Origin of the sequence: Blautia sp. AF19-10LB (assembly GCF_003461245.1) — a bacterium.
Classification (GTDB): Bacteria; Bacillota; Clostridia; order Lachnospirales; family Lachnospiraceae; genus Blautia_A; species Blautia_A intestinihominis.
On record NZ_QTWS01000021.1, the window covers coordinates 1 to 56,795 of the forward strand.

General features: G+C 38.9%; 68 protein-coding genes and 4 pseudogenes (1 of these 72 running past the window's edge). 10 read left to right on the forward strand and 62 right to left on the reverse strand.

What is annotated here, in order from left to right; genetic code table 11:
* Nucleotides 1-311: 311 nt before the first annotated feature.
* The 14 genes from DWX28_RS20780 to vanR form a co-directional block, all read right to left on the reverse strand.
* Entirely contained in the window at nt 312-410 is a 99-nt protein-coding gene (locus DWX28_RS20780; RefSeq protein ID WP_158565314.1) for a hypothetical protein, read from the reverse strand.
* Nucleotides 411-435: 25 nt separating this feature from the next.
* Complete coding sequence (locus DWX28_RS12005; protein ID WP_118252830.1) at nt 436-915, reverse strand: hypothetical protein; 480 nt, start codon at nt 913-915, stop codon at nt 436-438.
* Nucleotides 916-976: 61 nt separating this feature from the next.
* The gene (locus DWX28_RS12010) at nt 977-1,171 is read right to left on the reverse strand and encodes a zinc ribbon domain-containing protein (RefSeq protein ID WP_055056113.1); all 195 of its coding nucleotides are present in this window, start codon (nt 1,169-1,171) and stop codon (nt 977-979) included.
* A gap of 80 nt (nt 1,172-1,251) precedes the next feature.
* Nucleotides 1,252-1,632 (reverse strand): DUF4825 domain-containing protein, encoded by a 381-nt coding sequence (locus tag DWX28_RS12015; protein ID WP_055056114.1) that lies wholly within the window; start codon nt 1,630-1,632, stop codon nt 1,252-1,254.
* A gap of 92 nt (nt 1,633-1,724) precedes the next feature.
* Entirely contained in the window at nt 1,725-2,057 is a 333-nt protein-coding gene (locus DWX28_RS12020) for a DUF1648 domain-containing protein (protein ID WP_118069953.1), read from the reverse strand.
* Nucleotides 2,058-2,116: 59 nt separating this feature from the next.
* Complete coding sequence (locus DWX28_RS12025; protein WP_118069951.1) at nt 2,117-2,305, reverse strand: hypothetical protein; 189 nt, start codon at nt 2,303-2,305, stop codon at nt 2,117-2,119.
* A 58-nt stretch (nt 2,306-2,363) separates the two neighbouring features.
* A complete protein-coding gene (locus DWX28_RS12030) occupies nt 2,364-3,341 on the reverse strand; it encodes a hypothetical protein (RefSeq protein WP_118252831.1) in 978 nt (325 codons plus the stop codon).
* A gap of 88 nt (nt 3,342-3,429) precedes the next feature.
* Nucleotides 3,430-3,633: a PF20097 family protein gene (locus tag DWX28_RS20785; RefSeq protein WP_015524992.1), complete on the reverse strand. Its 204-nt coding sequence runs from the start codon at nt 3,631-3,633 to the stop codon at nt 3,430-3,432.
* 100 nt (nt 3,634-3,733) lie between these two features.
* Nucleotides 3,734-4,066 carry a DUF3784 domain-containing protein gene (locus DWX28_RS12040; RefSeq protein ID WP_059085790.1) on the reverse strand — a complete coding sequence of 111 codons (333 nt, stop codon included), beginning with the start codon at nt 4,064-4,066 and terminating at the stop codon, nt 3,734-3,736.
* A gap of 393 nt (nt 4,067-4,459) precedes the next feature.
* Nucleotides 4,460-5,704 carry an ABC transporter permease subunit gene (locus tag DWX28_RS12045; protein WP_118252832.1) on the reverse strand — a complete coding sequence of 415 codons (1,245 nt, stop codon included), beginning with the start codon at nt 5,702-5,704 and terminating at the stop codon, nt 4,460-4,462.
* 1 nt (nt 5,705) lies between these two features.
* On the reverse strand, nt 5,706-6,593 hold the full coding sequence (locus DWX28_RS12050) for an ABC transporter ATP-binding protein (RefSeq protein WP_118252833.1): 888 nt from the start codon (nt 6,591-6,593) through the stop codon (nt 5,706-5,708).
* A 139-nt stretch (nt 6,594-6,732) separates the two neighbouring features.
* A complete protein-coding gene (locus DWX28_RS12055) occupies nt 6,733-7,797 on the reverse strand; it encodes a sensor histidine kinase (RefSeq protein ID WP_012744236.1) in 1,065 nt (354 codons plus the stop codon).
* 13 nt (nt 7,798-7,810) lie between these two features.
* Nucleotides 7,811-8,320, reverse strand: coding sequence for a VanZ family protein (locus DWX28_RS12060; protein WP_118252834.1), 510 nt, complete (start codon nt 8,318-8,320; stop codon nt 7,811-7,813).
* A 16-nt stretch (nt 8,321-8,336) separates the two neighbouring features.
* Entirely contained in the window at nt 8,337-9,032 is a 696-nt protein-coding gene (vanR, locus tag DWX28_RS12065) for a VanR-ABDEGLN family response regulator transcription factor (protein ID WP_070101381.1), read from the reverse strand.
* A 380-nt stretch (nt 9,033-9,412) separates the two neighbouring features.
* Between vanR and DWX28_RS12070 the strand changes: the two genes are divergently transcribed.
* Both DWX28_RS12070 and DWX28_RS12075 read left to right on the forward strand, forming a co-directional pair.
* Entirely contained in the window at nt 9,413-9,892 is a 480-nt protein-coding gene (locus DWX28_RS12070; RefSeq protein WP_059085784.1) for a sigma-70 family RNA polymerase sigma factor, read from the forward strand.
* A complete protein-coding gene (locus DWX28_RS12075) occupies nt 9,889-11,331 on the forward strand; it encodes a hypothetical protein (RefSeq protein WP_118252835.1) in 1,443 nt (480 codons plus the stop codon). The genes DWX28_RS12070 and DWX28_RS12075 overlap by 4 nt, the downstream gene beginning before the upstream one ends.
* 276 nt (nt 11,332-11,607) lie before the next feature.
* Here the strand turns inward: DWX28_RS12075 and DWX28_RS12080 are convergent, their stop codons facing one another.
* The 4 genes from DWX28_RS12080 to DWX28_RS12095 all read right to left on the reverse strand — a co-directional run bounded on the left by DWX28_RS12080 (nt 11,608) and on the right by DWX28_RS12095 (nt 15,711).
* The gene (locus DWX28_RS12080) at nt 11,608-12,474 is read right to left on the reverse strand and encodes a DUF2971 domain-containing protein (protein WP_118252836.1); all 867 of its coding nucleotides are present in this window, start codon (nt 12,472-12,474) and stop codon (nt 11,608-11,610) included.
* 57 nt (nt 12,475-12,531) lie between these two features.
* A complete protein-coding gene (locus tag DWX28_RS12085; RefSeq protein ID WP_118252837.1) occupies nt 12,532-14,280 on the reverse strand; it encodes a M56 family metallopeptidase in 1,749 nt (582 codons plus the stop codon).
* Nucleotides 14,281-14,286: 6 nt separating this feature from the next.
* Nucleotides 14,287-14,676 (reverse strand): BlaI/MecI/CopY family transcriptional regulator, encoded by a 390-nt coding sequence (locus tag DWX28_RS12090; RefSeq protein ID WP_059085781.1) that lies wholly within the window; start codon nt 14,674-14,676, stop codon nt 14,287-14,289.
* A gap of 132 nt (nt 14,677-14,808) precedes the next feature.
* Nucleotides 14,809-15,711, reverse strand: a complete 903-nt coding sequence (locus DWX28_RS12095; RefSeq protein WP_118252838.1) for a hypothetical protein — start codon at nt 15,709-15,711, stop codon at nt 14,809-14,811.
* A gap of 238 nt (nt 15,712-15,949) precedes the next feature.
* On the opposite strand from DWX28_RS12095, the gene DWX28_RS12100 reads away from it, so the two are divergent.
* The 6 genes from DWX28_RS12100 (at nt 15,950) to DWX28_RS20410 (ending at nt 19,630) form a co-directional block, all read left to right on the forward strand.
* A complete protein-coding gene (locus tag DWX28_RS12100) occupies nt 15,950-16,651 on the forward strand; it encodes an L-2-amino-thiazoline-4-carboxylic acid hydrolase (RefSeq protein ID WP_118252839.1) in 702 nt (233 codons plus the stop codon).
* Nucleotides 16,651-17,145 (forward strand): hypothetical protein, encoded by a 495-nt coding sequence (locus tag DWX28_RS12105; protein WP_118252840.1) that lies wholly within the window; start codon nt 16,651-16,653, stop codon nt 17,143-17,145. Before DWX28_RS12100 ends, DWX28_RS12105 begins: the two co-directional genes overlap by 1 nt.
* Nucleotides 17,146-17,286: 141 nt before the next feature.
* A complete protein-coding gene (locus DWX28_RS12110) occupies nt 17,287-17,844 on the forward strand; it encodes a hypothetical protein (RefSeq protein ID WP_243002421.1) in 558 nt (185 codons plus the stop codon).
* Nucleotides 17,845-17,853: 9 nt separating this feature from the next.
* Nucleotides 17,854-18,684, forward strand: coding sequence for a class I SAM-dependent methyltransferase (locus DWX28_RS12115; protein ID WP_118252841.1), 831 nt, complete (start codon nt 17,854-17,856; stop codon nt 18,682-18,684).
* 14 nt (nt 18,685-18,698) lie between these two features.
* Entirely contained in the window at nt 18,699-19,007 is a 309-nt protein-coding gene (locus tag DWX28_RS20405) for a hypothetical protein (protein WP_330417660.1), read from the forward strand.
* A gap of 74 nt (nt 19,008-19,081) precedes the next feature.
* The gene (locus DWX28_RS20410) at nt 19,082-19,630 is read left to right on the forward strand and encodes an acyl-CoA thioester hydrolase/BAAT C-terminal domain-containing protein (protein ID WP_330417661.1); all 549 of its coding nucleotides are present in this window, start codon (nt 19,082-19,084) and stop codon (nt 19,628-19,630) included.
* A 141-nt stretch (nt 19,631-19,771) separates the two neighbouring features.
* Here DWX28_RS20410 and DWX28_RS12125 read toward each other — a convergent pair.
* From DWX28_RS12125 to DWX28_RS19960, 4 genes and pseudogenes are all read right to left on the reverse strand, one after another.
* A pseudogene (locus DWX28_RS12125) lies at nt 19,772-20,681 on the reverse strand (DUF6674 family protein).
* 60 nt (nt 20,682-20,741) lie between these two features.
* Nucleotides 20,742-20,936: pseudogene (locus DWX28_RS20790) on the reverse strand (SpoVG family protein); the annotation flags it as partial.
* Between the two features lie 453 nt (nt 20,937-21,389).
* Nucleotides 21,390-22,313, reverse strand: a complete 924-nt coding sequence (trxB, locus tag DWX28_RS12135; RefSeq protein ID WP_118252842.1) for a thioredoxin-disulfide reductase — start codon at nt 22,311-22,313, stop codon at nt 21,390-21,392.
* 15 nt (nt 22,314-22,328) lie between these two features.
* Entirely contained in the window at nt 22,329-22,652 is a 324-nt protein-coding gene (locus DWX28_RS19960) for a thioredoxin family protein (RefSeq protein WP_015524989.1), read from the reverse strand.
* A 166-nt stretch (nt 22,653-22,818) separates the two neighbouring features.
* Here DWX28_RS19960 and DWX28_RS12145 point away from each other — a divergent pair, with 166 nt between their 5' ends.
* The gene (locus DWX28_RS12145; RefSeq protein ID WP_118252843.1) at nt 22,819-23,502 is read left to right on the forward strand and encodes a Crp/Fnr family transcriptional regulator; all 684 of its coding nucleotides are present in this window, start codon (nt 22,819-22,821) and stop codon (nt 23,500-23,502) included.
* Between the two features lie 120 nt (nt 23,503-23,622).
* On the opposite strand, the gene DWX28_RS12150 is transcribed toward DWX28_RS12145, so the two are convergent.
* From DWX28_RS12150 to DWX28_RS12250, 22 genes and pseudogenes are all read right to left on the reverse strand, one after another.
* Nucleotides 23,623-25,314: an FAD-dependent oxidoreductase gene (locus DWX28_RS12150; protein WP_118252844.1), complete on the reverse strand. Its 1,692-nt coding sequence runs from the start codon at nt 25,312-25,314 to the stop codon at nt 23,623-23,625.
* 1 nt (nt 25,315) lies between these two features.
* Nucleotides 25,316-25,636, reverse strand: a complete 321-nt coding sequence (locus DWX28_RS12155; RefSeq protein WP_118252845.1) for a rhodanese-like domain-containing protein — start codon at nt 25,634-25,636, stop codon at nt 25,316-25,318.
* 12 nt (nt 25,637-25,648) lie between these two features.
* On the reverse strand, nt 25,649-25,954 hold the full coding sequence (trxA, locus tag DWX28_RS12160; protein WP_118062274.1) for a thioredoxin: 306 nt from the start codon (nt 25,952-25,954) through the stop codon (nt 25,649-25,651).
* Nucleotides 25,955-26,041: 87 nt separating this feature from the next.
* Nucleotides 26,042-26,788 carry an SDR family NAD(P)-dependent oxidoreductase gene (locus DWX28_RS12165; RefSeq protein WP_005421611.1) on the reverse strand — a complete coding sequence of 249 codons (747 nt, stop codon included), beginning with the start codon at nt 26,786-26,788 and terminating at the stop codon, nt 26,042-26,044.
* A 154-nt stretch (nt 26,789-26,942) separates the two neighbouring features.
* A complete protein-coding gene (locus tag DWX28_RS12170; RefSeq protein ID WP_005339874.1) occupies nt 26,943-27,101 on the reverse strand; it encodes a rubredoxin in 159 nt (52 codons plus the stop codon).
* A gap of 91 nt (nt 27,102-27,192) precedes the next feature.
* A pseudogene (locus DWX28_RS20565) lies at nt 27,193-27,357 on the reverse strand (desulfoferrodoxin family protein); the annotation flags it as partial.
* Between the two features lie 53 nt (nt 27,358-27,410).
* Nucleotides 27,411-28,364, reverse strand: a complete 954-nt coding sequence (locus tag DWX28_RS12180) for an L-lactate dehydrogenase (RefSeq protein WP_015541215.1) — start codon at nt 28,362-28,364, stop codon at nt 27,411-27,413.
* 15 nt (nt 28,365-28,379) lie between these two features.
* Entirely contained in the window at nt 28,380-28,922 is a 543-nt protein-coding gene (gene rbr, locus DWX28_RS12185; protein ID WP_015541214.1) for a rubrerythrin, read from the reverse strand.
* Between the two features lie 87 nt (nt 28,923-29,009).
* Nucleotides 29,010-29,402, reverse strand: a complete 393-nt coding sequence (locus tag DWX28_RS12190; protein ID WP_015541213.1) for a Fur family transcriptional regulator — start codon at nt 29,400-29,402, stop codon at nt 29,010-29,012.
* A gap of 124 nt (nt 29,403-29,526) precedes the next feature.
* Nucleotides 29,527-30,276: a peroxide stress protein YaaA gene (gene yaaA, locus DWX28_RS12195; protein ID WP_015541212.1), complete on the reverse strand. Its 750-nt coding sequence runs from the start codon at nt 30,274-30,276 to the stop codon at nt 29,527-29,529.
* Nucleotides 30,276-30,731: a thioredoxin-dependent thiol peroxidase gene (bcp, locus tag DWX28_RS12200; protein WP_015541211.1), complete on the reverse strand. Its 456-nt coding sequence runs from the start codon at nt 30,729-30,731 to the stop codon at nt 30,276-30,278. The genes yaaA and bcp overlap by 1 nt, the downstream gene beginning before the upstream one ends.
* Before the next feature lie 3 nt (nt 30,732-30,734).
* Nucleotides 30,735-30,947: a DUF6219 family protein gene (locus tag DWX28_RS12205; protein WP_015541210.1), complete on the reverse strand. Its 213-nt coding sequence runs from the start codon at nt 30,945-30,947 to the stop codon at nt 30,735-30,737.
* A gap of 179 nt (nt 30,948-31,126) precedes the next feature.
* The gene (locus DWX28_RS19555) at nt 31,127-31,276 is read right to left on the reverse strand and encodes a hypothetical protein (RefSeq protein WP_015524977.1); all 150 of its coding nucleotides are present in this window, start codon (nt 31,274-31,276) and stop codon (nt 31,127-31,129) included.
* 263 nt (nt 31,277-31,539) lie between these two features.
* Nucleotides 31,540-31,974 carry a bacteriohemerythrin gene (locus tag DWX28_RS12210; RefSeq protein ID WP_015541209.1) on the reverse strand — a complete coding sequence of 145 codons (435 nt, stop codon included), beginning with the start codon at nt 31,972-31,974 and terminating at the stop codon, nt 31,540-31,542.
* Nucleotides 31,975-32,050: 76 nt separating this feature from the next.
* Nucleotides 32,051-32,215: a rubredoxin gene (gene rd / locus DWX28_RS12215; protein WP_015541208.1), complete on the reverse strand. Its 165-nt coding sequence runs from the start codon at nt 32,213-32,215 to the stop codon at nt 32,051-32,053.
* Nucleotides 32,216-32,609: 394 nt separating this feature from the next.
* Nucleotides 32,610-32,864 (reverse strand): hypothetical protein, encoded by a 255-nt coding sequence (locus tag DWX28_RS12220; protein ID WP_330417662.1) that lies wholly within the window; start codon nt 32,862-32,864, stop codon nt 32,610-32,612.
* Between the two features lie 9 nt (nt 32,865-32,873).
* A complete protein-coding gene (locus DWX28_RS12225) occupies nt 32,874-33,446 on the reverse strand; it encodes a hypothetical protein (protein ID WP_008688147.1) in 573 nt (190 codons plus the stop codon).
* Between the two features lie 488 nt (nt 33,447-33,934).
* On the reverse strand, nt 33,935-34,729 hold the full coding sequence (locus DWX28_RS12235; protein WP_255420404.1) for an ISAs1 family transposase: 795 nt from the start codon (nt 34,727-34,729) through the stop codon (nt 33,935-33,937).
* Nucleotides 34,704-35,057, reverse strand: coding sequence for an ISAs1 family transposase (locus DWX28_RS20255; RefSeq protein ID WP_255420405.1), 354 nt, complete (start codon nt 35,055-35,057; stop codon nt 34,704-34,706). The genes DWX28_RS12235 and DWX28_RS20255 overlap by 26 nt, the downstream gene beginning before the upstream one ends.
* Nucleotides 35,058-35,287: 230 nt before the next feature.
* Complete coding sequence (locus tag DWX28_RS12240; RefSeq protein WP_118252846.1) at nt 35,288-35,578, reverse strand: type II toxin-antitoxin system YafQ family toxin; 291 nt, start codon at nt 35,576-35,578, stop codon at nt 35,288-35,290.
* Nucleotides 35,575-35,853 (reverse strand): type II toxin-antitoxin system RelB/DinJ family antitoxin, encoded by a 279-nt coding sequence (locus DWX28_RS12245; RefSeq protein WP_055066319.1) that lies wholly within the window; start codon nt 35,851-35,853, stop codon nt 35,575-35,577. Before DWX28_RS12245 ends, DWX28_RS12240 begins: the two co-directional genes overlap by 4 nt.
* A gap of 175 nt (nt 35,854-36,028) precedes the next feature.
* Nucleotides 36,029-36,565: an ATP-binding protein gene (locus tag DWX28_RS12250; protein ID WP_243002424.1), complete on the reverse strand. Its 537-nt coding sequence runs from the start codon at nt 36,563-36,565 to the stop codon at nt 36,029-36,031.
* A 217-nt stretch (nt 36,566-36,782) separates the two neighbouring features.
* Here DWX28_RS12250 and DWX28_RS20260 point away from each other — a divergent pair.
* A pseudogene (locus tag DWX28_RS20260) lies at nt 36,783-37,010 on the forward strand (IS4 family transposase); the annotation flags it as partial.
* Nucleotides 37,011-37,361: 351 nt separating this feature from the next.
* Here DWX28_RS20260 and DWX28_RS12260 read toward each other — a convergent pair.
* The 18 genes from DWX28_RS12260 to DWX28_RS12345 form a co-directional block, all read right to left on the reverse strand.
* Nucleotides 37,362-37,736, reverse strand: coding sequence for a hypothetical protein (locus DWX28_RS12260; protein WP_118169644.1), 375 nt, complete (start codon nt 37,734-37,736; stop codon nt 37,362-37,364).
* Between the two features lie 140 nt (nt 37,737-37,876).
* On the reverse strand, nt 37,877-38,854 hold the full coding sequence (locus DWX28_RS12265) for a M28 family metallopeptidase (protein WP_243002425.1): 978 nt from the start codon (nt 38,852-38,854) through the stop codon (nt 37,877-37,879).
* A gap of 433 nt (nt 38,855-39,287) precedes the next feature.
* Nucleotides 39,288-39,905, reverse strand: coding sequence for a hypothetical protein (locus DWX28_RS12270; protein WP_243002426.1), 618 nt, complete (start codon nt 39,903-39,905; stop codon nt 39,288-39,290).
* 86 nt (nt 39,906-39,991) lie between these two features.
* Complete coding sequence (locus DWX28_RS12275; protein WP_118252848.1) at nt 39,992-41,287, reverse strand: hypothetical protein; 1,296 nt, start codon at nt 41,285-41,287, stop codon at nt 39,992-39,994.
* Complete coding sequence (locus DWX28_RS12280) at nt 41,287-41,940, reverse strand: ATP-binding cassette domain-containing protein (RefSeq protein WP_442857734.1); 654 nt, start codon at nt 41,938-41,940, stop codon at nt 41,287-41,289. Before DWX28_RS12280 ends, DWX28_RS12275 begins: the two co-directional genes overlap by 1 nt.
* A gap of 43 nt (nt 41,941-41,983) precedes the next feature.
* A complete protein-coding gene (locus tag DWX28_RS12285; protein ID WP_243002427.1) occupies nt 41,984-42,712 on the reverse strand; it encodes an ABC transporter permease in 729 nt (242 codons plus the stop codon).
* A gap of 18 nt (nt 42,713-42,730) precedes the next feature.
* The gene (locus DWX28_RS12290; RefSeq protein ID WP_243002428.1) at nt 42,731-43,504 is read right to left on the reverse strand and encodes a hypothetical protein; all 774 of its coding nucleotides are present in this window, start codon (nt 43,502-43,504) and stop codon (nt 42,731-42,733) included.
* A gap of 118 nt (nt 43,505-43,622) precedes the next feature.
* The gene (locus DWX28_RS12295; RefSeq protein ID WP_117627831.1) at nt 43,623-45,107 is read right to left on the reverse strand and encodes a DUF6034 family protein; all 1,485 of its coding nucleotides are present in this window, start codon (nt 45,105-45,107) and stop codon (nt 43,623-43,625) included.
* 99 nt (nt 45,108-45,206) lie between these two features.
* Nucleotides 45,207-46,343: a sensor histidine kinase gene (locus tag DWX28_RS12300; protein WP_243002429.1), complete on the reverse strand. Its 1,137-nt coding sequence runs from the start codon at nt 46,341-46,343 to the stop codon at nt 45,207-45,209.
* 281 nt (nt 46,344-46,624) lie between these two features.
* Nucleotides 46,625-47,290 carry a response regulator transcription factor gene (locus DWX28_RS12305; RefSeq protein ID WP_005423065.1) on the reverse strand — a complete coding sequence of 222 codons (666 nt, stop codon included), beginning with the start codon at nt 47,288-47,290 and terminating at the stop codon, nt 46,625-46,627.
* Nucleotides 47,291-47,487: 197 nt separating this feature from the next.
* On the reverse strand, nt 47,488-47,856 hold the full coding sequence (locus tag DWX28_RS12310) for a DUF2500 domain-containing protein (protein ID WP_118252851.1): 369 nt from the start codon (nt 47,854-47,856) through the stop codon (nt 47,488-47,490).
* A gap of 9 nt (nt 47,857-47,865) precedes the next feature.
* A complete protein-coding gene (locus DWX28_RS12315) occupies nt 47,866-49,752 on the reverse strand; it encodes a beta-N-acetylhexosaminidase (RefSeq protein WP_118252852.1) in 1,887 nt (628 codons plus the stop codon).
* Nucleotides 49,753-49,830: 78 nt separating this feature from the next.
* Nucleotides 49,831-50,382 carry a hypothetical protein gene (locus tag DWX28_RS12320; protein WP_118252853.1) on the reverse strand — a complete coding sequence of 184 codons (552 nt, stop codon included), beginning with the start codon at nt 50,380-50,382 and terminating at the stop codon, nt 49,831-49,833.
* Nucleotides 50,383-50,631: 249 nt separating this feature from the next.
* Nucleotides 50,632-52,767 (reverse strand): ATP-binding protein, encoded by a 2,136-nt coding sequence (locus DWX28_RS12325; protein WP_117942139.1) that lies wholly within the window; start codon nt 52,765-52,767, stop codon nt 50,632-50,634.
* Nucleotides 52,754-53,578 carry a substrate-binding periplasmic protein gene (locus DWX28_RS12330; protein ID WP_118252854.1) on the reverse strand — a complete coding sequence of 275 codons (825 nt, stop codon included), beginning with the start codon at nt 53,576-53,578 and terminating at the stop codon, nt 52,754-52,756. Before DWX28_RS12330 ends, DWX28_RS12325 begins: the two co-directional genes overlap by 14 nt.
* Before the next feature lie 479 nt (nt 53,579-54,057).
* On the reverse strand, nt 54,058-54,423 hold the full coding sequence (locus DWX28_RS12335) for a type II toxin-antitoxin system RnlB family antitoxin (RefSeq protein WP_118252855.1): 366 nt from the start codon (nt 54,421-54,423) through the stop codon (nt 54,058-54,060).
* A 25-nt stretch (nt 54,424-54,448) separates the two neighbouring features.
* On the reverse strand, nt 54,449-55,882 hold the full coding sequence (locus DWX28_RS12340; RefSeq protein WP_118252856.1) for a ribonuclease H1 domain-containing protein: 1,434 nt from the start codon (nt 55,880-55,882) through the stop codon (nt 54,449-54,451).
* A 288-nt stretch (nt 55,883-56,170) separates the two neighbouring features.
* A protein-coding gene (locus tag DWX28_RS12345) for a L,D-transpeptidase family protein (RefSeq protein WP_118252857.1) crosses the window boundary here: on the reverse strand, nt 56,171-56,795 show its 3' portion. The gene runs 914 nt beyond the window's last position; only the last 625 of its 1,539 coding nucleotides appear in the window; the start codon falls outside the window, past its right edge; it ends in the stop codon at nt 56,171-56,173.

Genomic DNA, 56,795 nt, shown 5'->3' on the forward strand with positions numbered 1-56,795 from the left:
AAACACTAAAAAATCCTTGATTTTCAAGGAAAAAAGACTTGACTATATAGGGAGGAAAACGAAATGAAAAGATTTAAAGCATACGTCAACTACCTCATGAACTTCTATGCCAACTACTTCAGAATTTACCGCTATATGTAAAGGACATTCCTGCCATCACAGGAATGTCCAATACGGAAACCCAGTTTCAATGTTTTCCCTTATTATACTCTAATTTAGTTGCATTTGTACATGAACAGGATTCTCGAAAACATAGACAAAATTGAACAGAATTATGAAAATACTCTTACCAAGTTTTTTGATTTGTCCAATTAATAATCTCTGAATTTCCATACATCTGATGGATTTGCATTTTTCATCCTCAGCATTCTTTGAAGCTGCTCTTCTGTAAACCACAGATCGTGCAGTATTTTTCCGAAATATAGAGGCTAGATATCAGACCGCTTCATTGCAATTATAAACTGTTGATTTACCAAGATTATTTACATATACGGTAATCAAGTCGCCTTTCTTAAGATCCGGCTTTTCCCATACCAAACGGCTTTTATGATAATACACTTTATCATGATATGTAAAACTATACAAAATCCTGTATGGAATCTGTCTTCTATATCTTGTGTATTTTTGCAAATATACTTTTTCTACCAAGCCCTTCACTTTTGTACCATTTTCGATTAATTGTAAATGTAATTTATCAAGCTTTGCAGTATAAATTCCAAGAGCAGCACTTATTATACACAAAAGCACTCCCGTTATAGAAAACACTGTTCCCAACATATCTGGATTCTGAATGCCTGAGTTTACTGCTGGTTTTAATATCCCAAGAAAACTTAAGACACCGGAAACAAGAAAGAATATTCCTATCCAAAAGAAGATAACTCTCAATAAATCTTCTGTATAATTAAGTTTTTTCATATTTATTTTCTCCACAAGCATTCCATCAAAATTTTTTATCCTGTTTCAATCATATCTAATTTTACTTCAATTTAGTTAAATCCTCTAAATACATTTCTGTATGTCCACACTCTGGACAGACTGCAACTTTAACATCATCTATAGTTGTCGTTTTTTGTTTTTCATCTACATCTACAACGATCCCATAGCCACCGCCATTAACTTTAAGTCTTAAATCCGCTCTCATGACTGTTCCACACTTTTCGCATTTTCTCATTGCTGTCCTCCAAATATATGTTTCGCTTTCCTATTTTTCTTACTATATAATAGCAGACAAAATATTAACCACTGAATGATCTACCGTTCATACGATGCAATGATTTCCTTACTATCCGCTATTTTATAATCAAGCGTTTCCAAATTACCAATCAAATCAAATGTCATATCCGCATTAACTTGCAATTCATCTTCAATCTTAACTGCAGACGGCTCAACTTTTAGAAATACTGTTAATCCATAAGGCTTCGTTTCAGACTGTATCTGTATGCTATCATAAGAATATCCTTCCGGATACTCTTGCCCACTTACAATATTTATAACATTCGAAGAATCTCCTACATAATCTGTCTTATACTGTGACAGGTCAGGAATCTCGTACAGTTCTTCTTTTCTGCCACATGCAGAAAGCAATATTGCTGATACCGTAAATAAAATAATTGGAATTACTTTTTTCATCATGAACCAGCTCCTCTTCACACTTTGATATAAAACAGCCTGCCCAATGAACCAGAAACTGCCATATATTTGCTTCTTTATTTATAGATCAGCCTTTAAACAAACGAAGCATAAATCATAAAAATTTCTGCAATCAAAATAGTTCCTAAAACACAATCAATCATCAGGTTATATTGACCAACTGTTAGCCAAGTTTTCGAATGCATCAGAACATACTTTACACTTTTTATACCACTCAAGATCGTAACTGTCAGAAGAAGTATCGGCATTAAAAAAATTTCCATCTTATTGCCAAAGTCATCTGCTGCTCCATTTCCAGCAAAGTGAACAGGAATAATCTCCGGTAAGAAAAAGAAGCTTATTATTGCAATCGCAATTCCAACGATGCAAATTCCCCATGTTAATTTCCTGCTGCTTATACCATCCATAACAGTGCCTTCCTCTCATATGTCAGATACTGGTATTTACTCAAAGCCCTCTAATAAGCTTACTTTTTGAGCAATTCTATAACAACCCAGCATGTAGCTATTGTTTGCATCAGAAAAACGAAATCACACACATATTTCATTCCAAATTTCATAGAAGAGCTCCCAATCAATCCAAAACCTATGTAAGTCGCACCTATGCTGAATATCAAAGCCAGAATACAAATAAGTACCTTATATTCTTTTTTCATATCCCTTTCCTCCCACATCTACATTAATTTGTTGATAAAGATTTAAGGTTCCATATTTCTATTTTACATGAAGAATATGCTGCCTTGCCTCATCCGGAACGATATCTAATAAATATGTTTCCTTAGAAGAAATTTTTTCAAGAAACTCATCCAGTAAATTTTCTTCCTTACCTTCTGCTATTGGCAGAAGTTCCTCATACAAAACTGTAGGAATTCCAATAGAATACTTTTCTTCCTCATATACGAGTGAACCAAATGTCCAGTTTTCTTGTTCCTCCGGACATAATTCCATGATTAACTCAACGATCGGCAAATAATGATACATTTGTAGAAAACTTAAATTGACTTTTATCTGTGTCGTTCCACCCTCTGGGTCTTTTTCCGTTATCTCTATTCTCTTTCCTGTTACGGTCATTACAACTAAAGAATTTTTTGGAAGTTTTCCATTTATCTTATCTATTGATTTTGCTTGAATATAACCACGTTCCATAGCATTTGAACTATAAGTGCTATAACCTTTTGATTCGAAAACACCATAATAACGGTTCGAATTGTTTATTGCTATTAGATCCGGTGATTTGTATGTAGTTTTTCCATTAGCTGAAAGAAATCGATGTTTTTCTATGGGTGACTGTGAACTGAGTTTTAATACCATTGATAAATGAACCATATACTCATAACCATATTTTTTCTTTCCAAGTACCGTAGTAAGTATCATTCCAATCCAATAATTAATTGCACCAATTTCTGTACTATCCAAATAGACTTTTCTTGCAGGATCGAATAAAAGTTCTCCATTTGGCGATAAAGCAACATATGTTTCAAACAGTTTAATTTTGAAATATATCTCCTCTTTACGATTTCTTTTGTTCGCCTTGTTCAAATATATATCTGGCATCCCAGCTGACACAATAGCATCCATTAGTTCCACTCCGGTAAATGACAATGTTCCATTGCTTCTTTTATTGTGGTCAGAAATTTTTCCAGGTTCCAGATACAAATCTATATAGTAAATATCTCCACGTTTTATCTTCATTGCCTAATTTCTCACAATTAATCATAGTTAAATTTAATTAGTTCCCATATCTATCACATAAATCATATTTTTCAAAGAATTAAAAATCTCAATATTCGTAAGAAACAATAATCTTTCTGCAAAAATCACAATTATAGGCAGCTATGCGGTCTCCAGATATCCTTGCTGCCAACTCTGGATCCGTATTTAACCGCAAACTCTCAGAGCCTTCTTTCCACTCCAGTCCTGCCCCTGCACCAACCGCATGCAACTGACCCTTTCGCATTTTTCCTTCACAATATGGACATCTCATATTCACGTCATCTCCTTTAAGTAATTAAAGTTCCTCTTGTTCCCGAGAATTATCCTGTTCCTGGATAGCTTGTATATCTTCTTTCGAATATAATTTTTGCCTAAATGTTCTTTTCTATTTTTTCTCGTTTCATACGTTCTTTCATCAATAAAACAAATTGAACGGTCCATATTACACACGCTGCAAAACACCCGATTCCACTGTATAATAAATCTATGGCTGCACCGGCTACAAATGGCAGTGCCATCCACATCATCCGATTTCCATATACTCTGCACATTTCTTTTTCATCATACTGTTTTCGTTCTTCCGTAGATTTCATATTATAGCCAGATAAAAATGCAGCGGCCTTTCCATTTGATTTTACAAAACTGATTCCAAATAAAAACATAATCACTGCCATTCCCAAATCAAAGATAACACAGATTATCATTGTAGACACCTCACTTCCCACTCTGGCTATCAAATAAAAAAAGCCAAACACAACAGTAAAACTTATTATGTTTGGCTAGGTCAACTTGTTATTTTTTTATCACTTCTTATGGTTGTATTATACTATATATTTCTCTATAGTGAAACAATTTTTTATATTATTTTTTATATTATTTTTTATTTTAATATTATATTTCTACTATCATTAATTTTTCAGATATTTTCAACACATAACCAATGCTATTAGCTACAATATTTCCGGAAAATTCATCATAGGTTTGTGTTGCCACAAAGAAACGGCAGCTCTGAAAATCAAAGTCGCCGTTCTAAATTGTCTGCTTTTTCTTTTGCCGTCGTGCGGCAGATAATCAATTCGTTCTATTTTGAACTTCTTTTATGCTACCTGATGTCTGCAATAGGAATGAATCGCCAAGAATGTAAACACAAATAATTCCATTCCTGCCGAAATCAAAATAACATGCGGTGTCCAGAAACTCATTCCACCGATATTCAGATAATTGAAATTTGCAAGCTGACAAAGGAAATTGTTCTGCATACCAATTCCGGCAGATGGAAGTATGGTAGAGAGCCATGTTGCTCCTCCCATCGCCACATAAGCAAAAAGCGGCATGAGAAGAACTACAATAGAGATCAGCAAAACTGTCAATGTGTCTTTACATTTTGCAGACAGGAACAACGTACAGCTAACCGTTGCTAATACAGAAAGTAAGCCCGCTGCTGCGAGAATGATCTGCAACTGCCCCAGATTGATATTTGGCAGGTTAATGATAGAGAATCGCATCTGAAACGATGTTTTTAAGCAATCCGTCCCGAACGCTGCATCTAAAATCAGAATGTGTACCGTGATCCCGACAAGGAAAGTAACAACGAAAAGTGTAAATGCCGCCAGAATTTTGGTAATTGCTAATTGTTTATGCCCGTATTTGGTGGTTCGCAGGATGCTGTCACCGCCCGTTTGATATTCTCCGGCAAAAGTAGGAGCTGCGATTGCCACGCACAAAATAGCAAGGAACAAAATATAAAACTCAATATAATCAAATGCATCTTTAGAAATTCCAGAATGAAGATAAAATGGCGTATCAAGTTCTGAATATTTTTCAAGAGCTTTCTGCTGTGCGGTTTTGTTTTCTCTTTGCTCGTTCCGCATGACATCCTGTAAATGTTCTGCGCACTTTTCATAATAGGCTCCGTCAATGTCATTCGGGTCAATATCCATTAAATCAGCACCAATGCCTGTTAATGGATCAGCAAACGCTTCGGACAGACCATTCAGCCAGGAACGGATCGGGACGATTTTTTCAATATATACAGCCAGAGGAAAGCCATCTTCCTCGACCGGCCCATATTCTCGAACGCAGCTTTGATAAGTTTCCAAAGCCGATTTGATCCTATCCGGGGTCACTTCACCAGCGGATGTTTTATAAAAATCCTTTTTATACTTGATAGCTGCCAAGCCATCTAATTCTGTAACCGTGCCATCTTCGTTTGGACGGTTGATACCCTCAAATGAAATAGGCAGGTATGCCATGGCTACGGAAAGCAAAAGTGCGATTGCAAGTAAAATCAGGGCGCGCCGTGACTTCAAAATACGTTTTAGTTCAAGTCTAAAGAGCCGCATATTATCTGTCCTCCTTTTCCAAGTCTGTCTGCGGGAACAACCACAGATACAGATCTTCCAATCGTGGCTCCGTTGTAACAGACCCATCAATTTTCGAATGTTCAGACAGATAACGAATAGAAACCTGATTGTGATCTTCTCCTCGCTGATTGATAATGCGCAGCCGCATTTCACATTCCGGCAGCTTTGAGGCCGGAATTGCGCAATTCCAAACCTTGCCCTCAATTTGCTTGACGAGTTCTGCGGTGGTTCCTACGTCAACAATTTCTCCGGCTTTCATAATTGCGTTGCGCGTAGAAATATATTCTATGTCAGATACGATATGGGTGGAAATCAACACGATTCGATCATGCGAAAACTCGGAAATGAAATTCCGCAGACGCACACGCTCTCCGGGATCAAGTCCTGCTGTCGGTTCGTCCATGACAAGTATCTCTGGGTCGTTCAACATAGCCTGCGCAATACCAACACGACGCTTCATGCCGCCTGACAGATTGGAGATTTTTTTCTTTTTCACATCGGAGAGCGAAAGAATGTCCAACAAATAATTGATCTTTTTGGTAGTTGCCCTTGTAGGAATATCTTTCAGCGCAGCCATATACTCCAAATAATCTTTGACCGTAAAATCCCGGTGATACCCAAAATCCTGCGGCAGAAAGCCAAACTTGCTTCGGTAGACTTCACCTAACTCTCGAATGTCTTTTCCGTCATAGTAAACCGCTCCGTTGGTTGGTGTCATAATATCAGCAATCATGCGCATGAGCGTGGTTTTCCCTGCACCATTCGCCCCCAAAAGTCCCCAAACGCCGGGAGTCAACGTCAGATTGACATCATTTACTGCTGTTTTGTCTTTGAACTGCTTGCTTAAATGCTCTATTTTCAGTTCCATGCTTACACTCCTTTCTTTTGCTTCAGCTGAACAATAAAAAGCCCTTGTTCGATATCATTGTACCGAACAAAGGCTTTTCAATCTCAAAAATCACACGTTTAAATTCCTAAGTAATTCCTAAGATCACATTCTTATTTTCCTAAGCGGAAAGGGGTAATGTAATCACAAAGTCTATGGTTTCATTTTGACTGGATGCAGTAATCTTTCCACCATGTAAATGTATAATTTCTTCCGCAATAGAAAGGCCAAGCCCCGCACCACCTGTATTAGAAAGCCGAGCATCATCCAAGCGATTGAATTTTTCAAATATACTGTTAAGCTGTTCCTGTGGAATTGTTTTTCCACGATTTTCAAAAGTGATCTGTATATCATGCTCTAACCGTTTGGCGGATATAGTGATCTCTGTCTGCGGGTAGCTATATGACGCTGCATTTCGTAAAAGGTTACTGAAAACTCTCGCCAGCTTTTCGGGATCAGCATTCACAGATAAGTTGTCCTCCGCAGTAAATACCGCCGTGTTGCCATTTGCAGAGAGTGTCGGGTATATTTCATCTATTACCTGCGCAATCAAACAATGTAAATCTATATTTTCTTTTTTGATAATGACCGTATGTGCATTGTACTTGGTAATTTCAAAAAGTTCATTGATGAGCTTTTCAAGGCGTTCTGCCTTATTCAACGCAACTTTTACATACTTTTCCTTTTGCTGTTCAGGCATGTCAGGGGCTTCATGGAGCAGGCTCAAATAGCCGATTACCGTTGTGAGAGGGGTGCGTATATCATGTGCCAGATACATAATAATTTCATTTTTCTTTTCTTCTGCCTGCTTTGCAGCCCGTTTGCTCAACAGAACAGACATTTTGATTTGATTGAGTTGTGCCTCCAATTCTTTCAGTGGGTCAGACAATGATACGGTATGATTGTTCTGCTCATAGACCGTTTGGGTCGCATCAATTACTTCATCCAGATAGCCCCACGGCTTTTTCCAATAGTAATTGAAAATACATACAAAGCCGATCATCAGATACAAAATAAAAAGCAGATCGAGCCGCCAGTAGAGCCATGCAAAAATACCGTTGTCAAATTTTGAAAAGATGTAGTCCAAAATAAGGGTCAAACCATATCCAACAACGGTATAAACCAGCAATGATAGGTATAGGCGCACTTTAAGGCGCTTTTCTGTTGTCATTTCTTTCTTCGACATGAGAATACACCTCCTACCGATTAGCAAACAGAAGAAAGCCAAGCAGGCCAATCACGACAACACTTACTATGCCTGCCAGAATGGAAAACAGTCTGTTTGCTTTTATTCTATTTCCGATTAACCGGGCTGCCATCGAATATACAGCAAGCCCCAAAAGACCACCTGCCGTATTTGTGAGTACATCAGTAATATCAGAACGTCCGACTGCTAAGATATACTGCATAGTTTCCAATAAAAAACTTGTTCCAGCAATCAGCATGAACTTCACATATAATTTTGTTCTTGGCAGAAGCATTTGAAGATAAATGCCCATAGGAACAAAAATCAAGAAATTTTCGAGTACCTCTGTTAAGTGAAATGCTGCTCCAATTTCCTTGTCATAGTGAAAAGGAATAAGGTTTATACTCCTTACTTTATCCAGATCACTGATTGAAAACTGTAGTTTGAACAGTATGATCCAAACCAGAAGTGCCAGATAAATTAAGAATAAAATAGTTGCCAAACAATTTGATTTTCTCTTCATAGCGTTCTCCTTTCGCTTAAATTTTGTAGCCGACACCCCAAATCGTTTTAATATACTGCGGAGTATCGGAAGTATCGTTCAGTTTCTCGCGCAGATGCCGGATATGCACAGTAATTGTGCTGCTGTTTTTAGAGTAGTATTCATCTTTCCAAACCGCATGAAACAGTTCCTCAATGCTTACAACATTTCCAGCACTTGACAAAAGGACGTGGAGAATAGAAAATTCTGTCGGGGTTAGAGAAACAGGTTCCCCATCCAACAAACATTCGTGGGTTTGAACATTCAAGCACAATTTGTTATAGGAAAGTTCCGATGGAACTTTCTCTGTGATGATACCGGGCGAATATTTCTTGTAACGTCTTAACTGCGCTTTCACTCTGGCAACTACTTCAAGTGGGCGAAAAGGTTTTGTCACATAATCGTCCGCGCCCAATGTCAGCCCCGTTATTTTATCCGTTTCCTCAATTTTAGCCGTTAGCATTATGATTGGATAAGTGTACTTCTTTCGGATAAGCTGGCAAAGTGAAAAGCCGTTCATATCCGGGAGCATAATATCCAGAATGGCAAGATCAATGTCGCCGCTTTCAATACACGACATGGCATCCGTTGCGCAGTAAAATTTATAAACGACGTAATTTTCGTTTTTCAAGTAGACCTCCAACAGATCCGCTATATCTTGCTCGTCATCTATAATCAATATCTTTTCAGACATATTTTCAACTCTCCTTTTTGCTTGTATTCGATTAAGTATAACAAATACAGCATCTAAATTCACAATGGATTGCATGAGAAATTATTAAGATTTTCCTAACTTTTTTTCATGCTAATATGATAATGCACATTAGCATATTAGCATGAAAGTAATCACAAATAACACCCATGAACAAATTTAATTATAACAATGTCCCTTTGCAAATGCTTGTTTTATTGCTTTCATTATGGAATACTATCGAAAGTAGACATTTTTTTGTGCAAAACCACGAACTTGTCCATTTATAAGAAAAAGAATAAATTATTAGGGATATTTTTGATTTCTGCACGTCTAATAGATGTAAAGAAAATGCTGGCTGGCAAAAAAAAGGTGGTGTTTAAATGACAAAGGAACAACTTGGATCTCTGATCCTAGATTCAGAAAGACAATTATACTCAACTGCAAAAACAATTTTATTTAGTGACTATGACTGTGCAGATGCTATTCAAGAAACAATTGTGAAGGCTTTTTCCAACGTCGGCACATTAAAAAACGATAACTATGCCCGGACCTGGTTAATCCGTATCTTAATCAACGAATGTTACAGCCTTGTGCGTAAATCCAGTAAATTTATCCCATTGGAAAATCTGGCTGACAGACAGGAACCGGAATCAGAAAAAACAAAGAATTACAGTGAATTGTATACAGCCGTAAATTCCTTAAAAGAGGAACTGCGTTTACCCGTTATTCTATACTATATAGAAGATTTCAGTGTAAAAGAAATCGCCCAGATCCTTGAAATATCGGAAGGTGCCGTTCAAAAGAGACTTGCAAGGGCAAGAGGAAAATTAAGGCAGGAATTACAGGAGGTGTCAATATGAGATTAGAAGATATGAAAAACGATATTCCCGAAACACCGGATTTTATCCATAATATGATTCAAAATGAGGTAGCAAAGCAGCTGGCGGATAATAAAGTGGCGAATCTGCGAAGAAGAAAACGATGGACAGCTCCGAAAGTTGCCGCAGTGGCAGCTGCGTGTGCGCTGGCAGTTTCCACGGCAGTATATGCAGGAGTAAATCTGTATCACTGGTTTTTGGAAAAACAGGGTTCTTATGGTGTTTCAGTCAAAATTGATGCTGGTGATGCAGCAAAGAAGACCGTGCTTCCAGATGAGGTCCCAGAGGTAGATCTGTCTGCTAAATATGTTCCGGAGGGCATGAGCTGGATTGACGAGTACCATCTCCAATATCCTGAGCATGGCATGACTGGCGGGTTCAGTTTTTCATTTGTCCTGTTGGATAAAAATGATCTGGGACAGGTAGTACAGGATCAGAATGTTATTGATAGTGAAGAGCGTACATTTGGAAAATACCAGGGGATATATCTCAAATATAATAGCATTACCGAAAACGGGGCTCTTAACCAGAGAATTTATCTTGTCTGCCCGGATTTATATCGTGTGCTTATGATCTACATCGGAGATGATGTGTCAAAGAATGAAGCCATAAAAGTTGCAGAAAATCTGGTGATTGAGGGAAACACGACTATGGTAAAGACCGCCGGATTGCCTACATGGAGCGGAGAGATGATATCTGAAAAGACAGAAGATGATAATGATGAAATAAGTACTTCTGTAAATGAGAAAAAACTACCCATTTACCAAATTGGTGACACCTTTGATCTGGATGTGATTGGTGAAAACACAAATGGTGAATATCTGGAAAAAACGATTTCTGCAAAGGTAGATTCTGTTCAAATTTCTGATGATCTTCAGCTTCTCGATCCGGACAAAATACCACAAGAATGGGCGGAAGCCATTGATGCTGATGGAAAGCTATCTACAAACACATTGAATTATGTGAAATCTGGCGACGGAATCGATTCCCTGGATGAAATTGTGAAGTCAGAGGAAGTGAATCAGAAACTGGTCTATGTTACAGTTACCTATACCAATCATTCAAATGAGGAAATCGACCATATGCTTTATCTTGGTGCTTTACTGACCCTGACTAAGGGAAATGGAAAAGTACAGCTTTACATTCCAACAGAACAGGCCGGCGATGGCTATGACTACATTAGCTGGGACGGCGTGGCAAAGACTGGAGAAATGGTATATTATAGTGTCTCTGAAAATTATGGCAATGGTGGAAACTACATTTCCTCTATAAAACCAGGCGAAAGTGTACAGCTGAACATGGCCTGGATCGTAAATGAAAGCGACCTCAAAAATCTGTATCTGAATGTGACTGGAGACGGAGCTTCATATGAGTTCTCTGAATATATACTGAAAAAGGGACTAGTAGATATTCGCAAATAATATATGCTATCGTTTATGATCCCATTTTTTTATATGTCATATATGAAAAAGCGTTTTTCGATTCCTTTTGGTTTCGAAAAACGCTTTCTTTGCTTCTTCGATCTCTGCACATGAAGTGTAATCTGTGGTATCCAATACGATTTCCTCATTCTTTCCATTGCCGGTTAATAATTATAACGACAGTGTACTATATGAAGCAACCGACAACAACAAAAATCATTAGATGAGTTTCGACAGAAAAAGAGATTCCACACTGTAAGTGGAACCTCTTATCTATTAACGCAATGGACAATCAGATACTTTTATATTTTGAGCCAGTTTATGCAACCCAAGATGTCTGCAGTAGTTTTCCAAATCTTTTGGATTCTGGGATGAACGTGGTCCGATAATAATTGAATTGATAATATCTTCCCTGTGCATATTTTCTGTTTCTAAGACTTTTTGTAAATCTAAAATGTAGAACTCTTTTATTATATTGAATGTTTTGTATTCGATATGAGGATCGTTGTCCGTTACAAAATATGGTGCGATTCGGATTTCCTTTTCAGCAGTAAATGTAGGATGTTTGTGAATAAGGGCACATAATGCTAAATTATCAATGAATCCATCTAAGTTGGAAAATCCTTCCAGAATTCCAGTGGAAATATATGAAGACAATAATTTGTATAATTCATGATCCCTGGTCTCCTGAGTATAATACTGTTCGCCAATGATCATCCCATGATAATATAACAGATTGTGCAATGCTTCGGTATTGAATTCTATTGCAACACCACGTCCATGATCGGCATAGCGGTCCCATTGAGCTGCATCGTCTAATGCCTGTGACAAACAGAACATAAAAAGGTGTTTTTGCGATGTTCTGTCATATATTTCTTTAAATATTTTATCAACATCACATTTGGGTTTTATATTGCTTTGGGTAAGACCGTTCTCAATGTTCTGCTTCAGGTTATCAATAAACCCAATCACTTCTTTTGCATCATTCACATTCGTTGCGCTGCCAAACCAAATCTTTTTTTTCCTTAAAATTCCATCCAAGGCTGGAAAAGAAGTGTAATGCCATAAAGTTTTACCAACTTTCTGAACAAATTTGTCAGTAGATTCCTGTCTTTTCTGAATTTCTACTAAATTGTAGGTCATATACAATACCTCTTCTGAAATAATAACATTTGAATATGCATCGATCGGACAAATCCTTTATTCTGTATAGATGTTCCCATTCTCATCCGTCCAGGTGCCGTCACCATTGTCTGTGTATCCGACCCCATCTGCGTCACAATAATAATAATCTCCGTTTGTTGTTTCTATTACATTAACAGTACCGTTACTGCCCTGAAGTTCATGCTGTTCCAGTTGGTTTCCGAAATGATAACCTTCGTCATTCCAAGTACGATATGAATTTCCATTGGCATCTGCCCAGTTTCCATCTCCCTGATAACTGTATCGGCTCCCATAAGCATCAGAATAGGTCCCATCTCCGTTATCGTAAAGAACTCTGGATTCTTCATCTCCTTCACCCGGTGCTACAATTGATGCTACACCGAAAGTAGTAGTGAATCCACTGGTATATGGTACGCCTGCTGGCAGATTTTCATAAGATGAAACAGACTCGTTGTTGTCAGAGGTAATTCCATCATCGGTCGTTTCACTTACCTGTCCGCTGTTTTCCATGGCAGGTTCATCATTTGTTTCCGCATCCGCTTTTTCCTCTTCATCTACAGAATCCTCTGTATCTGTATTCTCTGTCACTCCTCCTTCGTCCTGTGTTTCAGCAGCTTTCTGCATAGTTACCATTTCAGAAAACGGTGCATAATCCGGTACATTATTTTTCTCTGGATCTGCATTTTTTTCAATACCAGACTTCTCCGTCTCTACTGAAACTGTATCTGTCCCGGCAGAGACATTAAATACCAGATTACCGCCTGCAAGCAGCAGCGTCACAAGAATTCCCGGAAGAATTCCTTTGCGGAGTTTCCGAATGTTCACCATATACAGAATCCGATCTTTAAACACCATTTCGCTGTCATTAAGACTTGCTGTCACATATGGAATCTGATTTTCCATGGCCACTGTCCTGAGAAGCAGCTGTCGATATAATTTATGTTCCTTTTTATTAACTCTGCGAACAACCGCTGTATCACACAGATTTTCAATATCCTTATCCGCTTCTTTCAGCATGATAAGAAGAAAGGGATTGAACCAGTATATCGATGCACAGATTCGAAGGAGCATCTTATACCAGAGATCCCGATGGCAATAATGTGTAAGTTCATGGTAAAAGATAAGTTTTCTTTCTTCTGCTGAATACCCGGTTGCTGGTAGATACAATTTTGTATGTAAAAGTCCTGCAAGAAGCGGTGTGGTAAGACCTGCGTTTTGCCTGAGTTCCGGTATTCTGCGTACGTGCTTCTTTTGACACGCTGCACGGTACATCTGAATACTCACCGTATCACTTACCTGTAGACTCATCCGTTCCAGATTCCTTATAGAAAAATAATATGCCAGCAATTCTCCTGTCAGTTTAAGTACCGCTACGCTCAGCCAGACAGCAGCAAAAATCACAGCCACAATTCCCAGCCATTTATCTGATTCGTACCTGACAGTTCTCTTTTGTTCCGGGATTTCTGTCAGATTTTTCATGTCTTTGCTCGCAGATGATACGTTTTCTGTTATCTTCTGACTTTCCTCTGGTCTGACTGCGTAATCCGTTATCTTCGGGCTTTGCGTATTCTGTTGACTGCTTCTAAGTACTTTGAAATCCACCAGTGCCAGATTCGCCGGAAGGCGCACCGGAACACAAAGGCTTATCGTAATCAACAGCCAGATAAGGTACTTCCATCTCGCTGATACACGTCCTTTAAACAGAGTCGCAAGCACTTTTACCAGTAAAATTACTACTGCTGCAATAACATTCAGTTTCAGAATGTGTAGAATGAAAACCTCCATAATTCGCTATTCCTCCCTGTCCTCCAGGTTCTTAAGAAATTCACTGAGATCCTGGACTTCTTCTGAGCTGATCTTCTTTCCATGATAAAGTGAAGTTACAAACTTTTTTAGTGAATTCCCATAAAGTTTCTCAAGAACACTCTGGCTTTCATGTGCCTGATAATCTGACTGCGAAACCAGGGGTGTATACAGATTCATTTTTCCCTGTTTCGTCACTTCCACGAAATTTTTGTTCTCCAATCTGGTCAGCAATGACAAAATTGTTGTTGATGCAAGTTTTTTCTTCATAGTGATCACTTTCTCAATCTCCGGTCTGGTCATCGGCGGAGTATTATTCCAAAGAACGAGCATAATATCCAGCTCTGATTCCGGAAGTCTCTGGTAAGTTTTTTTCACTTTTTCATACCTCCTGTTACATATTTTCTACAAATGTAGGAATAACTCTATTTTACCACGGTTCACGGAAATGGCAAGGGCTTTTGCACAATTTGCAAATGCCCTTGCCATTCCTGCAGCTACTGACCACTATCAGTCTATTTCTGTATAACTGCTGCCATTTTCATCACTCCATGTCCCGTCTCCGTTGTCCGTAAATCCTGTACCATTTTCATCCTGGAAATAATAATCACCATTTGTAGTTTCCGTAACCGTCACAGTATTACCGTTTGCATCCTGAAGGTCATGCTGTTCCAACGTATGTCCCAGATGATGAGTATCATCATTCAGAGCTGAGTAGGTATTTCCATTTTCGTCGGTATAAGTCTCATCCCCATTATCGGTATAGTTCATTCCATCATCTCCACGATATTCACAAGAATAATCTTTGTGAAGAATGTAAGTAATCTCAATGGTATTTCCATCACTGTCAACTAATGTCATTGGTGAAGTAGAAAGGATATCGGAATCATCATTGCTGTCCGAGGATTTTGCAGAAGCATTTTCTTCTGTATCGGAGGAATCTGAATCTCCTCCTGACTTCTGACTGGCAGTATCTGTAGTTGCCTTATCAGAATCATCAGAAGAATCATCGGTCTGGTTTTCATTCTCCTGTCTGGTAAGTGAAGGATTTCCAGGATACGAAATATATTCTACAAATTTTCTGACGTCACTGATGTCATCTGCATCTTTTGCATATCCCACTGCCATATACAGGCTGTTTCCCTCTGAATAAATTGTCTGATAGCAGGCATCGTATGTGTCATTGCATTTGGCAATCCCTGTTTTGACATCCTCCAGTGAATATTTATAGATATTTACATAATCATTTCCGTTCGTATAGCTTGCATAGGTACCTTCCGTATCTGCTTTTTCCCATTCAGATCCAGCCGGCGGCTGTGTATAGAAATCGTTATTTCCTGCTGCCATAACCGTTGCAGCTGAAAAAATCCCAAGTGTGGCTACCGTCATAAGTGTCATAAATTTTGTCTTCATCGTGGATTCTCCTAGAATTTTATTTTCTACATCTGTAGAAGTTGATTATATTCTACAACTGTAGAATATAATTGTCAATTCTTTTTTATATATTTTTTTATCATCTCAGTTTAATTTCTATTTTTCCTTCCACTGGGCTATATAAATCCAGAGGATCTTCATCACTTTCATAAACACGTCCTTCGCCTTCTCCAAGGTAGTGTCAAAAACTACCAAGAACAAGGAGGGAGGCAATCAGATGAAGGACAACGAGCTTCTATTCGACCGCAAAAGCCATGTGCTATATTCAAAGCCTTGCAAGAAAGAAATCCTGGCAAAAATCGCCCTGCACTATCCGGAAGCGGAGTGGGAGACAGTATGGGAAAAGGTGCAGCGGCAGTACGCGGTCTTTCTCTCCGACTGGCGCACCGACTTGGGCGGCAAAAAGAACTTCCACAACAGCGTAGGCGGCACCTACGACTGCATCGCCATCATGAGCTATTATGTGGTCTGCAAAGCAGTTACTTCGTTCCGTGAAATCGAAGAGATGGAGGAAAATCAGATTCTTCCAACTTTCCGCAAGCTGAAAATTGTGGACTGCAACAAGCCGTTCTGGAGGAAGCTGATGTACAGGGCGTTTGTTCGTGCGAAAAGCGGCTGCGACAAATGGCACGATTACGAGATGTCGGTTGCGCCTTATGAAACCGACAAGCCTATTTATTATGAATTTACGGCGTGCCCGACAGCGGAGTTTGCTATCAAGCACGGTCTTACGGATATTATGCCCGCCCTGTGTAATGTGGACTTTGCGTCTATGGAGCTGCTCCATGCAAGGCTTATACGGACGAACACCTGCGTGGACGGCTGCCGATGCGACTACACCATCTGCGGCGATAAAGACCCGTACTTGAAGGGACATCCCGAATACCGGGATGAGGCGGGCTTCAGGAGGAATCGGTAATGCTTTTACAGGTGATTTTGGAAGGCATCGGGCTGGGCGTTCTGCTCATTTTGGTTTGCGCCATCGGTATCCGCAAGGGCGCGGTGAGCATGGTGCATCTTTACAGCCAGGAGGTGCAGGAGCGGTGCGTAACGCTGGGACTTACAACACACGCGAAAATCAAGCGAAATGCTTTGATTTTCAAAGCTGTCTGCGTCCCCGGATACATCGCCTATGTGCTGGTCTGCGTCTATGCGCTCAACGGCGCAAAGGGCTTCGTTCAGGGCTTTTGGCAGCTGCTGGTCATACTGTCCGTTATGAATCTCATAGACCGATTTTTGGTTGACGGCTATTGGGTAGGACATACGAACGCATGGGAAATTCCGGGAACGGAAGACCTGAAACCCTACATTACAGCCAAGGATAAGGGCAAAAAGTGGCTGTTCGGCACAATTGGTATGGCGGTCATTTCAGCAGCACTGGCGGCGATTATGATGCTTTTTATGAAAATATGAGGTGATAGAAATGCTGTTTCAAACATATGGCGACAGGAGGAATCCTGCCGTGCTGTTCTTTCATGCAATGGGTGTGACAGGAGCGAGCACCGAACCGATTGCGAGGTATTTGCAGGATCGATATTTCTGCATCGACAGGGCGTGGAGCGGCTGGCGATGGTGGTCGCTTCTTCCATCGGTGCAGACCTTGCCATGGCGTTTCTGACGCAGACGAAGCTGCCCGTGGAGTACGCTTTCTTTGACGGCGAGCAGTTCGCCCAAATCGGAAAGGGCACGCGCCGTATCATGACGCTGTTTCTGTATTTTGCCATCAAGAGCCTATATTGGTCGAAGGGCGGTACGCTGAAAAAGATACTGTGGTGTGACGACGATTCCATAAAGTCGTATTTTATAGACGCAGGGAAAAATCTGACCTATACAAATTTGCGGCGGCAGATTTCGGACAGTTTGGAGGATAAACCCTTTCCGCCGCTTTCAAAAGAATTGCAAAAACATACCTATTTCGAGTTTGGCAGTATAGAAGATCATTTCAAATACCGTCAAGCAGTGATGGAAGCCTACCCCTGCGGCCATTATCCCGTGTTTGAGGGATACGATCACATGCAATATCAGATTCGCGATCCAAAGGGGTTCGCCGAAATGCTGGCACACATCGCCGAGCGTGACTGTATGCCGGAACTGCCATTTATCAGAAAGTGAGTGATACCCATGAAATACAAAATCGAGAAAAACACCGTACAGGAGACGCTGATCATTCCGCTGTATGCGCGGAAGGTCTGCTCAGAACTATACCCGAATCTCTATCGGGACGAAACAGCAGTTCGCCTGATTGACGAGATCGACTACGATTTTTCAGAGGCGGAAAAAAACTCCCGCGGCCTGATGCAGCGTTTCGGTTCACTGGAGGTGGCCATGCGGCAGAATGACCTTGCTTTTGAGGTGCGGGATTATCTGAAATCTCACCCCCATGCAGCGGTGATCAATCTGGGCTGCGGGCTGGACAGCACTGGAAGAAGCTGCGACAACGGCAGCTGTAAAATTTACAATCTGGACTTTCCCGATGTCATAGCCGTGCGTAACGAGCTTTTGCCCGCCGGGGAGCGTGAGGAAAATATCCCATGCGATTTGAACAATACCGAATGGTTTAGAAAAATTGACTCTTCAAACGGCGCGGTATTCTTTTCCTCCGGGGTGTTCTACTACTTTTTAACTGAGCAGGTCAAGGCGCTGGTACAGCAAATGGCAGACGCTTTTCCGGGCAGTGTGCTGGTGTTTGACGCTGCAAATCGGACGGCGGTGAAGATGATTGCAAAAACATGGCTCAAAAGCGCGAAAATCAAAGATGTCGGCGCATATTTTGCGGTTTCGGACGCTCCCCAAGAGATCAGTGCGTGGGATAGCCGCTTGCAGGTCACCAGTCGAGGCTATATGCTGGGCTACACCGATTTGAAAGACCCATCCGTCAGCGAATTTTTCCGGCTTCTTGCAAAAGTCGGTGACGGAATGATGAAGATGCAGATTGTAAAGATTAACTTTTGAAAGAGGTGTTTTGAATGAAACGCATCCACTTTGATGTTGAAAGCGATGGCTTTTATGGCGCGTATTGGGCGTGCAAGGACGGATCGGACTGCACCGTCATCGCCATGCTCGGCGACGACCCCGAGGATTATATGGCGCACTCGGCGGTGAAGTGGCTGATTCGCCTCGGTGTGAACGTATTGACTATGTCGCCCGGGAAAAAGGACTACGGTCATCACAACCATCCCCTTGAATGCATCGAAAAAGCAATGGCATGGCTCAAATTACACGGAAACGAAAAAATAGGCATTGCGGGAGCCTCAACGACAGGTACCCTCGCCTGACGGCAGCATCGATATTCAGCGACATTTCTCTAACCATTGCAAAGACACCCAGCGACTTTGTGTGGAAGGGGTTCATGCAGGGCAAAAAGGATGGCTGCAAGGAATGGCCAATCGAGGGAGAATCACTCTTTTCTTACAAAGGAAAGCCCTTGCCATACATGCCGTTTTGCTATCAGCACCCTGACTATTGGCGCATAATCTCGGAGGAGTCCAAACGCACCGGCAATATGATTGCCTCCCGCAAGCTGTTTGACGACTCTGAAACGGTGCATCCGATCACTGAGGAGGAATTCATAAAGGTCGAGAATATCCGCGGTAAGCTGTTCCTTGTCTGCGCGGAGGATGATGCACTTTGGGACACCGCAAAATATATCCGCCGCATGGAGAAACGCCTTGCGGAGCAACCGCATACCTGCGCAGTTGAGGCGGTTATATATGAGCACGGCACGCATTTTGTTTTCCCCGATGGTATGCTCAGGACCATGCTGCCTGTTGGCTCGGCACTGTTTGTCAAGCTGGCATTCACCGCTGCGAAAAAATATCCCAAGGAGTGCAAAACGGCTCGCATTGACATTGACCGCCGCATGACCCACGTGATATGCGATTGGAGGGACAAAAAGTGACCTATTTGGGAATGCCTTTCGGCATGTGGACGCTGTTTGTGCTGTCCTTCCGAAACCAGCTGACAGCGGTGTTCGCTACGGTACGAATACGAATTGTTCCGCATTAAAAAAGGACGCAGAATCTCTCCCACGTCCTCAAAACTATCTGGCTTTATCTTCTCTTACCTTCGATACTTCCTTATGTGCCGCTTCCTGCTTCACCTCTAGCCTCAAATGCATCTGCATTATACTGATACTCCTGCGGCTCAGCGACCATCGGTGAATATACAATCTCTGCTTCCACTCGCTCAGCTTCTGCCCTCTCCGGTTCCGTCTGTTCCTGCACCTTAGCATTCTCCATATGCTTTTCCTTATCAAGCTGCACATTCATAGCCAGATTATCCAGCTTATCAATAGATGCATCCAGATGAAGTTCCATTGATACAAGCATCTTTTTCACTGCTTTCATCGGAGCAAGTACTGCCTTTGTAATGGGATGTTTCTGCTCTTTCTGTGAATAATCCACCTCCGGCTTATCAGCAAAAGTACGAAATGCATTGGCTGCTGTCTGCCCGGCTTCACGAAATCCTTTTGCAAGAAGTGCTGTTTTTGCTATATCCTTATCCGTGGTCTTGATTGCACCTCTTACATTCTCCCGGATATCAAGAAGTCTTTTCTTAATTCCTAAGAACTCAGACACCCTGTATAACGCAGCTCTTCCCTTTTCCTTTGCTTCTTCGACTATACTCTTAGCAGTAGATTTGACCTGTGCTTTCACTTCTGATACCTGTGACTTTATCTGCTCACATCTGACATTAAGTCGCTCCTGTGCTTCTGACAATGCCTTTTTAGCATTATTGACAAGAGTATCTTCCTGCATTTCTTTGATCTGGTTCTGCATATTGGTGAGTTCTTCCTTCATGGAATCAATCTTTTTCTCCAGTCCATCCACATAGCTGCATATCTCAAATACATTGTTTGCCTGCTCTTTCATGGCATTTTTCTTTAATAATTCGAGAAGTTCTCTTATGACCTCCTCATTGGTAAGTGTTTTTCCTGCTTCTATATCCATTCTGTTTCCTCCATTCTGTAAATGGGGCAGCCATGGCCGCCCCTGTACTCTGATTACTAATTATCGAAAGGGTGTTGCCTCTTTGTCCTTCTCTTTATCGGGATTGCCATGCTGTTTCTCGGCACTCTCCCTCGCCTTTTCGTTGCTCTTATCCTTTGCTTTCTCATATTCAGAGATAATCTCCTTGTAGAGTTTTTCCCTGAAATCCTTTGTGACCGGATAGCAGATATCCTGATAGATTGGCTTGCCTTGCTGCTTCTGTAAAAATTGTTCATCGCATACGCAACTTCTTTTGTAATCTCAATCATTTCTCCATCAATATTTGCGTAGTACTTTCCTTCATAAAAATATGGGTGTTCAATATACATATCCGTTCCTCCTGAATTTGAAATCTTGTTGCTCGTTTCTAATTCAGAAGGCGGACCTCTGTTTAGGATCATGCCTGCTCCACCTTTATCCTGCCGGGACATCCCCGCAGTTATTGGCCGAGAAATTCAGGCACGAAAAAAAGCCCCAGTAGTTTTTTTCCTAACTACTGAGGCTTTTGTCTCTTTCTTGTATTCAGTTATCTATGCCTTCTTTCATCAGCATAATCATTGTATCAGGATAAAGTTCACAAAGTATCCGCAATACGTTCCCATAAGTTCATGTCATTATTGAAATCGTACATATTTCAGTATAAAAAGTTCACTATTCAAATTCTGATTATTATTTCTCCACATACTCTTCTGCCATATGTACTGCCATAGCACCATCTGCCACTGCTGTTACTATCTGACGAAGTAACTTTGTTCTGACATCTCCTACAGCATAAACACCTGGAATACTCGTTTCAGTGTTTTCACCTGCCACAATATATCCTTTATTATCCAGTTCTATCTGATTATCTAAAAAATCTGTTGTCGGTTTTCTTCCTATACTCACAAACAGGCCGTCACATTCTATAATGTTTTCTTCTCCTGTAACTGTATCTTTCAACCGCACACCAGTCAATCGTTCTCCATAAAGCAGTTCTTTTACTGTACTATTCCATCGAAACTCTATATTTTCAGTTTTCATCAGCTGGTCATGGTAGATTTTCGTTGCACGTAATGTATCTCTACGATGAACAATGATGACTTTCTTAGCAATTCGACTTAAAAGAGCAGCATCTGATACAGCAGAATTTCCACCACCAACAACCACCACGATCTTATCTTTATAAAACATACCATCACAGGAGGCACAATAAGCAACCCCATGACCTATCAATTCTTTTTCTTTAGCGAGACCAAGTTCTCTTGGATTTGCTCCAGTAGCAATCACTACTGTTTTCCCAATATAAATTCCCGAACTAGTTTCTACTCTCTTAAGCTTTCCTGTTAAATCCATATTAAAAACTTCAGCATATTCACTTTTAGCGCCAAATTTTTCCGCCTGTTTTTGCATTTTCTCTGCCAATGAAAATCCGTCAATTCCATTTTCAAAACCAGGATAGTTATCAATCTGCCAGGTCAATGACATCTGACCACCTGCAGATAATTTTTCTATAACAATTGTATCAAGTCCTGCTCTGGCTGCGTATAATGCTGAAGTATACCCTCCAGGTCCTCCCCCTACGATAATCATATCGTAAACATGATTTTCATTCATACAGCAGTCCTCCTTTTATTTTTCCAATGCTTCATTAATAAAATTCTCTATCATTATTTTTGATTCAGGTGCAACAATAGAATCTATTGCCTTTCCATTTCGATATAAAACCAGCGTAGGAATCACCTCAATCTTTTCAGCTTCTGCAATCTGCGGTTCTTCATCAATATTTACTTTTCCAGCAACAAGAATATCGCTGTATTCTTCACTTATTTTTTCATAAGCTGCTCCAATTCTACGGCAATAACCACACCAAGGTGCCCAGAAATCAACCAAAACCGGTTTTTCCTTATGAATTAATTGTCCAAACTTTTCTTTATTTATATTTATAGATGTCATATTTTTCAACTCCTTCTCCTATTTGAACTTAATATACCCCAAATAAGTGCTTGCTTCCGTGATGATATCACAGAAAAGATAATTTACTTTATTACACTTCTTTTTATTTCTATTTATGGCATATGCCAGTTATATAATTGACGCATCTAAAAAAAGCAAGTATACTATGTTCGTAAAGGAGATGACTGCTATGAGCTTCGAAAATTATTTTCCACTATGGAATGACTTAAATACAGCACAGAAAAAACTAATTTCAGACAATTTAATCACACGGGATGCAAAAAAAGGAACGATCATTCACAATGGAAACCTGGACTGTACTGGATTATTACTGGTTAAATCCGGGCAGCTTCGAACTTACATACTTTCAGATGAAGGACGAGAGATTACACTTTACCGTCTGTTCGATATGGATATGTGTCTTTTATCCGCCTCATGTATCATACGCTCCATTCAATTTGAAGTAACCATTGAAGCAGAAAAAGATACTGATCTTTGGATCATCCCTGCTGAAATCTATAAGGACATTATGAAGGAATCTGCTCCCGTCGCAAACTATACCAATGAGTTAATGGCCACCCGTTTTTCTGATGTCATGTGGCTGATTGAACAAATCATGTGGAAGAGTTTGGATAAGCGTGTTGCTTCATTTCTTTTAGAAGAGACCTCTATCGAAGGAACAAACGAGCTGAAAATCACTCATGAGACGATTGCTAATCATCTTGGTTCCCACAGGGAAGTTATCACTCGAATGCTTCGATACTTTCAAGGCGAGGGTCTCGTCAAACTCTCCCGCGGCAAAATCACAATCCTTGATCCAAAAAGACTGGAAACACTCCAAAGGTCATAAAATTGTTTTTCTGTAACATATAAAGAAGAATCCTCCATTTATCAGAATTATGAAAGTCATTCTAATAAATGGGGGATCTTTTTATATTACGAAAAAATTATAAAAATATTATGATTATTTTTAGTAATCCATACCACATGCATATGCCTTTTCAATCAGCGCACGGTCATTGACAACTGCATCATAGAAGCGGAATCCGCCGGAGAAGTTGTATGTTTCATATCCATTTCCTTCCAGAATACGACTGGCAATATAACTTCGCAGCCCACTCTGGCATATCAGGTAAACAGGCTTTCCCTTCTCAACTTCATTGATACGTTCCCTCAGTTCATCTACAGGAATGTTTTTAAATCCATTAATATGGCCCCTGCTAAATTCACCTACTGTTCTCACATCCAGCAACACAGCATTTTTATCTTTAGAAATCTTATCCATATCTTCCAAATGCCATTGTTTTAAGGTTCCTTTTGCTATATTGTCTATCATGAATCCGGCCATATTTACAGGATCCTTTGCAGAGGAATATGGCGGTGCATATGCGAGATCCAAATCTTTCAACTGGGTTGCCTTCAGTCCTGCATGAATTGCTGTTGCCAGCACATCAATACGTTTATCAACACCTTCATATCCAATAATCTGAGCGCCAAGCAAACGATAGGTCTCTTTTTCAAAAACCACCTTCATGGTCATCACTTTTCCACCAGGATAGTAACCGGCATGACTCATAGGAGAAAGAATTACTGTATCTACCTCTAATCCTGACTTTTTGGCATTGGTTTCATTGATACCTGTAGTGGCTGCTGTCATATCAAACACTTTTATAACGGAGCTTCCCTGACTGCCCAGGTAACGACTATCACCGCCACAAATATTATCAGCGATGATTCTGCCCTGTTTATTGGCTGGTCCTGCCAAAGAAATCAGCGCATCATTACCCGTAACATAATGTTTTACCTGAACTGCATCACCTGCAGCATAAATATCCGGTACAGAGGTTTCCATTCTGTCATTCACTACAATACTTTCCTTGATGCCAAGTTCCAGACCGGCTTCTTTTGCTAATACTGTGTCTGGTGTGACTCCGATTGCCAGAACTACCATATCAGCCTGAAGGGATGGATTATCTTTCAACAGGACCTCCACTCCGTTGTCTTTTTCTTTAAATCCTTCTACTGTATAGCCCAGTACCAGTTTTATCCCATGCTTTCTCATTTCATTATGGATCATGGATGCCATATCCGGGTCAAAAGGGTTCATCAGCTGCTTAGGCCGCTGGACAATCGTAACATCCATGCCAAGCTCCCTCAAATTTTCTGCCAGTTCCAGACCAATAAAACCGCCACCTGCCAATACAGCCGATTTTGGATGATTCTTATTTATATATTCCTTTATCCGAAAAGTGTCTTCTACAGTACGAAGTGTAAAAAGTTTATCAATACCTACTCCGGGAAGTCTCGGCTGTGTTGGCTTTGCACCTGGAGAGAGGATCAGCTTATCATATTTTTCTTCAAATATCTCACCATTCTCTAAATTTTTCACTGAAACCGTTTTACGTTCCGGATGTATGGAGATAACTTCATGATGAATTTTCATGTTAATACGGAAGCGTTTAAAAAAACTCTCTGGTGTCTGTAGTGTAAGTTCTTCCGGGTCTGTGATCACGTCTCCAATATAATATGGAAGTCCACAATTTGCATAGGATATGTATCCGGATCTTTCAAACACAGTAATTTCAGCATGTTCATTCAGTCTGCGTATTCTTGCTGCAGCTGTAGCTCCTCCGGCTACACCTCCTACAATTATTACCTTCATCTTATTTTTCCACCTTTCCTGAGTAAGCTGCAATGCCACCGATATTATTTACTTTAGAATATCCCATTCGTTGCAGTATCCCAGTTGCCTGGCGGCTTCGTGAACCGGAATAACAGTATACAAACAGTGGGATATCCTTATTCTTCGCTACAGAAGCAATATTGTCAAGTTGCTGCAACGGCACATTTTTACTTTCTGGTATATGTCCTTCCTGATATTCCTGCGGTGTACGTACATCCAGCAGAACTGCATCATCAGTCCTTTTATATTCTTCTATGTCTTGATTAATATTTGACTGTTTAAAGAGATCAAAAAATCCCATTAGCACACCTCCCTAAAGCATTTCTAAAATCGCATTCTTAGGTCTCGCCCCTGAAACCTGCTGTACAATCTTCCCATTCTTCATAACCACTAAAGTTGGAATGCTCATAATACTGAACTTATTTGCCAGTTCAGGCTCTTCATCTACATTAATCTTTCCAACTTTAATATCTCTACGCTCACTTGCAATCTCCTCTACAATAGGTACTACCATGCGGCAAGGTGCACACCAAGATGCCCAAAAATCTAAAAGAACGGGTTTATCGGAACTCAGTACTTCGTTCTGAAAATTGTTTTTATTGATATTAATAGCAGACATTTTACAGTCCTCCTTATCTTTTTCTTTTTGTAGATTTATTATAGTCTTAATTTCATTTATTTTCCGTGATTACATCACCATACCTCATTAACTTCTTGCCATACCATCTACACTTAATATAACACCTGTAATGTAACTCGCCTCATCTGAAGCAAGAAACACAAACGCATTGGCAATATCTTCTGGCTGTCCAAGACGACGCAATGGAATTCTTTCAATCATAGGTTCGATAACTTCCTTTGGCACGGCCTTCATCATATCAGTTTCTGTAATCCCAGGTGCAACAGCATTAACACGAATACCTTTAGGTCCTAGTTCTCTTGCTAATGATACAGTCAATCCGTTTACTGCAAACTTCGATGCCGGATAAGCAAACCCACTTGGCTGTCCCGAAATACTCACCATGGAGGAAGTTGAGAGAATGACCCCCTTGCCTCTTGCCACCATACATTCTGCTGCTACACGAGTAGTATTAAATACTCCTTTTACATTTAGATCCATGACTTTATCAAAAGTCTCCTCTGTATAATCCATAAATGAGGTGTTTTCTGAAATACCTGCATTATTTACCAGTATGTCGACACATCCATATTTTTCAGTTGCCTCTTTAAAAGCCTTTCTGACAGACTCCATGCTTGCCAGATTTGGACTAATTCCAGCAACTATTGCATTGGGATATTTTTCTTTTAATTTATCTACAGCAACATCTGCCGATTCCTGTGAACTTGCTGCCAACACAACTGAAGCACCTTCCTTCAAGAATTTATCAGCTGTAGCAAATCCTATACCACGGCTTCCACCCGTAATGATTGCAACTTTATCTTTTAATCTCATTTAGACTACCTCCTTACTTAGTTTCTAACTACATTATAAGCAAAAGGTAGATTATTTTCTGTGATATCATCACAAAATATCGCAATAAAAAACCCTGTTGCTCACGCACCAGGGTTTTGGTTTATCCATCCGTATTTAACACAAGATTAGGCTTCTATTCAACTTCTGAAAACTGATCTTTTCCAACATTACATAATGGGCATTCAAAATCTTCCGGAACATCCTCCCACTTTGTTCCTGGTGCAATACCACCTTCAGGATAACCTTCCTCTTCATCATATTCCCATCCGCAAACGTCACATACATATTTCATTAGTTTGTTCCTCCTTATAAATATATTAATACACAGCATATATTACTGTTGTATTTGTGTTGTTCTGTAACCTTAATATGTATAAATGCTTTTAGCATTTCCATAATCCATGCAGGTTACAATATGCATATACTTCTTCTACCTGTTCACCATCGCAAAGACAAAAATCTGCTACCGGCTCCTGTCCTGGATTTAACTGTTTTCTGTATATTCCCTGGTTTGTATTTAATGTAATCCACTCAATGAAATGCTCTTCTTACAAATATAATACCTTACTTTCATGCCTTTTTCTCCTTCCATGTGTAAAATTTATAATTCAATTGTCTCCATAATCTTTTTCAATGAATCTGCAGATTCCTTAAGCTTTAACGCTTCCTCGCCACTTAAATTAATAGGTATATCAGACTCAATACCATCTGCACCTACAATAGCTGGCATACTTAACGATACTTCGTCAATATCATATACTCCATGAATCATGTGTGATACAGGAAGTATTGATTTTTCATCTCTCATAATCACTTCGCAGATTCTTTTTACAGACATTGCAATTCCATAATATGTAGCGTGCTTTTTGTTTATAATCTCATAAGCACTGTTCTTGACTGCTGTAGCTATTTCTGCCGTGTTTTCCTTGTACTTGTAATGTCCACGCATTTCACACATTTCACTTAATGGAACACCAGATACATTGGCTGATGACCATGCTACAACTTCGCTGTCTCCATGCTCACCTACTATAAATGCATGAACACTCCTGCTGTCCACAGATAAATGCTCACCAAGCTTATATCTTAATCTGGCACTATCTAACACAGTACCCGATCCAATAACCCTGTTTTCTGGAAGTCCGGATAACTTTATGGCTACCTGAGTCAGGATATCTACCGGATTCGCAACTACAAGCATGATACCTGCAAAATTTCTCTTTGCTATTTCAGGAATGATTGACTTAAATATTGCTACATTTTTATTTACGAGATCAAGCCTTGTCTCTCCCGGTTTCTGTCCAGCTCCGGCAGATATGACAACAATTGCAGCATCAGCCACATCATCATAATCTCCGGCATATATTTTCATCGGACTTGCAAATGGAATACCATGACTGATATCCATTGCTTCTCCTTCTGCCTTGTTCTTATCTGCATCGATAAGGACAATCTCTGTAAACAAGCCACTCTGCATCAGAGCAAATACCGATGCAGAACCAACAAAGCCACAGCCTATCATTACTGCTTTTTTTGAATTAATCACTTTCTTCATAATAATCTTATCTCCTTAATAATTCTCTTCATGTACTTCAAAATAGCTCTGTGGATGATTACATACCGGACATACTTCAGGCGCCTTAGTTCCTACCACAATATGTCCGCAGTTACGGCATTCCCATACCTTAACTTCGCTCTTTTCAAATACCTGTGCAGTTTCAATATTCTTAAGAAGTGCACGATATCTTTCCTCATGGTGCTTCTCAATCTCACCTACTGCCCTGAATTTTGCTGCAAGCTCAGGGAATCCTTCTTCCTCAGCTGTTTTAGCAAAGCCATCATACATATCTGTCCACTCATAATTTTCGCCTTCTGCCGCTGCTGCCAGGTTTTCCTTTGTATCACCAATTCCTGCTAATTCCTTGAACCACATCTTTGCATGTTCTTTCTCATTATCTGCAGTCTTTAAAAACAATGCTGACATCTGCTCGTAACCTTCCTTTTTTGCTACAGAAGCAAAAAAGGTATACTTATTTCTTGCCTGTGATTCCCCTGCAAATGCCTCCTGTAAATTCTTCTCTGTCTGTGTTCCTGCATATTTGTTTGCTTCCATCTCTTTTACCTCCGTTTTCTTTACTACTTTTTCAAAATCTGATGTCGGGTGCTTGCACAAAGGACATATAAAGTCATCTGGTAATTCCTACTTTACCTTCTCCCTGCATTTCGGGCAAATGCCTTTAAATGAAATATCATAATCCACAAATTCAATTCCATGAGTGTTATGAATTCTTTCCAGCAAATCCGGTATTTGATCCATATCCACATCAAAAATTTCACCGCACTTTATACATCTTACATGGTAATGATTTTTCAATGTAAAATCAAATCGGTTCGGTCCATTCGGAACTTCAACCTTTCTTAATGCACCTTCCTCTACCAATATATCAAGATTTCTATATACAGTTCCTTTTCCAATTGCTGGGTATGCTTCTTTTATAAATTCATACACTTCATTTGCCGTAACGTGTCTTTTCATTTCGTATACGGTATTTCTTACAAGATCTTTTTGAATGGTATTTCTCCTACTTGTCATTCGTCCTCCTTATTAGGATTAGTTCTTAATAAGGATTATATACCACTATTATCCTGTTGTCAACAAATAGTAATAGTTCTTATTATTAAGAAGTCGCCAAACTGAGCATCTTTCACATGAATAACTATTTTATTTTGCGTTCAAATACATATTCTGAATCTGAAGATAAATCAGACCTAAACGAATATCCGAGTCTGTCAAATTTCTGAATCTCCACCGGATTTTCAATATTATTTTCCGCTATGAATCTGACCATTTCACCACGAGCCATCTTGGCATAGGTACCTTTTGTTACCAATTTATCTCCGGATAACTCACAAAATACAATCGTAATATATCTGTCCTGTGGTGTCAGATACTTTTCTATACATTTTGAGTATTCTTTTGATGCAAGATTAATGATAATCCTACTGTCATCGATTACTGAGCGGTATAACAATTCTCCCCAGTACTCATACAGATTTTTTGCATCTCCAATTCCAACCTTTGCCTGCATTTCAAGACGATAAGGGGTCACACCATCCATTGGTTTTAAAATGCCATAAAACGCAGACAAGATTCTTAAATGATTTTGCAAATACTCAAACTGCTGGATTTCAAACACAGATGGTGCCATATATTGAAATGCAATCCCTTCATATGCTAAAACAGCCGGAGTAAGACTGTTATAAAGATCCATATTTTCCAATCTGTTAAAGTTCTGCTCTGCAATCTTGTCATTACATTTCCAGATAGCTTTCAGTTCTTCTTTTGATTTGCTTTTCATCCAGTTTAATACTTCTGCTGTCTTATCAATATAGACAGGCAGTTCAACCGGTGCTAAGTTATCGGTATCTACAATCATCTTTTTTGCAGGTGATAAAATAATCTTCATTATGCCAATTCCTTAAGCATATTTTCAGGATCATCTGCAGCCTTGACTTTATCATTTGCCTTTATAATAATCCCCTGTTCATCAATAAGATATGTGGTTCTTACTACTCCCATAGAGACTTTGCCATAATTTTTCTTTTCTTTCCATACATCATATGCTTCAATAACTTTCCGCTCTGGATCTGCTAAAAGTGTAAATGTCAATCCATATTTTTCCTCAAATCTCTTATGAGAGGATACAGAATCCTTACTGACTCCAAGAATAACTGCTCCTTTTTCGGTAAACTGAGGGTATCGCTCAGAAAACCCACATGCCTGTTTCGTGCATCCCGCTGTATTATCCTTGGGATAGAAATATAAGATCACTTTTTTTCCTGTATAATCCGATAATCTATGTATTTTCCCATTTTGATCTGGCAACTCAAAATCCGGTGCCTTAACCCCTACTTCCAACATTATTTATCCCTCCCTTTCTGTATCTTTCTCTTTATTCGCCTTTTTTTTCCTATTCCTGGTAATCATTTTATGACCTGTATATATCGCCATTACCATACATAACATAGAACTTAAAGCAAAGTATTTGTGACTTGATTTTTGCTTTTTATATCCAGTGTAAAAAGTCCCAAGCATTGTGATCAATGCTCCTACTGACCAATATTTATGTGCTTTCATGTAATTCCTCCATTTTTTCAGTGTATTCAATTCTAATTATACGCTACCATATTCCTATGTCAATTTGATAATAGAGCATTCCTATAAATTTTTTCAAAATATCATTGTCAAAACTATGTATTGTTATCCTTTAATTTTTCTTTGAAATAATTGACAAAAAGCTTGCTTTCAGGAGATTACTATTTAATCTCTTTTCCATCTATATATAGTTGAAATTTATCAGGATTATTGACAACATCATAGTCCTTTCCGTATTCTACAGGTCTATATTCGGCTGTCATTACCGATTCCCCGTCTTCAATATCCTCTTTCCATAAATAGATGTTCATATCAATGCTCGTCGCATATCCTCTGTCTGTGGAGAATTTTGTCGAATGAAAAGAGACTTTACAACTTAAAATTGGATAAAAAGGACAACAAAAAAGAAGAACTGCTTGCTCTTCCCATATAGTAGTAGTAAAATAATATGTCATGCCAGCGCAATATATTATCTAGAATATCGCTATAACAGGAAAGGGGCTGCATTGTGACAGCCCCTAGTTTACTTCATCACGTTGTCTACATTCTGAGTGAACTCGTTCCCTGGTTTATTTTAGCATCGGTCTGGATTTTGTTTCATAAAGATAAATTTTGCCACAGAGCGGTCGTATGTTTTAATGTGTCCAAACAGCCAGTCGATTACATTTTTCTGTACAAGTTCACTGAACCGATCTGTTGGTCCTTCATACTCCTGAAGGTATTCATACAGTTCCTGAATTGTCTTTTTAAACTCTTCATGTTTTTCATAATGTTTTTCACGCTCTGGATAACCGGATTTTTCCTGAAGCTTTTCCTCTTCTTTGAAATGAAAGTCAGTATATTCATCCAGATAATCCAGCATTTTGATTGCTTTTACTTTGCTGTCGCCATTTTGACAGGCAGTTACAAAGTTCTGGATACGGTCGATCAATTCTTTATGCTGGGTATCAATTGTTTCATTTCCTGTTACTAAATTGTCATCAAAGGTAATGTTTAAATCGTAAGTCATAATTTGACCTCCATTTCTTTTATATGTTCTCTTAGGCTCTTTTAATGTATGGCAGTTTCGTACCTGCATTTTCTGCTTAGTCTTCTACAGGAACGAAAACATCTTTTCCTAATCCGCAGATTGGGCATGTCCAGTCATCTGGAATATCCTCAAATGCAGTTTCTGGATCGATACCAGCGTCTGGATCTCCTACTGCCGAATCATAAATATATCCACATGGTTCACATTCATATTTTATCATAGTCATTTTCCATTTTCAATGTCGATTTATTTTTGTTACCAAGTTTCTAGCAATTTTTCTAACACTTTGTTTCTTGTATATCTGTATTATACATGATAATTATTCTTTTGTCAATAATAGTAATTATTATTATTTTTGTACTTAGCATAAACTGCTATTTGAATTGCACATTTACATATTGTATATATCATGGGAATAGTTGAATAAAAAAATGAACTCTATTCATTAAAGACAGAGTTGCTGGAAATTATTTCTCTACAACAACTTTCTTCGTCTTTAAGTCCTTGAAACACAATACTTTCCAATCAGCTTCATCCAACTGTTATATTTATTCTTTTCACACACCTTTCGGCAAATTTCATTTTCCATCAATACACAGAACATCTTATCATAATCAAATACCCAAACAGCACCATTCACATGGTTTTCCACTGCTTTCTGATCTATGCTCTTTAAAGCGTGTGACCATTTTTTCAATTTCTCCATTTCCCAAGTTACCGATATTTTTGCAGATAAACCGAAAGAAATTCAACGTTGCATATTCATCATGCCAATGGAACTCTTCTGGATTGTTTTTAATTTTACTGGCTCTCAGCTGTTCTTTGATTATCTGAGCAGCTACACCTTTCATCGAATCTTCGTATCTCATATTACTCACCTACTCTTCCTCAACGCCCAGTGACGGTTTAAATCTTTTATCCTTTGCCTGCGGTACCACGATCTCATAAAAATAAAATCCTAAATACCCAAGTGCCTGCTTCTTCATTTTATAAAAAGAAGTCCTGCCTATTCCTAACTCCTGCTGCACTTCCACATCTGTCTTATTATAATGACTGCAAAAGCAGGAATGAAGGATTTCACTGAGCATCACACCATTCGGTGCATAGAATTTCACCAGTGTCATTCCACGATAGATCATATCAGACAAGCCATAAATGATCATCAGGTTATTCATTTCCCGGTGCATCTTCGGCACATTCAGCTGATTGTTGTAAATACTCAGATAGCTTAACGCATATGCCATATCTTCATTGATCTTCTCCTGGCACTCCATATCCAGTTCTTCCAATACAATCTGGTTTTCTAAAATCAGTTTCTGGTAGCTTGTCATCAGTTCTTTAATATCAGTATAATGTCTTTCGATTGTAACTTCCAGATAATCCTGTGCATGACTTGCCATCTGGAAGGTAATTTCTTTCATTGATTTAATTGCATAATCTCTGTCTGTCATCAGTTTCAAAATCTCCTTATCATCATCACACTAACTGGCGGTCTTTCAGACCAGTTCGCTTTCCCCATGATTTTGATGGGAAGCAATTACTTACTACAACTTGCAGAAGCGGATATCCAAAAGGCATTGTGGGAGCTGCCTTTGCTGACCGGAATCCATCTTCTTATGTAAAACCTGCAGGAATATAAAGGGAAAGTGACTATCCCTGCCGGTTAATAATCCAAATAATATCGTCTATACCAATCTCTCCTGTTCTTATTTATTTTTGTCTTCTCTGCTCCATCCAGAAAACTCCTTTTCCTCCGGTACTCAGGAAAGACAAAAGAAGACACAAAAAAAGCAGCCCGTTTAAAGCTGCTTTCTTCATGCCTTCTTTTTACAGATACCATTCTATAATACATGGAATTCTATGTCAATATTACCTCGATTGCAATACACGACAAACGCATGAATGGTTAGCAACTGCAAATTCTATTTTTTTCTACTTTTTAAGCTTCTAAAAGCTCTTCTAAATACTTAATTGGACGCAAACTTACTACGAACCTTTTCTTTCTCATTGACAACTTATGTCTTGATAGTTCTGCTGGTTTCAAAATACTCAGGCTCCATTTTCTTATAATGTTCAAATTTTGTGCCGCCATTTTATCGATTGTCGTATTTGCATCCTCCCGAAATGTTACATCCAAATGCCAATGCATACTTTCTATACTCCAATGACCTCGCACCGCTCGGCTGACTTCGTTGATATCCGTTTTTAAACTGCTTATAAAATATCGATATTCATACGTTATCTTTCCTGCTTTTTCTATTCGTTTCTTCTCCATTACAATGCTTCTCAGGCCTTTCCAATTCTTCTTTTGGCTCAGCCACCGGATATCTTCCGTCTGATAATACTCTCGGATCTCAATTTGCCCATGGGCTTTCTCACAGGTCTTCTTATATGCCCCCTTTTCGCGCATTTCTTTTTGAAACTCCTCATTCGAAAAGTATTCTTTTACATCTTCGTACATTATGTATTGATTTTTCTTCAATGCCAGAACATAATCCGCTCGTTTCTGCCTGATTTTTCCTGCGATCGCTGTCTGCGTTCCCATTGCATCAATCGTAATGATCTGACCCTTTATCTGGATTTTTTCCAACAGCTCTGGAATCGCTGTTATTTCATTGCTTTTTTCTTTGACTGCTTTCTGTCCCAGACAAAATCCATCTTCCTTACTCCATGCAGAAACAATGTGACTTGCTTTTTCTTCTCCACGTTTATTCGAACACATCGTTTTTTCCATCTATGCAGATGATCTTCTTCAACAGTTCTCCATCATTTTTATCCAGCCGCTCCTGCCATTTTCCATAGAGCTGCTGCAGAATTTCGGGCGATATCATCCCCATGACACGCCGGATCGTATCATGAGAGGGGATTCCGTTTTTTAGTTCAATATACTTTCGAAGATAATCCTGATAGCTTTCTGCAAACAATGCCATCTCAACCCAGTCATCCGCATTCGCAAGAGTTGCAAACAACACAATGACAAGAATATCCTTCAACGTATGACGAACCTTTGTCTGCTGACGAGTATCTTCAATGTATTCCATCCACTCTAATAATTCCTGCATAAATAACACCCCTTTTTCTTTTATTTTACTAGAAAAGGGGTGTGTTCACAATTTATTTACTCATGCGTTTGTCGTGGATTGCAATAGTGTCGCATATTGATTCCTTTTATCGAAGTGGTAAGGGCTACCGCGTTTTGGCGTACCACTATCAAGGTCGTCGCGTTTCACGACACCCCTTTTGCATACAGAAAAACCGCCGTACAGGTTTCCCCCATACGGCGGCAGAATGTTTATTTGCCGAACAAGTCGCTGTGTGTACCAGTGCGGGCCAGCGTCAGCACCAGAACATCATCCTCTATGCGGTAGACAAGCAGCCAGTCCGGGAGAATATGACATTCCCGATGACCTGCCCAATCGCCGGACAGGTCATGGTCGCGGTTCTTATCTGGCAGCGGTTCGCCCATTGCCAGCATTGCTACGACCTGCTCCAGCAGCTCGATCTTCAAGCCACGCTTGATGGCTCGTTTGTAGTCTTTTTTGAAACTGGTCGTGTACTTGACGGTATATTTAGTTTCTTTCATCTTTTCAGGTCAGCAAACAACTCGTCAAGGTCATTGAAGCCCTTTACAGACGGGTCTTTTGCAATCCTTTCCGCTTCCAGCATGGCAGCAACCGTTTCTTTGTTCGGCTGTTCCAGCCTTACTTCAAAGGGAATGCCGCCTTCACGAAGCGACTGGCGCACAAAGATGTTAAACGCCGTAGTCAGATTCATTCCAAGTTCAGTAAACAGTGCGTCCGCCTGCGCTTTCAAATCTGCGTCCATGCGGATACTGATGTTTGTGGTATTTCTAGCCATACGATCAACCCCTTTCTGCTGGCAATTATAGTATATGCCATTTGCACGAAGAAAACAATACTTTGCACGAATATTTAATAATAAATTTATTCAATGAGGTTAACTGCACTATAAAGCCTGTATAACAGAAGGATTTGGTGGTGATAATAATTGCCTGATTCCTGTGGCCTTTTAGTTATTTGTAGTCCCTTCCTGCCCGCCTCATAGCAAGCTCCATCTCATATATATTTGTTTCATTGTAGAGTTTTTCTTTTTGCCCGCCAAGCTTGATTGTCCGCAAATAAGATAACCGGGTATTTTGCGTATTTTTGATATAAGTAGATTTTATATAGCAATTCTCAGGATTCACAGTCGTATAAAGCAGAGCATCGTTTTCAAGGATCTCCAATGGGCGTAAGTTATGTGATGTAAAGATCAATTGTCCTTTAGCTTTATCCTGCATAACTTCCAGGCATTCTCCCAATAAATACTCATAAATACCAGAATCCAGCTCGTCTACCACAAGGCAATAAGACTCCCTGTTATAGCAGGCAACTAAATTACTGCAAATAGAAATCAGCTTCTTTATTCCTGCGGATTCATACAAAAGCGGAATCCGGTTCTCTCCACGCATGGCAATGATTTCAAACTGCACTCCGTCTTTTCCATCCTTCAATAGCTTATCAAACGCATTATAAATTTCTATATTGATCTCAGGAATTAATGATTTCATTACAATATTGATCTGCTTGATCATATATCTGAAATACGATTCCTCCCTGTAAATACCAATCTGTTCAACAAAGCAATTAAAATTTATTCTTCTCAGTGGTCTTAATATATAGTTTATCAAAATATAGAAGAAATGGATATATATTTTCTTTTAATATTTTTCTCAACTTTCCCACCAGCAAAACTGGCATAAACAGTTGATTTTTCAACTAAAAAGAATGGTCCGCTTTGAAGGTGCGAGAAATATTTTTGGCTCTTTAGTAGTCACTACCAAAACAGGAATTCCTGTTAAGATCGTTTTCGTACGAAACCGCAATAAGAAGAGTGAATGTCTGTATCTCTTAAGCACAGACGTTTCTTTAAGTGATACTGAGATCGTACGGATTTATGGAAACAGATGGTCTATCGAATGTTTTTTCAGACCATCAAAATCCTTTCTGAAGTTAGGCACTGAATTTCAGAGCCATAATTATGGTGCAATGGTAAGCCATACGACTATTGTATTTACAAGATATATCATTCTGGAATGGATCCGCAGGAACCAAAATGACCAGAAAACGTATGGCGTATTATTCTTAATGTTCTGCGATGATATCCAGGACATGGACTTAACCAGTGCACTGCAGAGCCTTATGGCTCTGTTTGTGGAGCACATTTTAACATTATCTACTGATATTACATCCATCATAAAATGTAAAATAAGTGAATGGATTGCATCTCAAGCCGCATTTATTCGGGCTTTATTTAGAGATATCAGCTGGGAAAGTTGAGTATTTTTCTAAAAAAGCTTTATTTTATCACTCTCCAGTCACCGGACGCATCATGGAAAGCAGCTCCTTCCGGTAATGATCGGCCTTTTCCTGATTGCCCTGTTCTTTCCGTACCATCTTTGTGATTCCCGGATACTGTCCCGGGAAGCTTTCCAGCATGATACCATCTCCATAGATCAGGTAAACATCTCCGTCTGTCATATCTTCCTCTGTCAGCTTCTTTCCATTCTCATCCGTAAGCTTATCCGGTATCGTTCCGGAGAAAATCGTGTCCGTGTCCAGATCCGCAAAATACCAGCTGTTATCATCTGGATGAAAATACACTGCTGTCATCGGCTTTTCCCCGCATCCCGCCAGACAGAACATAACAAGTACCGTCAGCATCACGATCCATTTTTTCATTATTCCACCTCCTAGTCTCTGTCAGTATTTGATTATTTCGACTTCACACCGTGCTAGCACCATGAAAAACATTAATATTACTGACTTCTACAATGTTTTTTATCTGGCACTACCATTAGTGGGAGATTTTTGATATAAATTTAATTGATCGTTGGAAGTACTTCCATAACCTGATCAATCACTTCCACAATTCTCTGTATATCCATATTTTCTTTTACATCAGAACTATCATTCACGTTCAAACCATCTTGCCAGTCCTGGACAATCGATACTGCCGGGATATTCACTAATGCAAACGGATAATGGTCACTGTTGGTTGCCATTGTCAGGAAAAATCTGTCACTGGGTGTAAATAGTTCTGACATACTGTTTTTATTTAATTCTGCCAGTTTTTTCAATCCCTCATCATCATATTCCGCATTGTCTGGTCTTTTGTTTCCTTCGATCATCGCCATATAACCCAAATCACTTTTTTCTGCAATAGTATCAATATTTATTACTCCGATGATCTGTTTCCGCTCGTCCTCCGTCAGCTTACCAACATACCATCTTGAACCCAGCATATATTTCTCTTCGCCCGAGAACAGGATGAATTTTATATTATACGGCATCTCTGTATCTTTTAAAATCCTTGCCAGTTCAAGCACTGCTGCCACTCCGGAACCGTTATCATTGGCGCCCACCGAATCTTCTGCACTGTCATAATGGGCACTTATGATCAGATTTTTTGTGGTATCAATGGATGAGTTTTTTGTCACAATGATATTTTCACCAATGCCGTCAACAATTGCATTCTCGGCTGTTGATGCCAGAAACACATCCGCCTGCGAGGAATGCCTTATTGCATTCTCATTGTTTTCATCGTTATATTCGAATTTCTGGTATTCTATATTGTCATATCCCAGATTGCCAAAATATTCACTAATATATTCTTTTACGTTCTGTATTGCATCAGAATTTATTGGATGCGGTTCAGAAGTGATTTCATCGATGATCTGTTCAATATTCTGTTCCAAAGGCTCTATTATTGTACCGGTCTGGGTAACACTCTCCGCCATTGTCTGAATTGGTGCTATTAATGATATAACCATAATTAAGGCAATTGTAATTTTTTTCATTTGTGAGCTCCCTCATTTTACCAAGTATTAATCAGTATCTTTTATCCAATAACTTTCCATGCAGAACCATAGGCTACAACGAAAGCTTTTTTCCATACCATAAACATTATCATGTGATATACTTCTGCCAATTAAATCTCAGATTTTGAAAAAGGGACAGACATTGATAAATTTACTTAGTTCCATTCTGGGCTATGCACGGAACATTACAACCACATGATCAAAAAACAGTAAATCTGATATTCAAATATACATTGTGATCCTTTTTTTAACAAAATAAGCTTTTTTATCATTTATGTTATCAACTGATACTATTATACCATGAACTGCATCACCAACCAAGTGTTCTTTTTTGCTTTTACAGCGTTCGTACAGTGCTTTTACAATTCATTGCACATCTGTAAAGGAAAGAGACTTCTTGCTATATATTATGTTAAATTCCTGAAAGTATTTTCTTTGCGTTCTCCAGATTATTTTTTCCATTTATTTTTAGATATACTTTACTGATCTCAGAAGGCTCTCCTATTTCTCTGCAGAGATCCTGTGCCTGGGAAATGGGTATGTAGATTTCGTTGCCTTCTATTACTACAGCGGCTTTACAGGGCATGTATGAGGTCTGCGGTTCTCTTGCGGAATTGCCGGATAAGGTAGTAAGATCATCTGTGGCTTTGGAAGTATCTTTTTCTTTTTCATCCAGGGAATAAAAAATATTCAGGTTTTCACCCATCTCTAAAAATTTTTCCTGTTGCTTTTTTGAAATGGCATGATTATTATAGTCTTTCATATCCTGCAGGGAACCATTTCCCAGCAATAACAATGGCATCTTCCCCAGTTCATTCTGAGTTGGATTTTTTCCAAACGCATTCATATTAATTCCTAAAAAAGTCGTTGTTTCCGTATAATCTTCAATTTTGATGACAACCGGGACTTCTATGACTGGCCAGATTTCTTTTATACCTTTTATCTTCTTCGCTTTCTGCAAAAAATCTTCATCATAAGCCAGATCTCCAAGTGGGAGCAACACAGTAAATTGCCGTTTTTCTTCTTTCATGCCCGCCAGCAACATCACTAATAATGTCAATATCAATGACAGCAGAAGTATGACAAATAAGGTAAAGCTGTCTATTTTTTTTCTTTTCAATGAGAAGCCGCCTTTCTCACTTCTTCGAGAAGGATATTTTTCTTATGAAGCTTTCTGACCAGAATCAAGATTATGGAAATAAGCAGTACTGCAACAACTGCAACTATGGAATACCACCAGTTATTGGTTTTCTCCTGGTCATCTTCAACCTTTAAAGACTTTATCTGGGTTTCTTTGATTTCAGAATCGAATTTTATTTCGTCCTCATACGATTTGCCATCGGCATCCTCATACGTAAGGATTAATTGACCTGCACATTTTCCTGTTTTTCCTTTTACATATATGCGAAGACTTCCCTGGGATAAATCTCCGGCCTCTATGGTCCCTAAGAATGCAGTATCGTTTGAACTTAATTCATCAGCCTTTAAGCTGACACTTGCATTGTATATTTTGTCTCTTCCGAGATTCATTGCTTTTACCGGGATCTCTACTGTATCCATAGTGTATAAAACAGATGGAATATCTGAAGCTTCCAGCTTAACACGAACCGGTTGGATGATCTGAAAAGACAGTAATTCTGTACCGGTGGTTGCCGTTGCTTTCGAATCTTCATAATCCAGAGAAAAAGTAATGACAGCCTGGCCAGGATCACAGTTTTCTGTTATAGTAATCATCTGTTCCAAAGTAATTGCTTCACCAGGAGCCAGGACTTGTACATAAAAAGAGTTTTTCTCAAATTCGATTCCTTTGTTCTCTGTAGAAAGGGAAATTTTTAAACCAAATACATTTTGACTGCAGCTTTTATTTCGAAATGTCAGCGACATTTCTGGTGTAGAACCAGCCTCCAATCGTCCACCTGAAAGATTGCTGTCTTCTAATAATACCTGAGGTTTATGTAATATTTTTTCACTTGATGAGTCTGATGTTGAATTACCTCCTCCCCCACCGCCCGAATACCCGTTGTCTATAACCGGATCTGTTATCTGCGGGGCGTCACCGTCCTCCGGATTATCACTGTCTATTACAACATGAAAAGGATTCGATTTAGAACCATCACCAAAGTCATCTCCTGATGTGAAAATATCCGGATCCGGATTTTCTTTATCGGTATCAGCTTTATCAGGAGTCTTTTCATCCTCTGCCGGAGGTTCGGTACTTGTAGAATCATCCTCTTTTTTATCAAGGGTTAACGAGTTGTCATTCTCATAAGATACGGACGGATCTGAGTCCGTAAATCCTTCTTCAGCAGATGTAATCTCCGTGTTTTGAGGCTCTGTGGCAAAAACGGTAGCCGGAAGAAATATTATTGTCGTACACAATACTAATGCCGTTTTTACAAATAAATTTTTCATTATCGGGCAGTCCTTTCTCTTAAAACTCCTCCATCCATTTCATATACATGGTCACATAAGATTCTGATATCCTCTTCATTATGGCTTGCCAGCAAAATGGTTTTTCCTGCTGCTTTTAAATCCAACAGTAGTTCTCTTATCTCTTCCACGCCATGTTTATCCAGTCCATTAAACGGCTCATCCAAGATCAAAAAAAGAGGATCTTCCATAATGGCCTGTGCAATACCAAGGCGTTGACGCATTCCAAGGGAATATTTTCCGACTGGTTTCTTCATGTCCGGATCCAATCCTACCCTTTTTAAGACTATGCGGATATCGGCCTTCGAAATCCGGCCATTCATGTCTGCCAGGATCTCCAGATTTTTAAAGCCCGTATATTGTGTAAGAAAACCGGGAGTCTCGATAATAACTCCAAGACTTTCAGGAAAATCCACATCATGGCCTATTTTTTTTCCAAATACAAAAATAGTGCCCGTAGTTACAGGGAGAAACCCACAGATGCATTTCATAAGAACGGTCTTTCCGGAACCGTTATTTCCAACAATCCCATAGACGTTCCCTGTTTTCAAGGAAAGATTTACTTCCTGTAACACGATGTCTTCACCGAAACGTTTGGTCACGTGTTCTATTTTTACGCAGGTGTTCTGCATCATTCCACTTACTCTTTCCAGATCACAGGCCAGATTAAATGTCCCTTCAGATTTCTTCCAATCTTCCATATAAAACACCTCCCAGAATTCCCAGCATTACTAATAAAAACAACAGTAGAAATAGCCAAACTCCTATTTTGTCCGGTCCCCAATTTTCATCAGCCAGTATCCATTCTACTGGATAAAACCATATCTGATTCTTAAAATAGCGGTCATGAAGGATAATTCCGAAATAAAAGCTTACAAAAGGGATTCCATATGCCATGTAAGCAGAATCCCATAAAATCCCGCAGCTTCCACCGAAAGTACTTATGATACTTCCGATAAGTCCTGTCCGAAATGCCTTCATGAGTAAGTCCAGAAGTGCTTCTTTCTGAATAGCACCCTTTATCTCCAGCGGATAGAACACAATAAAATTGATAAAAAGTACCGTTAGTATAGATAACGTCCAGACCATAAAACCAGATACCATAATGGAAAAAACTTTACCTTCGATATACTGTCTGCGAGTCGTTCTGGGAAGTATCTCCTTTAAAAATCCACTTTTATATTCTTGCAGAATGGAATCACTCCATGGCAATACGGCTGCTACCGGAATGGCAAAAGATACTGCCTGACTTTTTAAGGAACCTTCCAGTATACTGATAAAAGTACCACATGTCAGTGCTTTTTTTAAGCTGGGATAAGTTTGTCCAATGGCTATGGAAATGCAGGCTGTCAGCCATGCTGCCAGAAAATTCTTATTAAAAAACATACGTTTTGTTTCACCCCACATAGGTTTTCCCCCTTCCGATCATGTCTTTTCTCCAAGAAATTCAAAGGTATATTTTTTCATCCGGTTAATTGCAAAAACTGCAAGAAGAACTAAAATACCCAGAAAAAACATATAGGAATGCGGGATTTTCGGGAGCAATGGATCATAACCCAAGTTATGTTTTCCGTATACTGCCTGGTTCAGAGGACTGATCCAGCAGATTAATACATTTACCTGATACATTTCGTATTTTTCTTTATGTAAAATTGCAGCCAGTACTTTCGGGTCCAATAAAAAACCAAAAACACTGTAAAGAAGGCCAAAAATCATCCCCTTAGTCTTCCCTTTATAGAGATTTCCTACAAGGATTACAAAGCTTAAGGTCAGCGAATAACAAAACAGAAGGAAGAAAACCTGCAGCATACAGCCATAGGGTGAGATACTTTCCATGACCCTTACTGTAGAAGGGACCTGCAGGTTTTTTCCTAATTCTGAATAACCAAGCATGGCCGCAGTTTCGCTCCACAGGTTACCTGGATAACTCTTTTTCATACACAGCACGGCCGTAAACAGCAGCATCAAAACCGTATATAAAACAGTTACAAGAATAACATAAATGAATTGACCTAAAAGCCATTTCCTCTTGGTTGTCCGGGTCAGCTGGTATGGAGTAATAGGTGTCATCTTCGGCAGGTCAGAAAACATAAGAAGCAAGAGCAGCGAACTGGACAGTACTGCTATCCCATCCCCAAATGTCCAGATAAATGGTTCAATGGCCTGTACCGGTGTATCGTAGGTATCCATTACAACCATGATTCTGCCTGTAAGCAGGAAACTAAGTACAAATTCTAACAGAAATATAAAAATAACTTTGGGATTGCGTAAAAATCCGAAGAAATTGTACCTTACAATTCCAAATACCTGTCTCATGTCAGTAACCCAGATTCCGGTCTATGATACTGCCATCCACGGCATTAATGGTGAGGAAACTTTCATTTGGATCTTTACTGGTATTTGATTCTGTTTCTCCGTTATATTCACTTTCTGAAGTCATGCTGCCGAAAAAATCCCAGACGGGGATCAAAATACCTGTGTGTGCGTCAGTAGACGGCTCATATATTCTGGCATAGCCAAGAACGATCCGATCAATATTATAGACTCTGGAATTTTCATATTGCATATTATCAGCGTTTGTTACCACCATCATTTTTTCATAAATTTTCATAATCTCGCTGAATGAAAGAAGATTTAAATTCTCTGTCTTTATGTTACCAATTGTGTAGGGATTTGAATAAGTCATGCTTTCTATGCCATCTTTATCGACATAGAAACAGAGACTTTCATAAGACCATGTTTCCATCGTGCTGTCCATATCTTCCAATGCCCCACCGTCTGCAATTGTCTGAGTTACCGGCACACCATTTATGGTACGTGCATAATCAATTCTATATCCATTTCCAAAATTACCTGAACTATTATCGCCTTCAAAACTTTTGCACACCGCGTAATTCCAGTTAGAAAACTGTAAATCTGTGATGCCCATTTTTTCAACTTTTTCCTTTACAAGTTTTTTTGCTTCATCCAGGGACAGACCGATAGATTCTTCTGTGGGTTTTTCTTCCTCTTCAGAATATCCGTAATCACACCACATTGCATCCTCCGGTATTTTTTCCCCGCCCTTGTTTGCTGCTTTCTTGATCTTGACTGACAAGGTATCGGAGCCATCGGAAGATATCATATAGTAGTATTGTGAATCGTCTGGCATTTGTGCAATACAACTGAAATAATTTCCGGCAACAGGTTTTGCCTCTGTCAGGGTTTTCTTTTCCGGAGCAGTTTCGTATTCCTGTTCCCATGTCTCAATATCTTCATAGATATCATAGACATAATTCCCATCATCGTCTGTTCCATAGTTATACGGATCCAGGTTTCCGTTAGCAACGTCTTCTTTTAGTTCATCCAGAGTTTTTTTAATTTCATCCTTTGTCTTCACATAATAACTATCCAGGGTATAAAGTTTTGCCTCTGAGAAGAATGCGTTTGTAATACGGTCGAGAAGCTCCTGGGTAACTTCTGCCGCAGTGACAGAAATAGCAGATATCTTTTCCACTTCCGGAATTTCTACGCTTGCATCTGTATTTACCACGAGCTTGGCACTGTCATCTTCCACATGGCTTTTATAATTTTGAGGAGCATCAATGAGATTCCTGATGGTTGTCTTTGACTCTGAACCGTCATCGTTCTTGCTTTCAGATGCTTCTCCTTTAGAACCGCTAACATCATCCGCTTCCGTATAAGCATCTACAGCCTTGCTCCCCTTCGGCTTTACCAAAGAAGAATCCGGGGTCTGTGCGCATCCTGTAAACATTCCAATACAAAGCACTATTCCTGCAAACTTTTTTATGTTTTTTCTCATTTCTGGTAATATCTCCTTTCTAAGGTTGTTATAAGTATATCATCGAGCATTACACCAAATCTTTCGCGATTTGTAACTGATATGTAAACGTTAGTGTGATTACCAGAAAACAGAGACGGTAGTTCCTTTTCCCGGATTGCTTTCAATCTTCAGTTGGAAATCGTGCAGTTCTATAATTTTCTGACATAAAGAAAGACCGAGCCCTACACTTCCTTTTGCCCTGGAACGAGATTTGTCTACCATATAAAATGGTTCCGTCACCATTTCCAGATCCTCTTTCGGTATTCCCTTTCCAAAATCCTGAACCATCAGATGGTCTGGGGTTGCCTCAAGCACAATTTTAGATTCTTTCCTGGAAGCTTTGACTGCATTATCAATTAGATTTGTCACTACACTTATCATTAAGTCCTGATCAAACTTCTTTACCAATTCTTTTGGTTCACAAAATACATCAAGAGAGATGTTTTTTTCTTGAAGCCTGCAATCAATAAGTTCTTTTACTTCTTTCAGGAAGTTATCCACCTGTATTTCAGCTGGATTGAATGAGTCTTCCGAAGCTTCGTAGAATCCAGTTAATTCCAGCATTTTCATAGAAAGTCTTGACAGCCTGCGACATTCATTTTCAATATAAATCAGAGCCTTCTCCTGCCTTTCCGGGGTTAGGCGCACAGTAAGCAATGTATCTGCATAGCCTATGATTGCAGTCATTGGGGTCTTCAGCTCATGAGCCAGACTTCCAATAAGCTGTTTTTGTGTCCGGTTTATGTTAGAAAGACTTTCAATTTGTTCTTTTATTTTACCTGTCATAAAATTAAAGGTTGCACCTATCTGCGCAAGTTCTGTATTTCCCTCTGACGGTACTTTAAAATCATAAATACCTTCAGAAACAAGAAGCGTAGCTTCTCTTAGGCCTGTAAGCGGTGCTGTGATTTTTCTAAGGCTCAAATAAAGGATAATTCCCATCACCACGATCAAAGATAAAGTAAATCCACCCGTCTGAAAAAACAGCAGATGACTTTTTTCTATTACATCTGTTATATCTTTATAAGTAACAATCTGATATCCCATATTTACATTGCCATAGTAAAATAACAAAAGTGTCCTTCCATTTATCTGACTGATCATAGGGCCATGACCATCACTGTTGCTGCCATGATCCACCATGTTTGCCTTACTTGCACATAATTCTCTTAACTTTTTTACATCGAATTCATAAACAGTTCCATTATAGGTCATTTTTCCATCAAGATATAAAACCGCGCTGTCATGAAAAACCTGCCGAAAAGCATAAGTAACTATTTGGGGGCGCATTTCGTTGTCGGCATTCTGTTTCTGATTGTCAGAAAGGCTTGTTTTATTTTCAAACTGTAAGATATTTGTTCTGAATATACTGTTTTCATAACTGTTGATATTCTGTATACTCTGATTTTTCCAACAATAAGTGGTATAGAGAAAGATCCCTGACGATGCCAACAGAATAATACATGTAGTCTGAAAAAAGATCTTTATTAAGAGTTTCATAAATCCACCTCAAGTCTGTAACCGATTCTGGGAATTGTTTTAATCTTATCCTGCCAGCCAAGTTTTTTTCTGATACGACCCACATGTGCATCCACAGTTCTTGTTTCTCCGCAGAACTCTTCATTCCACAGTTCCTGCAGAATCTGATTCCTGGTCAGTGCTTTATTCGGGTTTTTGGCGAACACCATGAGACAGTTATATTCCATTGGCTTTAAATAGATTTCCATGCCCATTTTTGTAACAGTACGACTAGCAGTATCAATGATGACATCACCAATTTGAATCTGTTCTTGTACAGTGCCATTACGTTCCAGTACTTTTTCAAGACGAACCATCACTTCCAGCATTTCAAATGGTTTTACAATATAATCTTCCGCACCGTCTTTTAATCCCTTTATCTTGCTCGCGATATCTCCCTTTGCGGTAAGAAATATTACGGGGATTTCATACTGCTTCAGTTTCGGTAACAGGCTATAGCCGTCTCTTCCGGGAAGCATAATATCTACAAGTGCACACTGAAACGCATGATCTTGAATAATTGCTTCATATGCCTCATTTCCATCCAGATATCCTACTGTTTCATACCCTGCAATCTCCAAATTCATACATAGCAGGTCATTGATTGACATTTCGTCTTCTATCACAAGAATTCTTGCCTTCATAATTATTACCTCACATGTTTTTATAACTATCTTTTCACAGGTTAATTATACATTAAATTCTATAATGCAGTTGTAACTGATTTGTAACAGCAAAAAAGGAAACCAAAACCATTCTGTGAGAATAGTTTTGATTTCCTGTATAAACCGTTATTTTCTGATCGTTTATAACCCTGGTGAGAACATCTGGGGGCAAATGATCAGTCTTTTATGAATCCCAAATATCTGCTTCCCTGATAAGTCAGTACTCCGTAATCTCCTTTTTTTATATTTTTAAATGATTTCTTGTCAACGTCAAATTCCTTTTCTGTATAGTCCGTCATGCGGAATTTGATTTTAAAATTGGGGATATCATGCACTGTAAAACCATGACTTCCTGTCAGATCACCTGCATTTGGTATCTGCTGCTGATATATTTCCCCTATTTTATCTGAAACAACAGCATCCACAGATTCTACGGAAGAATTATTATTTTTACTCCATTCCAGAATCATTCGAAAGAGAGACAATGCAAATACAAAAATTATTAAGAACACTAAAATTTTCATACGTAGCCTGATTCCTTTCATTTACCTTTATCAGATCGTGTCATTTAAGTCACATCCACTGATGATGCGATTCCATAAGTTCTCCCGCTTGTCCATTCCTTTGGTAAAATAGGGAAGTCTTTCCTCTTCCAGCTCTTCCAGACGAAGCACATTTCCATTCAGATAATTGTCAATCCGGTATCCTGTACTTTTAAGTCTTGTAATCACACCACCAATTTTTATATCCAGAATCTCATAACCAAATGGCTTTGCATCATTCATCCAGATTTTTTCTCTTGATGATTTCATATCTGTCAGATTACAGATGATTCCAGGAATAACATTCTGACTGGTATCTTTCAACGCTGCTCTGTCCGATCTGTCATATGCTGATTTTATACACATGCCCAAATCGGCTTTATCAGCTAATACCGCTGCCAGTTTTTCATAAAACGAAAATAAAAGCTGATATTTTCCTGTTTTTTTTGCACATTCATTCATACATTTCTGTATGTTTTGGTAGTAAGATTTTGTATTGACACCTGATTCTTTCACATGATAATCAAAAATGCCTAACATTGGATCCTGGTATAACAGATATTTTGAAGGATTTTGAGCCTCTTTATTCTCTTTCGTATTTAAGAATAAGGAATCAAAATTGTCAAGTGCCATAAAATCATCAAATTCTCCGCCTGTGCAGTTCCTGAACTCCTGCTTAAGGATTGTTTCGTCATAGTCTCTGTGAAAATCAAGGTGTGCAAAAAGTACAAGTCCCGGAAGCAAAGCATCCACCGGGGTTTCTGCACCATTATCCATCCATGCTGTACAGAGAACCTCTTTTATATTGTATTTTTTACAAGTAGAAAGAGCTGCTTTGGTACACGCATAGGTCTTAGAATAATTGGGGGAAATTCCGTTCCAAATCCAAGATCCTCCTGCAAAAATAACGTTATCCGAAAGCTGCGCATGGATATCCAGCATTTTTTCATAGGTTCTGGTATCATCATGATAATAGTCCCAATATACTAATCCTAGATCTTTTTTCGGTTTTTCCCATTTGGAGCAGTCCGTGTTTTCGGGCAGATCATAGTATCCGCCTGTAGAATTTGCTGTAATGTACATGTCACTCCATATCATAGGCTTTAATTCTAATTTTCTGCAAATATCTACGACCCTGTTACAATGTTCCCTGATTATCAGTGACCCTTTTTTATATCCATTTTCTTTTAGATAATTTCCAAGTCCCAGCATGACAGCCTCATCCATTCCAAGATGTACCCTGTTGGTAGAAAAATTCTCTTTTACTGAGCTGAGCAGCTTTTCAATAAACTGATAAGTTTCCTCTTTTTCAGGCTGGAGAATGTCCGCAGAATCACGAATCTTATCCATTCCCGGCCACTTCAGCACATTGTGCAGATGAGCCAGTGTCTGAATACACGGAACAAGCTCTACCCCAAACATGGAGGCGTAAGCATCCAGCTCTTTTATTTCGTCCTTGGTGTATTTTCCGCGATAAGCCCCAAAATAAGGCTGCCCCTCTACTTCATAGGTATCTTCTGTATAAAGCATAAGTACATTCATTCCAAGTTTTGCCAGTGTCTTGATCAGGAATTTCACCTTTTCAACTGTAAATACAGCATTTCTGGAACAATCCAGCATAAGACCGTTTCTTTCAAAGCAGACATGCTCTCGATATTGAAATTCATCCTCTTCCATATGATGTATGGCATAATTAAGTGCGCGGTAATAATGAGATATTTCCCGACAGATGATATGAATCTGGTTGTTTCTTTTATTGATCAATATTTCTGGTCTGTCCTGAAATTCAACAGACAATTCTATGTTTTGGTTGAAACCGTCATTTTCAGCCAGTAGTATTTCAGTACCTTTTTTAATAGTATTATATTCTTTCTTATCAGATGAAAAAACAATGTTCATACGTATTCCTCTTTCTTTAGGAATTCTGCTCTTCTTAACAAATCAATCTATTTTAGCAGAGCATCCCCTGTCAATGTTCTATTTTATTCGTTTGTAAATAATCGGCTCATCATAACCAAAAGTTCTTTTCCCATTTACTTCCATGGACTCTGATACTTCCAATTGATTTTCAGTGAACTTTTCATGCAGAGAAAATTTCAATACGGGAGAAAACATACTTACACTTCCGCCTTCCCATGTATCACCTGATTTTCTGAAAAATGCAGGAGTAAATTTTGCAGAACACTTTAGCTGATCATAGTCGGCACCTTTGAAGATTTTGTAAGTAAAATTCTTTTTATCATATCCTTCCGGTATCTCATAAGAAATAAGTTTTATTGAATTGTTTTCTTCCATAAAAAGAAACAAATGTGAAGAAGAGCGGGTAGTCCCCTGTACAGAATAATAACTCTCTTCAATCATAAATATGCCTTCGAAACCATTTGGGAGATTTGCGATTTTTGAATTACATATTGTATTGATGTGCTTTGCATATGGATACTGTGGATTTGTCTTACTTATTTTCTCAAATTGATCCTTATTATCAAATTTTCCATTCAACAGCGTAACAAAATTTATCAAGTTAGCCATGATCTTATGCCTCCATAATCTTTATCATATAGTTTTCATCCACTATACACCTTCCATATAAAAGAGTCCATGTACAAAATAAGGGAATATATAAACAAAATGCATCAGTTAACAAACATCGGCAGAGGGGCATATCATTGTCCAATTGATATGCCCCCTCTTTGTCTGGATTACTGTTCCATTTTATAAATTTACGCATAATATTTCGTACCACACCCTGTTTCTATAGCTGAAATAAGAACGTTACTGTTAATTGTGTTTGTATCTACTTAAGGCACGAATCAGTTTTTCTGACTCCAGTGGTTTGGTAAGATAATCGTCCATTCCAGACTTCAGTGCTTTAGTCTTATCTTCTGTAAAAGCATTGGCGGTCATAGCTATAATCACAACAGCAGATGCATCACTTCTGTTCATTGTACGTATTTCTCTGGTAGCTTCCAGGCCATCCATAACTGGCATCATAATATCCATCAGAATTACATTGATCTCACCAACACCTGATTTTGCAAATGCTTCAACAGCTTCCTTGCCGTTTGAAGCCTTTATAATTTCTGCTCCTGCATTTGTCAAAAGAAATTCCGCAATTTCCATATTCAATTCATTATCTTCGGCCAAAAGGATTTTCATGCCTTCAATTGATACATCATCTTCCTGGCTTTCTGCCTGCTTCATATCAGCAGAAATAAGGAATGGAAGCTGTACCATGAATGTAGTTCCTACATTTTTCTCGCTTTCAAATTTAATCGTACCACCCATTTTCTCTATTAGTTTTTTTGTAATTGGCATACCAAGACCTGTTCCTCCATAAACAGATCTTGCACCGCCTGTTTCCTGAGTAAATGGCTCAAAAATATGGTTCTGAAATTCTTTACTCATTCCAACTCCGGTATCCTTGCAGTGAAACTCAAACAGTATATGCCTGTCATCCACCTGTGTTTCATAATAGCTGAGCAGTATCTCTCCTTTTTCTTTGTTATACTTGACAGCATTACTTATGATATTCATAAGGATTCTTTTTAAATGGACCGGACTCCCATTCAAATATCTGTATTCCAGATTGTATTCTTTTTCAGATAAGCTGATTCCACGTTCATATACCTGTTTTTCTATCACTTCTCTTATTTCGTGCAGTAGTTTGTTAATATCAAAATCCTTATTTTCCAGCACGATTTCCTCTGACTCTAATTTGCTCATATCAAGCACTTCATTAATAAGCTCCAAGAGGTATCCTGAAGCATCCCATATTTTCCTGCGGCACTCATCTTGCTTTTTTAAATCATCTTTATAATAATCAGCCACTTCGATCATGCCACGGATTCCATTAATAGGAGTTCGGATATCATGACTCATTCGCTGCAGAAATTCTGTTTTTGCATTATTTGCCATATCAGCTCTTTGAGCTTCTTGCAAAAGTTTCTGCTTATAAGCTTCTTCCTGCATCATCTGAATCTTCAACAATTGTGCTTTTGATCTCCTGCGGAAGGCAAATACGGAAGCAGCCACAAATATATACAACAGCAACACGACCAACAGGTTTTTAAAAACAGAAGCAAACGCCATCTGCTCATCTATAAACATATAAACATAGTAATCGCGTCCCTTAGTCATTCTGCCAATATATCTGCATTTTTTGTCTGATACACGGACCAGTTTGTTAGCTGGTTTCTGTTTTACCTGTTGGATAATATTAATATCTCCAGAGCTCTGTCCGATCAGATCTTCGTCATTTGAAGCAACCACATTTTTTCCATTTGTTACAACGATCATTCCGCTGGAATATGTATCATAGCCACTAAGAAGGCTCTGGACCGTAAGATTATAGTTTCTGGCATACTCAGCTGATGTATGATAAAAAGTGATAATTATGCCTTTTTCGTCAGAGCGTCCATATGCAGCCAGATCCACCTGTGACCCATCCTCAAGAACGATACTTGCAGCGTATGTTTTCCGGGGATGTGCTGCTACATCAAGTACGGTTTTCTTTTGAATCTCATCCTGTAAAGCCCAGGAATTAAGATCATCTGTACTGTATTCACATTTTACCTTTCCGTTTGCATCAAGTATAATAATTCCGGTAAGTCTCTGTTCCTCCGCATATGTTTTCAGCTTATCCTCCGTAACTTCATCCTTTATATACGTCAGATTACGATTAACCTGCTGGGCATTTTCAATTGCACGCATTAAACCTTTTGTTTGGGATGCTTCATTATATCTGTTATAAATATAACATTGTTCTTTCACATATTTCAGAGTCTCGTCCATTTGCCTGGCAACTGCTTTTATGTCAGTTTTTACAGAATAAACTATAGTTATCAGAAACAGAATCAGTCCCGCCGTGATAACGATGATTTGAGTCTGCCGTCTGGACAGTTTAGTTATTTTCAATTTTATCCACCTCCAGATATCCACTGGTTTCGGGAAGATATTTTTTTAGAATTTTCTCTTCACTTCCATCTTTTCTCATTTCTTTAAAGACTTCTGTGAGTTTTTCCGGAAGTTCACTATCCGTGTTTTTAGGAAAAGCTACCCCGATTCCTGTAGTCAGGATAGCTTCATCCAGGATTCTTATCTTTGCCCCATAATCTTTTATATACTGTTGTATGGAAGTTTCATGAGCTGCTATAGCATCAACATAACCTTTTCCAAGAGAGGTAAAAAGCAGTTTTCGGTTTTCTAAGCTATACACATCTTTTACCAATGGAATAGCAGGATTCGTCCTGTCAAGAAAGATATCCTCAGGCTTTGTGGAAGCCTGTACTGCAATTACTTTTCCCGACAGATCACTAAGCTTCTTTATAGTACTGTTTTCATTGACTGCGACGACCTGCCGGCTCACCATATATGGACCTGCCCACTTATAATCATTCTCCCGGCCATCCATGGAAAAGCACCCCCATAAACAGTCTATCTCCTTATTTTCCAGATCTTTATCTTTATCATCCCATACAATCTTTGTAAATACCGGCTTATAACCAAGGCGTCCCAGAGCTTCATTTGCAATGTCAACATCAATCCCTGCCGGCTCTCCATTTTCATCGGAATAATTAAAAGGTGGAAAATCGTCACTTCCAATGATTATCTCTGGCATATTTTCCTGTGAAGATGTACTTTTCTGTGTTGTAACTGAACATCCTGATATCAGTAATATCCCAAAAGCAAATAAAAACGGTATTACTGCAATGTATTTAGATTTCATACTATGGTACCTCAACAATTTTCTCTGACTCTCTACATTTTACGTCATTATAATAACTCTGTTTATACTGAATTTACATAGAAGATATAATACAAAACATGCACAAAATTTTATGTTTTTAAAAAGAACAGGTGATTTTTGGGATTATGTTATATGAACTTCATCCGGAGTAGTGTTGCATCACTTTTAATCTGAAGCTCCATCTTCATTCTTGCTTTTGCCAGTTTAATTGTGCCAGTACTCCTTCAGAAATGGGTATAAAATACGCCATAGGTTTTTCCAATGCCTATGGCGTGTAGATATAGGGAAAAGCTACCTTTTTTATCGGCAGTGGAGTGTTTTCTGTTATTGCATATTGTTGAATTGGTATAATTACTATTCCTCTTCTTTCACCTCAGTAATAACCTCTAATTTTTCTCAAAAAGGCCCAAAAATAGAACGTATAGTTTGTTCCTATACGCTCTATCTCAAATTTCCTATTAAATAATGCAACCATGCTCAATCATCTTCTGCTGTCTGGTGGTTAGAATAGAATATTCCAGACTTTCCCTGTCTTGATATAAGTAAAAGCAAACAGGTTCCCTTAATTTACTTTTTTTCGGAACAAACTCAAAGGCAAATTTTTCACTGTCAAACTGGACACCATCAAAGTATCCCTGAATAAACCGTTCTTCCGTATTCCCACTATGTAGCAATTCATCAATCATTACTACACCGATATAGCGTCTTTCCCTTAACGAAGCCTCAATTTCTGCAAGATAATCAAAAGGAGGCTCGCTAGTCTTCATAACCACAAGAATATTTTCTTTTTTTTCACTTATCACAATCATATCAAAGTTATTCATCTAACTTACTCCTTTCTTCTGATTTTTAAATTACTTCATAATATTCATCAATAATCGCCAATGCTCTTTTAATCAAATCATGGGCACCTTTTATATCCAGCATCTTTGTAGTATCAATTGATGCTGTAGGATCATCCCAATGATCTATTGGATGGCGATTGCTGTTATAAAACGTATAAATATTTCCAATATACTTTACCTGCTCAGGCTTTGCATTTCCATATCTATCCGGTTTCAACTTATATTTTGCACCTATTTTATCAAACATATCAAAATAATTTTCTTTGATGTACTGCGCATTTGGTATAATACCACATTCTATCAATGCAATTTTTAATTGTGCTTCTACAACACGAATTGCCGGTTGAGCCAAATATGTTCCATCGAACATATCTCCTGTAACCTTCAAATTATATACAGCTTGATGAAGAGATCTTTCCATTTTCTTAGACGGTATCTTATCATAAGCATTTGGCATATAAAACTGAAATTCGGAACGAACCTCGTCTTTATCTATGTTAAGATTATATGTATCATTAAATATTTTAGGAATTTCTTCTACTTCTATTAATTCAGTAATATATCCAATAATAGTAGAAAATAACACTTCTGGTCTTCCCTGCATTACTACTTTATTATGCTTTTGATAATGTGTCACAACTACTCTATCTTTACTTTTGTTACATTTTAAAGAAACTGCTTTTCCATGAGCAATCTTTTTTTCATCTATAATCAGATTGTCTTTTCCAATTTCCTCAACAACAAGTTCTATAACTGTAGACAAATCTTCATCTGAAATTCCCTCAACTGTAAACCAAAAATCGCCTCTTTTAACTTTAGGAATCCCATTCCCTTCTGTTAAAGCAGTTTTGGCTAATTTATCTGCTTCTTCATTATAAAGATCTCCAGAATGAGCTTTTACCTTTTGATAAGAAATTTTTAGAATGTCTGCTTTATTCTTCATAAAATTTGCATATTTCTGAGCAAGTGTATTCTTTGCCTTCCATTCTCCCTGAGCCCACTTTTCAATTCCTTCATAGTCATAACGGAGTTCTAAGTTGCGGTAACCATTCTTAATTGCCCATTGTACTGCATACATAGCACCAAGCATTTCACCAGCAACATTTCTAATTGCTAAAGAATCTGGTTCATTTCCATTTCCTGATTCTCTAATAGTTTCTCCTCTTGGTGTAAGAATAATACATCCAAAGGCATATTTTCCTATTTTCTCATCAAAACTACCATCCACATATGCAACTAGCTGATTATTTGCCTTTTCTTCTATTTGGGGGACTTCTTGTTCCTTATTTTCCAAATAGTTTTTTGCTTCCTCTTCGGTTTCAAAACCTTGATACTCAGCTCCTGGATATCCGATAACCGATTCTTTGCACGCATCCCATGAATAAAACAATCCAGTTTGTTTACCTTTTTTTACAGCATAAACTTTTTTCTTTGCCATGTACGCTCCTTCAAGATTTGGGATTATAACATAATCCAACCTGTTCGTCAAGAATTTTATGTTTACATATTACATTTATGTTTACATATTACATTACACTTTAACGATATTTGTCCATTTAGCTACTTTTATTTGTTGCTTCTTATTTTATTATACATGTCCCGTCAAAACCAGTCAATGTATTTCACCAAAGGGTGATCATGTGCCAATCTGATATTGTTGACAATGAAGGACAGGAGCCAACTGCATTACTACTTAGCTCCTGTCCTGTTCATCTTGAATATAGAATTAGTAAAAACAAATTATCGGGACATCATACTGAATAAGACTATAAAGCTGTCCGGCATTTTCTGGTGGAAGATTGATGCATCCATGAGAACCACCTGTAAGATATCTGTCACCACCAAAGTACGGCTGCCAGTCTGCATCATGAAAGCCAATTCCTCCATTGAATGGCATCCAGTACGTTACCGGCTGTTCATAAGAATATGTTCCATTTGCTGTCATTTCACCTCGCAGCACGGACGGACTGCTCTTTGAATTCAGTGTGAATATTCCAGGGGGTGTTTTTCTGTTCGGATCGCTTGGCAGTCCGGATACGATTTCTGATTGAAAAATAATATTTCCATTCTGATAATACCACATATACTGCTCTGTAAGATCTACCTCTATATATGTATCTCCGAGATCATTGATTCCGTGTGCATTTGCCCTCATAGAATACACCGGTTCCCTGGTTGTCTGGGTTCCTGACTGAATTTCCTGCATGAGCTGTGCTACTTCCTTGTCCTGATCAATCTTCCACCCATAGGCGGAACCATATACATACACAGTCCTTCCGCTCGTGGTCTGAAATTGTCTTTCAGTGCCAACTGTATCATGATCTGCTGCAAGCTGTGCCACATAATCCACT

Bases quoted from the DNA above. Each gene is read 5' to 3' on its own strand.
- vanR (WP_070101381.1), bottom strand. From the start codon at position 9,032: ATGTCTGAAAAGATATTGATTATAGATGACGAGCAAGATATAGCGGAT.
- DWX28_RS12205 (WP_015541210.1), bottom strand. From the start codon at position 30,947: ATGAAAGCACATAAATATTGGTCAGTAGGAGCATTGATCACAATGCTT.
- DWX28_RS12310 (WP_118252851.1), bottom strand. From the start codon at position 47,856: ATGAAAGGAATCAGGCTACGTATGAAAATTTTAGTGTTCTTAATAATT.
- DWX28_RS12315 (WP_118252852.1), bottom strand. From the start codon at position 49,752: ATGAACATTGTTTTTTCATCTGATAAGAAAGAATATAATACTATTAAA.
- DWX28_RS12155 (WP_118252845.1), bottom strand. From the start codon at position 25,636: ATGGGATTTTTTGATCTCTTTAAACAGTCAAATATTAATCAAGACATA.
- rbr (WP_015541214.1), bottom strand. From the start codon at position 28,922: ATGGAAGCAAACAAATATGCAGGAACACAGACAGAGAAGAATTTACAG.
- DWX28_RS12240 (WP_118252846.1), bottom strand. From the start codon at position 35,578: ATGAAAGAAACTAAATATACCGTCAAGTACACGACCAGTTTCAAAAAA.
- DWX28_RS19960 (WP_015524989.1), bottom strand. From the start codon at position 22,652: ATGACATCTATAAATATAAATAAAGAAAAGTTTGGACAATTAATTCAT.
- DWX28_RS12295 (WP_117627831.1), bottom strand. From the start codon at position 45,107: ATGAGAAAAAACATAAAAAAGTTTGCAGGAATAGTGCTTTGTATTGGA.
- trxA (WP_118062274.1), bottom strand. From the start codon at position 25,954: ATGTCTGCTATTAATATCAATAAAAACAATTTTCAGAACGAAGTACTG.
- DWX28_RS12225 (WP_008688147.1), bottom strand. From the start codon at position 33,446: ATGACAGACAGAGATTATGCAATTAAATCAATGAAAGAAATTACCTTC.
- DWX28_RS12290 (WP_243002428.1), bottom strand. From the start codon at position 43,504: ATGGTTGTAATGGATACCTACGATACACCGGTACAGGCCATTGAACCA.
- DWX28_RS12275 (WP_118252848.1), bottom strand. From the start codon at position 41,287: ATGAAAAATTTATTTGTAAAAACGGCATTAGTATTGTGTACGACAATA.
- DWX28_RS12025 (WP_118069951.1), bottom strand. From the start codon at position 2,305: ATGAAAAAAGAATATAAGGTACTTATTTGTATTCTGGCTTTGATATTC.
- DWX28_RS20785 (WP_015524992.1), bottom strand. From the start codon at position 3,633: ATGAGATGTCCATATTGTGAAGGAAAAATGCGAAAGGGTCAGTTGCAT.
- DWX28_RS12180 (WP_015541215.1), bottom strand. From the start codon at position 28,364: ATGAAGAAAGTGATTAATTCAAAAAAAGCAGTAATGATAGGCTGTGGC.
- DWX28_RS12080 (WP_118252836.1), bottom strand. From the start codon at position 12,474: ATGACCTACAATTTAGTAGAAATTCAGAAAAGACAGGAATCTACTGAC.
- DWX28_RS12285 (WP_243002427.1), bottom strand. From the start codon at position 42,712: ATGTGGGGTGAAACAAAACGTATGTTTTTTAATAAGAATTTTCTGGCA.
- DWX28_RS12105 (WP_118252840.1), top strand. From the start codon at position 16,651: ATGCTTTTACAGGTGATTTTGGAAGGCATCGGGCTGGGCGTTCTGCTC.
- DWX28_RS12055 (WP_012744236.1), bottom strand. From the start codon at position 7,797: ATGTCGAAGAAAGAAATGACAACAGAAAAGCGCCTTAAAGTGCGCCTA.
- DWX28_RS12260 (WP_118169644.1), bottom strand. From the start codon at position 37,736: ATGAAAAAATGGATCGTGATGCTGACGGTACTTGTTATGTTCTGTCTG.
- DWX28_RS12340 (WP_118252856.1), bottom strand. From the start codon at position 55,882: ATGGCAAAGAAAAAAGTTTATGCTGTAAAAAAAGGTAAACAAACTGGA.
- DWX28_RS12265 (WP_243002425.1), bottom strand. From the start codon at position 38,854: ATGAAAAAAATTACAATTGCCTTAATTATGGTTATATCATTAATAGCA.
- DWX28_RS12300 (WP_243002429.1), bottom strand. From the start codon at position 46,343: ATGACCTATAATGGAACTGTTTATGAATTCGATGTAAAAAAGTTAAGA.
- DWX28_RS12030 (WP_118252831.1), bottom strand. From the start codon at position 3,341: ATGAAGATAAAACGTGGAGATATTTACTATATAGATTTGTATCTGGAA.
- rd (WP_015541208.1), bottom strand. From the start codon at position 32,215: ATGATAAAATATGAATGTGAACCATGTGGATATATTTATGATTCGGCA.
- DWX28_RS12010 (WP_055056113.1), bottom strand. From the start codon at position 1,171: ATGAGAAAATGCGAAAAGTGTGGAACAGTCATGAGAGCGGATTTAAGA.
- DWX28_RS12280 (WP_442857734.1), bottom strand. From the start codon at position 41,940: ATGATGCAGAACACCTGCGTAAAAATAGAACACGTGACCAAACGTTTC.
- bcp (WP_015541211.1), bottom strand. From the start codon at position 30,731: ATGTTGGAAGTAGGGGTTAAGGCACCGGATTTTGAGTTGCCAGATCAA.
- DWX28_RS20255 (WP_255420405.1), bottom strand. From the start codon at position 35,057: ATGCAGGAATTATTAGAGTGGATGGAATACATTGAAGATACTCGTCAG.
- DWX28_RS12100 (WP_118252839.1), top strand. From the start codon at position 15,950: ATGAAGGACAACGAGCTTCTATTCGACCGCAAAAGCCATGTGCTATAT.
- DWX28_RS12330 (WP_118252854.1), bottom strand. From the start codon at position 53,578: ATGAAATCTAAATACATTGCAGTAATACCGTTTTTATTTGCTTTTGGG.
- DWX28_RS12270 (WP_243002426.1), bottom strand. From the start codon at position 39,905: ATGAAAGAAGAAAAACGGCAATTTACTGTGTTGCTCCCACTTGGAGAT.
- DWX28_RS12060 (WP_118252834.1), bottom strand. From the start codon at position 8,320: ATGAAGAGAAAATCAAATTGTTTGGCAACTATTTTATTCTTAATTTAT.
- yaaA (WP_015541212.1), bottom strand. From the start codon at position 30,276: ATGAAGATTATTTTATCACCTGCAAAAAAGATGATTGTAGATACCGAT.
- DWX28_RS12040 (WP_059085790.1), bottom strand. From the start codon at position 4,066: ATGATAATCTGTGTTATCTTTGATTTGGGAATGGCAGTGATTATGTTT.
- DWX28_RS12170 (WP_005339874.1), bottom strand. From the start codon at position 27,101: ATGAAATATGTATGTGACGTTTGCGGATGGGAATATGATGAAGAGGAA.
- DWX28_RS19555 (WP_015524977.1), bottom strand. From the start codon at position 31,276: ATGAACATCTATTTATGGAAAGAGGATATTGAAGACGGGGAATCGGTA.
- DWX28_RS12245 (WP_055066319.1), bottom strand. From the start codon at position 35,853: ATGGCTAGAAATACCACAAACATCAGTATCCGCATGGACGCAGATTTG.
- DWX28_RS12070 (WP_059085784.1), top strand. From the start codon at position 9,413: ATGACAAAGGAACAACTTGGATCTCTGATCCTAGATTCAGAAAGACAA.
- DWX28_RS12020 (WP_118069953.1), bottom strand. From the start codon at position 2,057: ATGGATGGTATAAGCAGCAGGAAATTAACATGGGGAATTTGCATCGTT.
- DWX28_RS12165 (WP_005421611.1), bottom strand. From the start codon at position 26,788: ATGAGATTAAAAGATAAAGTTGCAATCATTACGGGTGGAAGCCGTGGT.
- DWX28_RS20405 (WP_330417660.1), top strand. From the start codon at position 18,699: ATGAAACGCATCCACTTTGATGTTGAAAGCGATGGCTTTTATGGCGCG.
- DWX28_RS12220 (WP_330417662.1), bottom strand. From the start codon at position 32,864: ATGAGATACGAAGATTCGATGAAAGGTGTAGCTGCTCAGATAATCAAA.
- DWX28_RS12150 (WP_118252844.1), bottom strand. From the start codon at position 25,314: ATGAAGGTAATAATTGTAGGAGGTGTAGCCGGAGGAGCTACAGCTGCA.
- DWX28_RS12235 (WP_255420404.1), bottom strand. From the start codon at position 34,729: ATGGAAAAAACGATGTGTTCGAATAAACGTGGAGAAGAAAAAGCAAGT.
- DWX28_RS20410 (WP_330417661.1), top strand. From the start codon at position 19,082: ATGCAGGGCAAAAAGGATGGCTGCAAGGAATGGCCAATCGAGGGAGAA.
- DWX28_RS12335 (WP_118252855.1), bottom strand. From the start codon at position 54,423: ATGAATAACTTTGATATGATTGTGATAAGTGAAAAAAAAGAAAATATT.
- DWX28_RS12115 (WP_118252841.1), top strand. From the start codon at position 17,854: ATGAAATACAAAATCGAGAAAAACACCGTACAGGAGACGCTGATCATT.
- DWX28_RS12250 (WP_243002424.1), bottom strand. From the start codon at position 36,565: ATGAAATCATTAATTCCTGAGATCAATATAGAAATTTATAATGCGTTT.
- DWX28_RS12075 (WP_118252835.1), top strand. From the start codon at position 9,889: ATGAGATTAGAAGATATGAAAAACGATATTCCCGAAACACCGGATTTT.
- DWX28_RS12045 (WP_118252832.1), bottom strand. From the start codon at position 5,704: ATGCGGCTCTTTAGACTTGAACTAAAACGTATTTTGAAGTCACGGCGC.
- trxB (WP_118252842.1), bottom strand. From the start codon at position 22,313: ATGAATGAAAATCATGTTTACGATATGATTATCGTAGGGGGAGGACCT.
- DWX28_RS12320 (WP_118252853.1), bottom strand. From the start codon at position 50,382: ATGGCTAACTTGATAAATTTTGTTACGCTGTTGAATGGAAAATTTGAT.
- DWX28_RS12145 (WP_118252843.1), top strand. From the start codon at position 22,819: ATGTTCGTAAAGGAGATGACTGCTATGAGCTTCGAAAATTATTTTCCA.
- DWX28_RS12095 (WP_118252838.1), bottom strand. From the start codon at position 15,711: ATGAAGACAAAATTTATGACACTTATGACGGTAGCCACACTTGGGATT.
- DWX28_RS12190 (WP_015541213.1), bottom strand. From the start codon at position 29,402: ATGACAAGTAGGAGAAATACCATTCAAAAAGATCTTGTAAGAAATACC.
- DWX28_RS12085 (WP_118252837.1), bottom strand. From the start codon at position 14,280: ATGGAGGTTTTCATTCTACACATTCTGAAACTGAATGTTATTGCAGCA.
- DWX28_RS12210 (WP_015541209.1), bottom strand. From the start codon at position 31,974: ATGACTTACGATTTAAACATTACCTTTGATGACAATTTAGTAACAGGA.
- DWX28_RS12050 (WP_118252833.1), bottom strand. From the start codon at position 6,593: ATGGAACTGAAAATAGAGCATTTAAGCAAGCAGTTCAAAGACAAAACA.
- DWX28_RS12015 (WP_055056114.1), bottom strand. From the start codon at position 1,632: ATGATGAAAAAAGTAATTCCAATTATTTTATTTACGGTATCAGCAATA.
- DWX28_RS12005 (WP_118252830.1), bottom strand. From the start codon at position 915: ATGAAAAAACTTAATTATACAGAAGATTTATTGAGAGTTATCTTCTTT.
- DWX28_RS12305 (WP_005423065.1), bottom strand. From the start codon at position 47,290: ATGAAGGCAAGAATTCTTGTGATAGAAGACGAAATGTCAATCAATGAC.